The 56,411-nt window shown below is 71.6% G+C and carries 53 protein-coding genes; 19 read left to right on the forward strand and 34 right to left on the reverse strand.

What is annotated here, in order from left to right; genetic code table 11:
* The 6 genes from LE181_RS20825 to LE181_RS20850 all read right to left on the reverse strand — a co-directional run.
* Positions 1 to 1,463, reverse strand: a 1,463-nt coding sequence (locus LE181_RS20825; RefSeq protein ID WP_225662834.1) for a hypothetical protein, incomplete at its 3' end; no start/stop codon positions are given.
* Positions 1,464 to 1,643: 180 nt separating this feature from the next.
* Positions 1,644 to 2,345, reverse strand: coding sequence for a demethylmenaquinone methyltransferase (locus LE181_RS20830; RefSeq protein WP_225662835.1), 702 nt, complete (start codon positions 2,343 to 2,345; stop codon positions 1,644 to 1,646).
* Between the two features lie 372 nt (positions 2,346 to 2,717).
* Entirely contained in the window at positions 2,718 to 3,317 is a 600-nt protein-coding gene (locus LE181_RS20835; RefSeq protein ID WP_225662836.1) for a Uma2 family endonuclease, read from the reverse strand.
* A gap of 94 nt (positions 3,318 to 3,411) precedes the next feature.
* On the reverse strand, positions 3,412 to 3,984 hold the full coding sequence (locus LE181_RS20840; RefSeq protein ID WP_225662837.1) for a hypothetical protein: 573 nt from the start codon (positions 3,982 to 3,984) through the stop codon (positions 3,412 to 3,414).
* A gap of 28 nt (positions 3,985 to 4,012) precedes the next feature.
* Positions 4,013 to 5,209 carry a cyclic dehypoxanthinyl futalosine synthase gene (gene mqnC / locus LE181_RS20845; protein WP_225662838.1) on the reverse strand — a complete coding sequence of 399 codons (1,197 nt, stop codon included), beginning with the start codon at positions 5,207 to 5,209 and terminating at the stop codon, positions 4,013 to 4,015.
* A 114-nt stretch (positions 5,210 to 5,323) separates the two neighbouring features.
* Positions 5,324 to 7,192 (reverse strand): serine/threonine-protein kinase, encoded by a 1,869-nt coding sequence (locus tag LE181_RS20850; RefSeq protein ID WP_225662839.1) that lies wholly within the window; start codon positions 7,190 to 7,192, stop codon positions 5,324 to 5,326.
* A 165-nt stretch (positions 7,193 to 7,357) separates the two neighbouring features.
* Between LE181_RS20850 and LE181_RS20855 the strand changes: the two genes are divergently transcribed.
* Positions 7,358 to 8,605: an alpha/beta hydrolase gene (locus LE181_RS20855; protein WP_308103175.1), complete on the forward strand. Its 1,248-nt coding sequence runs from the start codon at positions 7,358 to 7,360 to the stop codon at positions 8,603 to 8,605.
* 152 nt (positions 8,606 to 8,757) lie between these two features.
* On the opposite strand, the gene LE181_RS20860 is transcribed toward LE181_RS20855, so the two are convergent.
* On the reverse strand, positions 8,758 to 9,648 hold the full coding sequence (locus LE181_RS20860; protein ID WP_225662840.1) for a menaquinone biosynthetic enzyme MqnA/MqnD family protein: 891 nt from the start codon (positions 9,646 to 9,648) through the stop codon (positions 8,758 to 8,760).
* Positions 9,649 to 9,931: 283 nt separating this feature from the next.
* Between LE181_RS20860 and LE181_RS20865 the strand changes: the two genes are divergently transcribed.
* Positions 9,932 to 10,135: a cold-shock protein gene (locus LE181_RS20865; protein ID WP_003984261.1), complete on the forward strand. Its 204-nt coding sequence runs from the start codon at positions 9,932 to 9,934 to the stop codon at positions 10,133 to 10,135.
* Positions 10,136 to 10,328: 193 nt separating this feature from the next.
* On the opposite strand, the gene LE181_RS20870 is transcribed toward LE181_RS20865, so the two are convergent.
* Entirely contained in the window at positions 10,329 to 12,125 is a 1,797-nt protein-coding gene (locus LE181_RS20870; protein WP_225662841.1) for an AMP-dependent synthetase/ligase, read from the reverse strand.
* A gap of 115 nt (positions 12,126 to 12,240) precedes the next feature.
* On the opposite strand from LE181_RS20870, the gene LE181_RS20875 reads away from it, so the two are divergent.
* Both LE181_RS20875 and LE181_RS20880 read left to right on the forward strand, forming a co-directional pair.
* The gene (locus LE181_RS20875; protein WP_225662842.1) at positions 12,241 to 13,272 is read left to right on the forward strand and encodes an AraC family transcriptional regulator; all 1,032 of its coding nucleotides are present in this window, start codon (positions 12,241 to 12,243) and stop codon (positions 13,270 to 13,272) included.
* 85 nt (positions 13,273 to 13,357) lie between these two features.
* Positions 13,358 to 14,524: an alpha/beta fold hydrolase gene (locus LE181_RS20880; protein WP_225662843.1), complete on the forward strand. Its 1,167-nt coding sequence runs from the start codon at positions 13,358 to 13,360 to the stop codon at positions 14,522 to 14,524.
* Positions 14,525 to 14,568: 44 nt separating this feature from the next.
* Here LE181_RS20880 and LE181_RS20885 read toward each other — a convergent pair whose 3' ends face one another.
* The 6 genes from LE181_RS20885 to LE181_RS20910 form a co-directional block, all read right to left on the reverse strand.
* Positions 14,569 to 16,257, reverse strand: coding sequence for an AMP-dependent synthetase/ligase (locus LE181_RS20885; protein ID WP_225662844.1), 1,689 nt, complete (start codon positions 16,255 to 16,257; stop codon positions 14,569 to 14,571).
* A gap of 513 nt (positions 16,258 to 16,770) precedes the next feature.
* On the reverse strand, positions 16,771 to 17,394 hold the full coding sequence (locus tag LE181_RS20890; protein ID WP_225662880.1) for a TetR/AcrR family transcriptional regulator: 624 nt from the start codon (positions 17,392 to 17,394) through the stop codon (positions 16,771 to 16,773).
* Positions 17,395 to 17,571: 177 nt separating this feature from the next.
* Positions 17,572 to 18,909, reverse strand: a complete 1,338-nt coding sequence (locus LE181_RS20895) for a dicarboxylate/amino acid:cation symporter (protein ID WP_225662845.1) — start codon at positions 18,907 to 18,909, stop codon at positions 17,572 to 17,574.
* A gap of 132 nt (positions 18,910 to 19,041) precedes the next feature.
* On the reverse strand, positions 19,042 to 19,344 hold the full coding sequence (locus tag LE181_RS20900) for a DUF4229 domain-containing protein (RefSeq protein ID WP_225662846.1): 303 nt from the start codon (positions 19,342 to 19,344) through the stop codon (positions 19,042 to 19,044).
* A gap of 68 nt (positions 19,345 to 19,412) precedes the next feature.
* Positions 19,413 to 20,576 (reverse strand): aminofutalosine synthase MqnE, encoded by a 1,164-nt coding sequence (gene mqnE / locus LE181_RS20905; RefSeq protein ID WP_225662847.1) that lies wholly within the window; start codon positions 20,574 to 20,576, stop codon positions 19,413 to 19,415.
* Between the two features lie 60 nt (positions 20,577 to 20,636).
* A complete protein-coding gene (locus LE181_RS20910; protein WP_071965543.1) occupies positions 20,637 to 21,092 on the reverse strand; it encodes an Lrp/AsnC family transcriptional regulator in 456 nt (151 codons plus the stop codon).
* A gap of 139 nt (positions 21,093 to 21,231) precedes the next feature.
* On the opposite strand from LE181_RS20910, the gene LE181_RS32260 reads away from it, so the two are divergent.
* Complete coding sequence (locus LE181_RS32260) at positions 21,232 to 21,366, forward strand: hypothetical protein (protein WP_263869241.1); 135 nt, start codon at positions 21,232 to 21,234, stop codon at positions 21,364 to 21,366.
* Here LE181_RS32260 and LE181_RS20915 read toward each other — a convergent pair.
* On the reverse strand, positions 21,363 to 22,055 hold the full coding sequence (locus tag LE181_RS20915) for a UbiX family flavin prenyltransferase (protein WP_225662848.1): 693 nt from the start codon (positions 22,053 to 22,055) through the stop codon (positions 21,363 to 21,365). The genes LE181_RS32260 and LE181_RS20915 overlap by 4 nt on opposite strands.
* Before the next feature lie 102 nt (positions 22,056 to 22,157).
* Between LE181_RS20915 and LE181_RS20920 the strand changes: the two genes are divergently transcribed.
* Positions 22,158 to 23,393: a hypothetical protein gene (locus LE181_RS20920; RefSeq protein WP_225662849.1), complete on the forward strand. Its 1,236-nt coding sequence runs from the start codon at positions 22,158 to 22,160 to the stop codon at positions 23,391 to 23,393.
* A 76-nt stretch (positions 23,394 to 23,469) separates the two neighbouring features.
* On the opposite strand, the gene mqnP is transcribed toward LE181_RS20920, so the two are convergent.
* Together mqnP and LE181_RS20930 are read right to left on the reverse strand one after the other, a co-directional pair.
* Positions 23,470 to 24,372 carry a menaquinone biosynthesis prenyltransferase MqnP gene (mqnP, locus tag LE181_RS20925; protein WP_225662850.1) on the reverse strand — a complete coding sequence of 301 codons (903 nt, stop codon included), beginning with the start codon at positions 24,370 to 24,372 and terminating at the stop codon, positions 23,470 to 23,472.
* On the reverse strand, positions 24,369 to 25,820 hold the full coding sequence (locus tag LE181_RS20930) for a menaquinone biosynthesis decarboxylase (protein WP_225662851.1): 1,452 nt from the start codon (positions 25,818 to 25,820) through the stop codon (positions 24,369 to 24,371). The genes mqnP and LE181_RS20930 overlap by 4 nt, the downstream gene beginning before the upstream one ends.
* A gap of 87 nt (positions 25,821 to 25,907) precedes the next feature.
* Between LE181_RS20930 and LE181_RS20935 the strand changes: the two genes are divergently transcribed.
* Positions 25,908 to 26,207, forward strand: a complete 300-nt coding sequence (locus LE181_RS20935) for a PLD nuclease N-terminal domain-containing protein (RefSeq protein WP_225662852.1) — start codon at positions 25,908 to 25,910, stop codon at positions 26,205 to 26,207.
* Here the strand turns inward: LE181_RS20935 and LE181_RS20940 are convergent.
* The 9 genes from LE181_RS20940 to hemL all read right to left on the reverse strand — a co-directional run bounded on the left by LE181_RS20940 (position 26,204) and on the right by hemL (position 35,213).
* On the reverse strand, positions 26,204 to 26,725 hold the full coding sequence (locus LE181_RS20940; protein WP_225662853.1) for an SRPBCC domain-containing protein: 522 nt from the start codon (positions 26,723 to 26,725) through the stop codon (positions 26,204 to 26,206). The two genes, LE181_RS20935 and LE181_RS20940, sit on opposite strands and share 4 nt — an antisense overlap.
* 37 nt (positions 26,726 to 26,762) lie before the next feature.
* A complete protein-coding gene (locus tag LE181_RS20945) occupies positions 26,763 to 27,323 on the reverse strand; it encodes a Uma2 family endonuclease (RefSeq protein ID WP_225662854.1) in 561 nt (186 codons plus the stop codon).
* A 124-nt stretch (positions 27,324 to 27,447) separates the two neighbouring features.
* On the reverse strand, positions 27,448 to 28,530 hold the full coding sequence (gene ccsB, locus LE181_RS20950) for a c-type cytochrome biogenesis protein CcsB (protein ID WP_225662855.1): 1,083 nt from the start codon (positions 28,528 to 28,530) through the stop codon (positions 27,448 to 27,450).
* Positions 28,527 to 30,284 (reverse strand): cytochrome c biogenesis protein ResB, encoded by a 1,758-nt coding sequence (gene resB, locus LE181_RS20955; RefSeq protein WP_225662856.1) that lies wholly within the window; start codon positions 30,282 to 30,284, stop codon positions 28,527 to 28,529. Before resB ends, ccsB begins: the two co-directional genes overlap by 4 nt.
* A 3-nt stretch (positions 30,285 to 30,287) precedes the next feature.
* Complete coding sequence (locus tag LE181_RS20960; protein WP_225662857.1) at positions 30,288 to 31,058, reverse strand: cytochrome c biogenesis CcdA family protein; 771 nt, start codon at positions 31,056 to 31,058, stop codon at positions 30,288 to 30,290.
* Between the two features lie 4 nt (positions 31,059 to 31,062).
* Positions 31,063 to 31,689, reverse strand: coding sequence for a TlpA family protein disulfide reductase (locus LE181_RS20965; RefSeq protein WP_225662858.1), 627 nt, complete (start codon positions 31,687 to 31,689; stop codon positions 31,063 to 31,065).
* A gap of 23 nt (positions 31,690 to 31,712) precedes the next feature.
* Positions 31,713 to 33,044: a polysaccharide deacetylase family protein gene (locus LE181_RS20970; RefSeq protein ID WP_225662859.1), complete on the reverse strand. Its 1,332-nt coding sequence runs from the start codon at positions 33,042 to 33,044 to the stop codon at positions 31,713 to 31,715.
* A 163-nt stretch (positions 33,045 to 33,207) separates the two neighbouring features.
* Positions 33,208 to 33,855 (reverse strand): histidine phosphatase family protein, encoded by a 648-nt coding sequence (locus LE181_RS20975; protein WP_225662881.1) that lies wholly within the window; start codon positions 33,853 to 33,855, stop codon positions 33,208 to 33,210.
* A gap of 32 nt (positions 33,856 to 33,887) precedes the next feature.
* Positions 33,888 to 35,213 (reverse strand): glutamate-1-semialdehyde 2,1-aminomutase, encoded by a 1,326-nt coding sequence (gene hemL / locus LE181_RS20980; RefSeq protein WP_225662860.1) that lies wholly within the window; start codon positions 35,211 to 35,213, stop codon positions 33,888 to 33,890.
* Between the two features lie 127 nt (positions 35,214 to 35,340).
* Between hemL and LE181_RS20985 the strand changes: the two genes are divergently transcribed.
* The 5 genes from LE181_RS20985 to LE181_RS21005 all read left to right on the forward strand — a co-directional run bounded on the left by LE181_RS20985 (position 35,341) and on the right by LE181_RS21005 (position 38,492).
* The gene (locus LE181_RS20985) at positions 35,341 to 35,907 is read left to right on the forward strand and encodes a hypothetical protein (protein ID WP_190112088.1); all 567 of its coding nucleotides are present in this window, start codon (positions 35,341 to 35,343) and stop codon (positions 35,905 to 35,907) included.
* Between the two features lie 39 nt (positions 35,908 to 35,946).
* Entirely contained in the window at positions 35,947 to 36,297 is a 351-nt protein-coding gene (locus LE181_RS20990) for a YnfA family protein (RefSeq protein WP_225662861.1), read from the forward strand.
* A gap of 59 nt (positions 36,298 to 36,356) precedes the next feature.
* Complete coding sequence (locus LE181_RS20995) at positions 36,357 to 37,109, forward strand: SDR family NAD(P)-dependent oxidoreductase (protein WP_225662862.1); 753 nt, start codon at positions 36,357 to 36,359, stop codon at positions 37,107 to 37,109.
* Positions 37,110 to 37,224: 115 nt separating this feature from the next.
* Positions 37,225 to 37,605, forward strand: coding sequence for a VOC family protein (locus LE181_RS21000; protein ID WP_225662863.1), 381 nt, complete (start codon positions 37,225 to 37,227; stop codon positions 37,603 to 37,605).
* 98 nt (positions 37,606 to 37,703) lie between these two features.
* Positions 37,704 to 38,492: a hypothetical protein gene (locus LE181_RS21005; RefSeq protein WP_225662864.1), complete on the forward strand. Its 789-nt coding sequence runs from the start codon at positions 37,704 to 37,706 to the stop codon at positions 38,490 to 38,492.
* 37 nt (positions 38,493 to 38,529) lie between these two features.
* On the opposite strand, the gene LE181_RS21010 is transcribed toward LE181_RS21005, so the two are convergent.
* Complete coding sequence (locus tag LE181_RS21010) at positions 38,530 to 39,723, reverse strand: RtcB family protein (RefSeq protein WP_225662865.1); 1,194 nt, start codon at positions 39,721 to 39,723, stop codon at positions 38,530 to 38,532.
* Positions 39,724 to 39,885: 162 nt separating this feature from the next.
* Between LE181_RS21010 and LE181_RS21015 the strand changes: the two genes are divergently transcribed.
* Together LE181_RS21015 and LE181_RS21020 are read left to right on the forward strand one after the other, a co-directional pair.
* Complete coding sequence (locus LE181_RS21015) at positions 39,886 to 40,755, forward strand: hypothetical protein (protein ID WP_225662866.1); 870 nt, start codon at positions 39,886 to 39,888, stop codon at positions 40,753 to 40,755.
* Positions 40,756 to 40,889: 134 nt separating this feature from the next.
* The gene (locus LE181_RS21020; RefSeq protein ID WP_225662867.1) at positions 40,890 to 41,606 is read left to right on the forward strand and encodes a hypothetical protein; all 717 of its coding nucleotides are present in this window, start codon (positions 40,890 to 40,892) and stop codon (positions 41,604 to 41,606) included.
* Between the two features lie 73 nt (positions 41,607 to 41,679).
* On the opposite strand, the gene lysS is transcribed toward LE181_RS21020, so the two are convergent.
* Positions 41,680 to 43,398, reverse strand: coding sequence for a lysine--tRNA ligase (lysS, locus tag LE181_RS21025; RefSeq protein ID WP_225662868.1), 1,719 nt, complete (start codon positions 43,396 to 43,398; stop codon positions 41,680 to 41,682).
* Positions 43,399 to 43,557: 159 nt separating this feature from the next.
* Between lysS and argS the strand changes: the two genes are divergently transcribed.
* Complete coding sequence (argS, locus tag LE181_RS21030; RefSeq protein ID WP_225662869.1) at positions 43,558 to 45,342, forward strand: arginine--tRNA ligase; 1,785 nt, start codon at positions 43,558 to 43,560, stop codon at positions 45,340 to 45,342.
* Positions 45,343 to 45,369: 27 nt separating this feature from the next.
* Here the strand turns inward: argS and LE181_RS21035 are convergent, their stop codons facing one another.
* The 6 genes from LE181_RS21035 to LE181_RS21060 form a co-directional block, all read right to left on the reverse strand.
* Complete coding sequence (locus LE181_RS21035) at positions 45,370 to 45,810, reverse strand: ATP-binding protein (RefSeq protein ID WP_225662870.1); 441 nt, start codon at positions 45,808 to 45,810, stop codon at positions 45,370 to 45,372.
* A gap of 269 nt (positions 45,811 to 46,079) precedes the next feature.
* Positions 46,080 to 47,072, reverse strand: a complete 993-nt coding sequence (hemB, locus tag LE181_RS21040) for a porphobilinogen synthase (RefSeq protein ID WP_225662871.1) — start codon at positions 47,070 to 47,072, stop codon at positions 46,080 to 46,082.
* Positions 47,069 to 48,718 carry a bifunctional uroporphyrinogen-III C-methyltransferase/uroporphyrinogen-III synthase gene (locus LE181_RS21045; protein WP_225662872.1) on the reverse strand — a complete coding sequence of 550 codons (1,650 nt, stop codon included), beginning with the start codon at positions 48,716 to 48,718 and terminating at the stop codon, positions 47,069 to 47,071. Before LE181_RS21045 ends, hemB begins: the two co-directional genes overlap by 4 nt.
* The gene (gene hemC / locus LE181_RS21050) at positions 48,715 to 49,686 is read right to left on the reverse strand and encodes a hydroxymethylbilane synthase (protein WP_225662873.1); all 972 of its coding nucleotides are present in this window, start codon (positions 49,684 to 49,686) and stop codon (positions 48,715 to 48,717) included. The genes LE181_RS21045 and hemC overlap by 4 nt, the downstream gene beginning before the upstream one ends.
* Positions 49,683 to 51,131 carry a glutamyl-tRNA reductase gene (locus LE181_RS21055; RefSeq protein ID WP_225662874.1) on the reverse strand — a complete coding sequence of 483 codons (1,449 nt, stop codon included), beginning with the start codon at positions 51,129 to 51,131 and terminating at the stop codon, positions 49,683 to 49,685. The genes hemC and LE181_RS21055 overlap by 4 nt, the downstream gene beginning before the upstream one ends.
* Positions 51,128 to 51,928, reverse strand: coding sequence for a redox-sensing transcriptional repressor Rex (locus tag LE181_RS21060; protein WP_225662875.1), 801 nt, complete (start codon positions 51,926 to 51,928; stop codon positions 51,128 to 51,130). The genes LE181_RS21055 and LE181_RS21060 overlap by 4 nt, the downstream gene beginning before the upstream one ends.
* A 422-nt stretch (positions 51,929 to 52,350) precedes the next feature.
* Here LE181_RS21060 and LE181_RS21065 point away from each other — a divergent pair, with 422 nt between their 5' ends.
* From LE181_RS21065 to LE181_RS21085, 4 genes are all read left to right on the forward strand, one after another.
* Positions 52,351 to 52,629: a glutaredoxin family protein gene (locus LE181_RS21065; RefSeq protein ID WP_225662876.1), complete on the forward strand. Its 279-nt coding sequence runs from the start codon at positions 52,351 to 52,353 to the stop codon at positions 52,627 to 52,629.
* Between the two features lie 104 nt (positions 52,630 to 52,733).
* Complete coding sequence (locus LE181_RS21070; protein WP_225662877.1) at positions 52,734 to 53,681, forward strand: HAD family hydrolase; 948 nt, start codon at positions 52,734 to 52,736, stop codon at positions 53,679 to 53,681.
* A gap of 500 nt (positions 53,682 to 54,181) precedes the next feature.
* Positions 54,182 to 54,982, forward strand: coding sequence for an ECF subfamily RNA polymerase sigma factor, BldN family (locus LE181_RS21080; protein ID WP_190112071.1), 801 nt, complete (start codon positions 54,182 to 54,184; stop codon positions 54,980 to 54,982).
* A 215-nt stretch (positions 54,983 to 55,197) separates the two neighbouring features.
* The gene (locus LE181_RS21085; protein ID WP_225662878.1) at positions 55,198 to 56,382 is read left to right on the forward strand and encodes a DUF5667 domain-containing protein; all 1,185 of its coding nucleotides are present in this window, start codon (positions 55,198 to 55,200) and stop codon (positions 56,380 to 56,382) included.
* Positions 56,383 to 56,411: the final 29 nt, after the last annotated feature.

The following is a 56,411-nucleotide window of genomic DNA, read 5'->3' on the forward strand; positions in this document are numbered from 1 at the left end:
GGGGCCGGCGGCGCGGCAGCGGCGGGCGCCGAGCCCGCCACCGTCGGCGCAAAAGCCGGCGCAGCCGGCACCGGCATCGGCGGGCGGGGCGGGACAGCCGTGCCGCGGGGGCGGCCCAGGGCCACGGACAGGAGGATCGCTCCTGCCGTCCACAGGAGGCCGAACAGCAGGAGTTCGCCCGCGTTCGTCGCGACCTCGTTCTCCATGCCGCGCGAGCGGTACGAGAACGACGTGCCGCTCGTCATCTCCATGGAGCCACCGGAGACGAACGACAGCAGCCACAGCGTCGCCAGGAAGAACACGCCCGACAGCGCCTGCTCCACCCGGTCCGCCGAGCGGCGCGCGGCCAGTACGGCCAGGATCACCGCGCAGGCGATGCCCACCAGCACGGCGCCTGCCTGGGCCCAGCCGCCCGCCATGTCACCGAGCTCGGACAGGCCCAGGGTGTCGCTCTTGTGCCGGCCCTGCTCGGTGGAGGAGCCCTCCACGCCCGCGCCCCAGGACAGGCCGAGCGCCATGAGGCCGAGGTTGATCAGGAAGGGCAGCGAACCGGCCCACGCCCAGTCGCCCGTCTCGTCGGGGTTGGCGGCGACGGCCACGAACACGATCAGGCCGCACAGCGCGACCGACAGCCCCAGGGCGCGCAGCGCAGTGCCCCACGCCCGTACGGCCACCCGTGCGCCGGCGCCCAGACGCGCGGCCGCCTCCTCGCGGCACAGCACCGCGCCGCTCACCGCGCCCGCCAGCGCGCCCGCGAACAGGGCGGCGAGCACAGGGGTGGTGGAGACGGTCACCATGTCGAGGTCCGGCTGCCCGCAGAGGCCCAGGACCAGCACGACCGCCGCGTTCAGCAGCGCGATCCGCAGCGTGGCCTCCGCACCGCCGCCCGAGCCGCCCGAGCCGGCGGAGCCGGCAGGACGCGCGCGGCGCAGCCGCCCGGCGCCGACGGCCACGGCCCCCGCCCACAGGGCGGTGATGGTCAGCGGCCAGAAGGACAGCGAGCCGCTGCCCCGCACGAGCAGCGACAGCAGGCTGCCACCACTGCGCATCTCCACGTCCAGGCTCGCGCCCAGGCCCTGCAGCAGCAGGGCGATGACGACCTGGAAGCGGTCGGACCAGTGGGTGAGCCCGGCCTCCTCGTAGCCGTCGGGGGACGGCAGCGATATGACGAGCGCGAGGACGAGCAGCAGACCCGTCGGCCAGGCCGCCGCCTTCGCCGAGGCCGTCCAGTCGCCGCCGAAGGCCCGGCGCAGGAACAGCGCCCCGCGTGAGGGCGCTGCGTACGGGGCGTGGCCGGGGGCGTACCCCGGCGGCGGGGCGAACGGCGGTGGCGGAACGGCCGGCGGACCTGACGGCGGTGCGGACGGCATCGCGGGCGCCGCGGGCGCTGCCGCACCGGCACCGCCTGCGGTCGCCGCCGCGGCAGCCCCCTCCGCCTCCGGCCGCTCCTTGCCGCACTTCATGCAGAAGCGCGCCTGAGGCACGAACTCGGAACCACAGGCGGGACAGAACGAGGGCATAGGGCCTCCGGAACTCGGCTTGATCTGGGCTGTGGAAAACCAAGATCGTACCGATGTCCGGGAGCCGGGCCATGACAACAGCGAGACGCGCAATAAGCGCGCCCCGTCCGGGATTTACGGAATTCAGGCGTTAAGCGGCTTGGTGCCCCGGTGCAGCGCGACGACGCCACCGGTCAGATTGCGCCAGGCGACCTTCGACCAGCCGGCCTGCTGCAGCCGTGCGGCGAGCGCGGGCTGGTCGGGCCACTCGCGGACCGACTCGGCGAGGTAGACGTAGGCGTCCGGGTTGCTGCAGACCGTCCGGGCGACCGGCGGCAGGGCGCGCATCAGGTACTCGGTGTAGACCGTGCGGAACGGCTCCCACGTGGGCTGGCTGAACTCGCAGATCACCACGCGCCCGCCCGGCTTGGTCACCCGCAGCAGCTCCCGCAGCGCGGCGTCCGTCTCCTGGACGTTGCGCAGCCCGAAGGAGATGGTGACGGCGTCGAAGACGTCGTCCGCGAAGGGCAGCTTCGTGGCGTCACCGGCGGTCAGCGGCAGCCAGGGGTTGCGCTTCTTGCCCTCGCGCAGCATGCCGAGGGAGAAGTCGCACGGGACGACGTAGGCGCCGTCGGCGACGAAGGGGAGCGAGGACGTGCCGGTGCCGGCGGCGAGGTCGAGGACCTTCTCTCCCGGGCGGGCGGCGACGGCCTGCGCCACGGCCTTGCGCCACAGGCGGGCCTGGCCGAGCGAGATGACGTCGTTGGTCAGGTCGTATTTGGCCGCCACGTCGTCGAACATCGCGGCGACTTCATGCGGCTGCTTGTCCAGGGATGCTCGGGTCACCACCCCATTGTTCACCACGGACCCCACGGCTCCCCTGCGGGGCTTCGGCCGGGGACTGGACGGGGACGGCTCGCCCGGGAAGGACCGGTCGCCCTGCGGTGCCGTGCGGACTGCGCCCGTTCCTGTGGGCCCCCACCCCGAGGACTGCCGGCCCCCTGCCCGTCGCCCCCTCGGCAACACGGCTTACCTGCCGGCAGTGCGCGTCCCTGCGGCCCGTCTGTACGACTGGGCCCTCCACCTCGCACCGCGGAACGACCGGAGCGGCCGTCCCCGCGGTGCTCATCCTGCCGGGTGGGAGGGGCGGGGGCGGCTGCCCTTGATGCCGCTCTGACGTGCGGCGATGAGGTCCTTACGGATCACTGACGGGGCTGGTCAGAGCCTTACGAGGCTCGCCAGGTCGATGTTCACCGGAAACGGGCGGTCCGTCTCCAGCCTCCCGCGGTGGCGGGGGCGTTCACAGGCCGAGACGTACGCGCCCGTGTCGCGATGGAGCCAGTACTCGTGCACCTCGGGGGAACTGTCCTCAAGCCGTTCCACTCGCCAGAAGTTCCGTAGCCGGGCCTCGGCGAACACCGCCGGCTTGAGGAAGCGGTCCAAGGAACGGGATGCCGGCATCATCACGACCTCGACGGCGAGTTTGACGCGCTCCACGGGGACGTACGCGGCGTCCGCCTCCCCCGCATCGACGACAACGACGTCCGGCTTCACCACAAGGTCTTCCTCGATCACGACGGGCACACCCGTGATCGCGCAGCAAGTCCCTTGCCCGGCGGCATCAAGGCGATCACGCAGGTTGCTCCGCACGAGGTTGTGCCACGCGTCGGTCCTCCCACAAGGCTGGACCCAGCCGTTCCAGAGTTCCCAGACGACGGGCAACTCCAGCCCCTTGACCTGTTCGAAGGTCCAGCCGTCTGCCCCAGGGGGGGTCCACACGGTCTCGGCCGTGGCCCGCTTCACCTGTTCTTGCAACACGGCGCGAGTCTGGACGTGGGTACGGATCGCGGTCCCATATACGACGGTAGCGTCACCCGAAGTAATGAACGGGCTCCCGCGCCGCCTTCCCCCCTCAGCGGCGGCGGAACACCAGGCGCCCGTCCAGCACGGTCACCAACGCCCCGCCATCGTCCGCGAACACCGCGAAGTCGGCCGGGCCGGACACCGTCAGCGCCCCGGGTCGCGCCCCCGGCGGCAGCACCCGGATGCCCGAGCGCTCGACGGCCGTCCGCACGGCCGCCCGGGCGAACGGGCCCGACAGGGCCGTCGTCCCCGCCGCCAGCAGCCGCTGGACGCCGCGCCGGGCGCTGTGGCCCCAGCGCGTGTCCGTCATCTCCACCGCCGCCAGCGCCGCCCCGGTCAGGGGCTCCGTGCCGTACTCGGCCGCCTCGCGGGGATCCGGGTGGTACGCGGCCTCCAGGTACGCGGCGGCGTCCGGCTCGTACCGGCCCGGCGTCAGGACGCCGTCCCATTCGCGCACGCGCGCGTGCTCGCCGGCTTCCGCGTGCACCCGCTCGTACGGGCCGATCGCGGTGATGCGGCTGCCGGAGACGGCGACGGCGTAGCCGCCGGGCGCCGACAGGAGCTCGCCGCCCTCGCCGCCCTCCGTCAGGCGGACCGCACGGACGCGGTGGACCGTGGACATCGTCCGTCCGTCCTGTCCGTCCCGGCCGTCAGCTCGCCTCGACGATCGTCAGCTCCGGGTGCGCCGTGCCGCCCTCGATCGCGGTCGACGACAGGTGCGAGACGACGCGGTCGTCGACGGGGTCGTTCGCCGGGTCGTCGTGCACCAGCAGGTGCTCGTACGTCGTCGCCCGCTGCGCCGGGACGCGGCCGGCCTTGCGGATGAGGTCGATGAGCTCCATGCGGTTCGAGCGGTGCCGGGCGCCGGCCGAGGAGACGACGTTCTCCTCCAGCATCACCGAGCCCAGGTCGTCCGCGCCGTAGTGCAGCGAGAGCTGGCCCGCCTCCTTGCCGACCGTCAGCCACGAGCCCTGGATGTGGGCGACGTTGTCGAGGAACAGACGGGCGACGGCGATCATCCGCAGGTACTCGAAGACGGTGGCCTGCGTCCGGCCCTTCAGCACGTTGTTCTGCGGCTGGTAGGTGTACGGGATGAAGGCGCGGAAGCCGCCCGTGCGGTCCTGCACGTCGCGGATCATGCGCAGGTGCTCGATGCGCTCGGCGTTGGTCTCGCCGGTGCCCATCAGCATGGTGGAGGTCGACTCGACGCCCAGGGTGTGGGCGAGCTCCATGATCTCCAGCCAGCGCTCGCCGGACTCCTTCAGCGGCGCGATGGCCTTGCGCGGCCGCGCCGGCAGCAGCTCGGCGCCGGCGCCCGCGAAGGAGTCCAGGCCGGCGGCGTGGATGCGGCGGATGGCCTCCTCCGCCGAGACGCCCGAGATGCGCGACATGTGCTCGACCTCGGAGGCACCGAGGGAGTGGATGACGAGCTGCGGGAACGCCTTCTTGATCGCCGAGAAGTGCTCCTCGTAGTACTCCACGCCGTACTCGGGGTGGTGCCCGCCCTGGAACATGATCTGCGTGCCGCCCAGCTCGACGGTCTCCGCACAGCGGCGCAGGATGTCGTCCAGCGGCCGCGTCCAGACCTTGTCGCTCTTCGGCGGGGCGTAGAAGGCGCAGAACTTGCACGCCGTGACGCACGAGTTCGTGTAGTTGATGTTGCGCTCGATGATGTACGTCGCGATGTGCTCGGTGCCGGCGTAGCGCTTGCGGCGCGCGGCGTCGGCGGCGGCGCCCAGGGCGTGCAGCGGGGCGGACCGGTAGAGGTCGAGCGCCTCCTCCGGGGTGATCCGGCCACCGGCTGCGGCACGGTCGAGGACCAACTGAAGGTCGGCGTTCTCGGTCACCGGGCGTCCCTTCGGAGGGGGTATGCGAATACCGGGCCAGCCTACGCGAGGGCCCTGGGCGGGCCGGAGACCGGGCCGGGGGCGGACGTCCGGGCCGGACGGGGGCGGGGCGGTTCAGCCGCCGGTCCTGGTGAGCGTCGCGGTGGGCCGGCCGCCGGCGGCGTCGTCGGAGGCGTAGGCCAGCCTGCCGCCCGGGGCGAGCGCGTACGTCACGGTCGCCTTCGCACCCGTGCAGAGGGCCTTCTTCTCACCGTCGGTGACCTCTTCCACGGTGATCCTGGTGCTGGTCGCCGAGAGCAGCTTGGCCTTGGCGCGGCACTCCATGACGCCGAGGACCGAATAGCTCGTGCGCACGACGTAGGCGTCCTTGCCGCCGGCGGTGACGGTGCTCGTCATCGTGCCGTTGGCGGTGCCGTCGGACTGGACGACGGAGCCCGTCCAGGTGCCGAGGAACGCCTGCGGGACGGTGGCGCGCGGCTCGCCCGCGTCGGCGCTCGGCTTCGGTGGGGTGGGGTTGCCGGCGGAGGGCAGTGAGGGGGTCGCGGCCGGTTTCCCCGACTCACGCGCGCCGGGCGGCAGCACGTCGAAGACGAACAGGGCCGTCGTGGTGGCGGCCAGGGCGCCCGCGACGGTCAGCACGAGCGTGCAGCCGAAGCGCCGGCCGCGGCGCCCGGCGGGCCCGGCCGTCACGCCGGCGGACAGCGCGATGCGTCTGCCGTCGGGTTCGGTGGCGAGGTGCTCGGCCCCCAAGGGCGCCTGACCGCCCCCGGCGGCCTGCCGCCACCGCCCGGGCAACCGCCCCGACCGCTCCCCCTGCGGAGCAGGCCCGAACCCCGCGACGGCCCCCTGCCCGGGCACCCGTCCCGCGCGCCCCTCCGGCGCCCGGCCGGCTCCGTGCGGCAAAGGCCCGGAACCCGCGTCGGCCCGCGGGCCCCCGACGCCCTCCGGCACCCCACCCGCGCCCTGCGGCACCCCCTCGTCGCCCCCGACGGCGTCCCGGTCCCGCCCGGGCCACTGGCCCGCCCCCTGCGCAGGCCCGGAACCCGGCCCCCGCCCGTCCGGCTGTGCAGGCGGCGGGCCGCTCGCCTCCAGGTCCAGGAGTTCCACTGCCTGCCGGCTGACCCTCTCGACCAGGGGCGCCGGCAGCCAGCCGGAGCGTACGAGGGCGTCCGCGCCCTCCGGCGCGGCGAGGCGGCGGGCCGCCTCCGCCGGGGTCGGGCGGTCCGCCGGGGACTTGGCCAGGCAGGCCGCGGCCAGCTCGCGCAGCGGGCCCGCGAGGCCCGGGCCCAGCACCGGCTCCTCGTGCACGACCTTGTAGAGCAGGGCCGCCGAGCTGTCGCCGCCGAAGGGCGGTTCGCCCGTGGCCGCGTACGTCAGGACCGCACCCAGCGAGAAGACGTCCGCCGCGCCCGTCACGTCACGGCCCAGGATCTGCTCGGGCGCCATGTAGCCGGGCGAGCCGATGGAGACGCCGGTGGAGGTCAGGGACGCGGTGCCGTCCGTGGCCCGGGCGATGCCGAAGTCGATGAGGCGGGGGCCGTCGAGGGCCAGCAGGACGTTCGACGGCTTCACGTCGCGGTGCACCAGCCCCAGGGCGTGCACCGCGGCCAGCGCCTCGGCGAGGCCCGCGCCCAGCGCCCGTACCGTCCGCTCCGGCAGCGGGCCCACCTCGGCGACCGCCTGGGTGAGCGAGGGGCCGGCCACGTAGCCCGTCGCCACCCAGGGCACTCCCGCGCCGGGATCCGCGTCGAGGACGGGCGCGGTCCACGCCCCGCCGACCCGGCGGGCCGATTCGACCTCCCGGCGAAAGCGCGCGCGGAATTGCTCATCGAGGGCGAAATGCGGATGTACGACCTTCACGGCGACGGTGCGGCCGCCGGCGCTCCGTCCCAGGTACACCCGGCCCATGCCGCCCGCACCGAGTCTGCCCAGCAGCCGGTACGCGCCTATGACCTGCGGATCTTCTTCCGACAACGGCTGCATCGGGCCTTTCGCCTCCCCCTTGGAGGGGGCCTTCCGGCCCCGAATTCGAGCCTATGACTCAATTCACGGGGTCTCCCAGGAACCCCGCACCCTGATTTGCCCATCCACTAGGACGGAACAAACCGTCATGTCCTTCGGGGCAGCAGCATCATCCGGAGCGACGCGATGACGCACCAACCCAACGGGGGCTACCAGCCCAACGGGGGATACCGGCAGCAGAGCGGCGGTTACCCGCCGCCTCCGCCCGGCTACCAGCAGCAGTCCGGCGGCGGCTTCGGCGGCCCCGGCGCCTACGGCGACCACGGGGACCAGGGCGACTACCCGCCGAACGGGTCGTACCAGTCCCAGGGCCGGCAGCGCGCCTCGCGCGCCAAGAAGTGGACGATCATCGTGGCGTCCATAGCCGTGCTGGGCCTGATCGCCGGCGGCGTCATGAAGTACTTCGAGTTCGGTCCGTTCTCCACCAAGGGCGACCCGGTCAGCTTCGGCCAGGACAGCAACAAGGGTGGCGGCCAGGCGGGCGGGACGAGCGGCGAGAAGTCCGGCGACTCCAAGACGCTGATGCCGACGGGCCCGGCCGCTCAGTTCAAGAACGCGAACACCCTGGGCGACGGCACGGAGATCGGCGTCGTCACCCTGGACGGCCCGAAGTCCGGCTTCAAGGGCAAGGTCTGGGTCTGGGCCCCCAAGCAGTACAAGGACCCGAAGTACGCGAAGAGCGGCTTCCCGGTCATGATCGCGCTGCCCGGTGGCCCCGGCTACCCGAACAACTACTGGATGGGCACCGACCTCGGCCTCCAGCAGAGCATCAGCAAGTGGTCGCAGGAGGGCAAGAGCCTGCCCTTCATCCTGGCCATGCCGGTGCTCAACCCGGACGACAAGCACTACTACGACGGCAGTGACATCCCCGGCCAGGCCAAGATGGGCACCTGGCTGACGGAGGACGTGCCGGACCTGGTCAAGCAGAACTTCCGCACCCTGAAGTCGCGTGACGGCTGGTGCTTCATGGGCTCCTCCTCCGGCGGCTTCGCGGGCTTCAAGGCCGTGCTGAAGCACCCGGACAAGTTCAAGGCCGTGATCGCCTCCGGCCCGGACATCGTCCCGGACTCCCCCCTGTGGAAGGGGCACGAGCAGGAGATGGCCGAGAACAACCCCGAGGTGCTGGCCAAGCGGCTGATCGACACCAAGGGCCCGGACGTCTACGTCGCCTTCCAGGTGGGCACGGCCGAGCCGCCGATCGTGATGAGCCAGGTCAAGAAGTTCCAGGCGCAGTACGGCAAGGGCCCGGTGCACACGATGCTGCGGGAAATCCCCGGCGGCAAGCACAACGCCAAGACCTACGTGCCGAACATGGGCGAGGGGCTGATCCAGTACATCAGCCAGCACATGGAAGGCCCGACGCCCTCCTCCTGACGCCCGTCTCCTGACGCCCGTCTCCTGACGCCCGTCTCCTGACGTGCCCGACGGCGGGGCCGTCCGCCGGACCCCGGTGGTTCCACGGGAGCCCGGCGCCGCCCTGCCGGACGTCCTCGGACGTACGAAGCCCTGATCCCTCCCCGGAGGGGTCAGGGCTTCAGCAGTTCCACGTGCACGTCGGCGGGGAAGCCCGTCGTGGGGCCGGTGCGGCGGGCGAACTCGGCCACGCCGGCCAGCTGGTCCGGGCCGAAGCGGAAGTCGAGGGTGGTGAAGTAGCGCTCCAGCAGGCCGGCGTCGAACGCCTCCCAGCGGGCCGCCTGCTCGGCGACCTTGGTGACCTCCTGCAGGGACACGTCCCGGGAGGCCAGGAACGCCTCGTGCACCTTGGCCACGATGTGCGGCTCGCGCGCCAGGTAGTCGCGGCGGGCCGCCCACACGGCGAAGACGAACGGCAGGCCCGTCCAGTCCTTCCACATCTGCCCGAGGTCGTGGACCTCCAGGCCGAGCCGGGGCGCCTCGTGCAGCGAGGCCCGCAGGGCGGCGTCCCCGATGAGCACCGCCGCGTCCGCCTCCTGCATCATCGCGCCCAGGTCGGGCGGGCAGGTGTAGTAGTCGGGCGCCACCCCGTAGCGCTCGGCGAGCAGCAGCTGCGCCAGCCGCACCGAGGTGCGCGAGGTGGAGCCGAGCGCGACCCTGGCCCCGTCCAGCCGGTCGAGCGGCACCTGCGAGACGATCACGCACGACATGACGGGGCCGTCGCAGCCCACCGCGATGTCCGGCAGGGCGACGAGGTCGTCGGCGTTGCGGAGGAACTCCACGAGGGTGACGGGGGCGATGTCGAGCTCCCCCCGGATCAGCCGTTCGCTGAGCTTCTCGGGGGTGTCCTTGGTCAGATCCAGATCGAGCAGCGTGCCGGTCCGGGCGAGACCCCAGTAGAGGGGCAGGCAGTTGAGGAACTGGATGTGACCGACGCGGGGACGGGGGCTGAACTGCCGGGCCGCGTCGTCGGCGATCGCTACGTCTGAGGCTGAATTGTCCACATCCGGAGGCTAGCCCCGGTGTCCGGGGGCCGCTGGGCCGGGGTCCTGCCGATTCGAGCCCGACCAGCGATCTTTTCCCGTGGGAAGGGCCGGAAAACCAGCCCTGGGCGTGATCTTCGACTCCTTCCGTGCGAGAACATCGCGTGCTAGGCTCGCCGCAAGTTGCAGTTTGGTTTCCCTTGCAGTACAGAGCCTGCGGAGCATGTGACCCCGCAGGCTTTTGTAGTTTTCAGACTTCTCGCAGGTTCTGGAGCAGGGCAACCCTTTGGCCCAAGGAGGGCTTATGGCTACCGGAACCGTGAAGTGGTTCAACGCTGAAAAGGGCTTTGGCTTCATTGCCCAGGACGGCGGGGGCCCCGACGTCTTCGTCCACTACTCCGCGATCAACGCCTCTGGCTTCCGCTCCCTCGAGGAGAACCAGCAGGTCAACTTCGACGTCACGCAGGGCCCCAAGGGCCCGCAGGCGGAGAACGTCACCCCGGTCTGATCCTCGGATCCCTCCGGTGCGACGCCCAGCCGATCGCGGCTGATGTGCTGTACCCAAGGAGCCCTGCCTTCCGCTTCGGCGGAAGGCAGGGCTCCTGCCTTTTTACCGGACCGCACCCGGCCCGGGCCCTGACCACACCTTTTCCGATTTTCCGGCCGCGAGCACGGGGAAACTGGTTTCACGGCCGAACCATTTACCGTTCTCGTTCGTACAACGCATCGATTTCCGCGGCATAACGTTCGCTGATCGCCGCCCGCCGGACTTTGAGCGTGGGCGTGAGCGTCCCGTTCCCGACGCCGAAGTCCTCGTCCAGGACCGTGAACGCGCGGATGCGGGCCGGCCGGGCCACCTGCTCGTTGGCCGCCTCCACCGCCTCCCGGCACAGCTCCCGCACCGCCGGGTGCCGGGCGAGCCCCGCCTCCCCCGGCTCCACCCCCTCCCGGGCGGCCCACGCCGCGACCTCCTGCGCGTCGAGCGTGAGCAGCGCCACCGGGTACGGGCGCCGGTCGCCGATCATGACGGCCCGGGAGATCCAGCGGGAGTGCTGGAGCGCGAACTCCACCGGCGCCGGGGCGAGGTTCTTGCCGCTCGACGTGATGATCAGGTCCTTCTTGCGGCCGGTGATGCTGAGGTAGCCGTCCGCGTCCAGGGTGCCGACGTCGCCGGTGTGCAGCCAGCCGTCCGCGTCCAGCGCCTCCGCCGTCGCAGCCGGGTTGCCGTGGTAGCCGGCGAAGACGCCCGGCCCCCGCGCGTACACCTCCCCGTCCTCCGCGATCCGCACCTCGCACCCGTCCACCGCCCGCCCCACCGTCCCGTGGCGGACCGCGCCCCGGTGGTTGAGGGTGATCACCCCCGACGACTCGGTCATGCCGTACCCCTCGAAGACCGCGACGCCGCAGGCCCGCAGCAGGTCCAGGGTCTGCGGCGCGATGGGCGCGGCCCCGGTCAGCGCCCATCGCAGCCGGCCCCCGAAGACCGCCCGCACGGGGGCGAACAGGCTCTCCTCCGCCTCCTCCCACGCCGCCCGCAGCGGCCCGGCCGGCTCCTCGCCCCGTGCGCGCAGCTCCGCGACCGCGAGCCCGGTGCGGACGGCGGCGGCCAGCCGGTCCGGGCCGTCCGGGCCCCGCGCCTCGGCACGGGAGACGACCATGGCGTGCACCTTCTCGAAGAGCCGGGGCACCGAGGGCAGATGGGTGGGCCGGACCTCGGCCAGCTCGCCGACGACGTCCTCGACCCGGCCGCCGAAGTAGCACAGCGTGCCGCCGCGGCGCAGCGCGGTGAGCTCGATCAGCATGCCGAGGACGTGGGCGAGCGGCAGGTAGAGGTACGTGGTGTCGCCGGGGCCGCCCTCGGTGAGGTGGGCGGTCGCGTCCTGGTTGGCGACGATGTTGCCGTGCGTGAGGCAGCAGCCCTTGGGCAGACCGGTGGTGCCCGAGGTGTAGATGACGGTGCACAGGTCCTCGGGGCGGCGGGCCGCGGCGCGCCCGAGCAGCTCCTCCAGCGGCACCCCGGCCGGCAGCCGCCCGAGGACGAGCGCCCCGGGGTCGTGGACGGGACCGTCGTCGTCGATGAGCACCACGTGCCGCAGCCCCGGCAGCTTCGGCCGCACCGCCTCCACCCGTACCGCCTGCGCGGCGTTCTCGCAGATGACGACCGAGGCGCCCGAGTCGCCGAGCACCCAGGCCAGTTCGGCCTCGCCGGCCGTCGGGTAGACCGGCACCACGACCGCCCCGGCGGCCAGCACCGCGAAGTGGGCGTACGTCCACTCCGGCCGGGTCTCCGCGAGGATCGCCACCCGGTCGTCCGGGCGCACCCCCAGTGTGATCAGACCGCGCCCGGCGGCCCGTACGGTCTCGCGCAGCCGGTCGTAGCCCGTCTCCACCCAGCCGCGGTCGCCCTCCCGCGCGCGGTGGCGCAGCGCGGGCAGCGCCCCGTACTGGTCAGCGGTCCATTCGGTGAACTCGGCCAAGGTGTCGGGCCGTTGCCGCATCACGCCTCCCCGGGTGAGTCTCCCCCGACGCTACGAAGCCCGTCCGGCCCACCGGGATGACCGGAATCGTCAGCACCGCTGACCCGGGCGCTCAACGGGGGTTACCGTGCAGTCCATGGGCAGCCCGGGGATCACCGTGCACCACCTGCGCGCCGCGCTCGGCGGCGCGCGCCGGCTCGGCCTCGACACCGTGCCCCTGCTGCAGGGCGCGGGCATCCCGCCGCTGCTGCTCGGGGACGACACGGCGCAGGTGACGGCCGAGCAGTTCGCGCGGCTGGTGCGCGGTCTGCACCGGGCCACCGGCGACGAGTTCCTCGGCCTGGGCCCGGTGCCCAGCAGGCCCGGGACGTTCGCCATGATGTGCTGCACGTGCCTGGCCTGCCCCGACCTGGGCGCGGCGCTGGAGCGGGCGGTGCGCTTCTACGGCCTCTTCCCCGGCGGCCCGGACCTCGGGCTCGAACGCAGCGGCGGCGAGGCCGTGTTCGCCTTCCACAACGACCTGCGCGGCCATCCCGAGGGCGCCTTCCTCGCCGAGTGCACGATGACCCTCTGGCACCGGCTGGCGGGCTGGCTGATCGGCCGGCGGATCCCGCTGCGCTGGGCCCGCTTCGCCCATCCCGCCCCGCCGTACGCGGCCGAGTACCCGCTGATGTTCGGCTGCCCGGTGCGGTGCGGGGCGGGGCCCGCCCCCACGGCGGCGGCCGGTTTCGACGCGCGGTGGCTGGCCGCGCCCGTCGTACGCGACGAGGAGGGCCTGGGCGAACTGCTGCGGCAGGCCCCCGCGGGCCTGCTGAGCCGGCGCGAGTACGGCACGACGGTGGCCGAGCAGGTGCGCCACGCCCTGCTGCGCTCGCTGGGCGAGGGCCGGCCGGCCCGGCTGCCGGAGGTGACCCAGCTGGCGGCGCGGCTGGCGGTCAGCCCCGCCACGCTGCGGCGCCGGCTGCAGGAGGAGGGGACCTCCTACCGGCGGCTCAAGGACCAGGTGCGGCGGGACGCGGCGATCACCGGCCTGGCGGAGGGCCGGGAGCCGATCGCCCAGCTCGCGGCCCGGCTGGGCTTCTCCGAGGACACCGCCTTCCACCGGGCGTTCCGCCGCTGGACGGGGACGACGCCGGGGGCGTACCGGCTCCACGGTCAACGAAGCTGAGCTTCCCGGTCAGCACCCGCTTACCCGCAGGTCATTAGCGTCGGCCCGAACTGTTGGAGCACCACGGGACAGTTGGGAGAGCCGCATGCACCTGCGCACCAGAGCCCTCGCCGCGCTCGCCGCGCTGGCCGTCTCGTTCGGCCTGGCGAACGGCACCGCGTCCGCCGCCCGTGCCGCCGGGCAGCCGGCCGGGGCCCCCGGCGACATCGTCACCGCCGCCCCCACCTCCTTCCACCCCCTGCCCGGCCAGCCCACCCGCACCAAGGCGTGGCACATCACCTACCGCTCGACCACCGCCAAGGGCACCCCGAACGTCGTCTCCGGCACCGTCATCGTCCCCCAGGACGGCCGGACGGGCCCGCGCCCGCTGGTCACGTACGCCGTCGGCACCGTCGGCCTCGGCGACGCCTGCGCGCCCTCCGCGGGCTTCCCGTACGGCACGACCCTGGAGGCCAACCTCATCCAGCAGCTGACGCTGCGCGGCTGGGCCGTGGCCGTCACCGACTACGAGGGCCTGGGCACCCCCGGCGAGCACACCTACGCCGTCGGGCCCGCCGAGGGCCACGCCGTCCTCGACGCGGCCCGCGCGGCCCAGCGGCTGCCGCAGGCCGGGCTCGGCCGGACGTCGCCGGTCGGCATCATGGGCTACTCCCAGGGCGGCCAGGCCGGCAGCTGGGCAGCCGAACTCCACGACTCCTACGCCCCCGAACTGGACGTGCGCGGCACCGCCACCGGCGGCGTGCCGGCCGATCTGCTCAGGACGGCGGCCCACAACGACGGCGGCATCGGCGCCGGCTTCCTCCTCATGGCCGCCGCCGGCCACGACGCCGCCCACCCCGAACTCCGCCTCGACACCTACCTCAACGACAAGGGCCGCTCCTACGTCGACTTCATGAAGAAGCACTGCGTGGCGATCAACACCGTCGCCGGTCTCTTCAAGCGCATCTCCGACGTGACGGTCAGCAACCCGCTGAACGCACCGGACTGGCAGCGCGCCCTGCGCGCCTCCACGCTCGGCACCCACGCCCCACGGCACCCCGTGTACCTCTACCACGGGGCGATCGACGAGCTCATCCCCTACGCGGTCGGCAAGCAGCTGCGCGCCGACTGGTGCGCGAAGGGCGCGAACGTCCACTGGAAGTCGCTGCCCCTGGGCGGACACATCCTGGGTGTGATCACCGAGTCGATACCCGCCGCGAACTGGCTGGCGGATCGTTTCGCCGGTGAGCCGGCCTCCGGGAACTGCCGCTAGCCCGGCGCCCCCGGCCCCTGGTGCCCTGCAGGGGCCGGGGGCGCTCAGTCCCCGTACAGGGCGTCGATCTCCGCCGCGAAGTCGGCGGCGACGGCCGCCCTCCGCACCGTCCCCGAGGCCGTCAGGTGACCGTCCTGCTCGGTGAGGCCCGCCGGCAGGACGGCGAACCGCCGGACCGTCCCGGCCCGCGGCACCGCCCGGTTGGCCTCCGCCACCGCGGCCCCCAGCCGGGGCGGCAGCGACGCGTCGACGGGCACGCCGGCGCCCGGCACGATCAGGGCCACCGGGTACGGCCGGCCCTCCCCCACCACCACGCACCGCCCCACCAGCGGGTCCCGTTGCAGCCGCTCCTCCAGCGGTCCCGGCGCGATGCGGGACCCGTCCGCGGTGACGATCTGGTCCTCGCGCCGGCCGGTGACGGTGAGGTAGCCGTCCTCGTCGAGCGACCCCAGGTCGCCGGTGGCCCACCACCGGCCCGCCGGGGCGGGCACCACGGCCTGCTGCACGGCGTCCCAGTAGCCGGCCAGCACGTGCCCGCCGCGCACCTGCACCTCGCCGTCCGGCGCGATGCGCACCGCGGTGCCGGGCAGCGGCCGGCCCACCGTGCCGGCGCGCGCGCCGCGCGGCGGGGTGAGGGCCGCGACGCCGGTGGTCTCGGTCAGCCCGTAGCCCTGGAGGACCTCCACGCCGGCGTCCGCGCAGAGGCCGGCGAGCCGGCCGCCGAGCGGGGCGCCCCCGCCGATGACGTGCCGGACCCGGCCCCCGAGCGCCGCCCGGACGCCCCGTCGGGAGCCGATGCCGGGCACCCTCTCCAGGACGTGCGGGGCGGCCGCCACGAACGTCGGGCCGAAACCGGCCAGACCGGCCGCCAGGTCCTCTCCCCGCAGCGACGGCGCGTGTCCCAGCCGGACGCGCGCCCGCAGGCACCCGACGGCGATCACCCGGCCGAGGATGTGCGCGAGCGGCAGGAAGAGCAACGTGCCGGCCGGCGTCCGGCCCTCCGGTGCGAAGACCGGATGCAGCAGTTCGGTCAGGTTGTCCGCGGCGGCGAAGAAGTTGGCGTGCGTGAGGGCACAGCCCTTGGGCCGGCCGGTGGTGCCCGCGGTGTGGACGATGGTGGCGAGGTCGGCCGGGGTGCGGGCGGCGCGCCGCGCCGTCACCGCCCCGTCCGGCACGCCGCGGCCGGCGGCCGTGAGCAGGCCGACCGCCCCCGCGTCGAGCTGCCACACGTGCGCGAGGGCGGGCAGCGCCGCGCGCTCGGCGCCGATCAGCCGCAGGTGCGCGGCCGTCTCGACGACGCACGCCGTCGCGCCGGACCCGACGACGGCCCACCGGACGCCCGCGGCGGAGGAGGCGGGGTGCACGGGCACGGTGACCAGGCCCGCGGCCCAGGCCGCGAAGTCCAGGAGCGTCCACGCGTAGCGGGTACGGGACATGAGGGCGAGCCGGTCGCCGGGACGCAGGCCGTGCGCGATCAGGCCCTTGGCGACGGCCAGCACCTCGGCTGCGAACCGGGCGGCGCTGACGTCCCGCCACAGCCCGCCGGGCTGCCGGCGCCCGAGGACGACGCACGCGGGGTCGGCCAGGGCGTTGACGAAGGGCAGGTCACCGAGCGAGCCGTCATGGACGGGCGCGGCCAGCGCCGGCACGGACGCCTCGCGCACGACACCGTCGACGACCGTCGTGCGGGGCGGGGCGAGAAGGGGCAGGACTGCACTGCGCGATACGGACATACGCGACTCCCGTCAGCGGCCCGCCACGCTACGCCTACCCGCCCACCCCGACCAGAGGGCCTCCCACCCGCCCCCGGCCCGCCCGGCCCGCACCGACCCGGCCCCCGACCATGGGGGCCGCCCTGCCCGCCCCGGCGGTCTCCACGGCCCGCCGGGACGAGCCCGAGCGGAACCCGCCCGGCCGGGACGCGCCCGACAAGACACCGCGCAGGCCCTGCCCGCCCCGGCCCGCTCCCCAACCCGCAGGAACGCGCCCGGACAAGACGTCCCCGAGCGAACGCGCACGACCCGGGACACGCCCACACGGCACCGCGCAAGCCCCGCCCGCCCCGGCGCTCTCCACGAGCCGCCGGGATACGCCCGGACAGGACACGCCCGAGCGGAACGCGCCGACAAGGCGCCCGGCAAGGGAGGCTGCCCCGGGACAGCCACGCCCCGCGTCCCCGGCAGGCCGCGGCGCAGCCTCGCGGGAGCGGCCGGCACGGCCCGGCGGCGGGCCCGCACCGCAGGCCCTCAGGGGCGGGCGGTCTGGGGCCAGCGGCGGCCGTTCATGAGGCTCTCCAGACCCACCCACACCACGTTCATCAGCATGGCGGCGGTCTCGCTCTCGGAACGGCCGTCGTCCGTGCCGGCGTTGGCCCAGCCCGCGAGCGACTCGGCCGCACCGACCAGGGCGTGGGCCAGACCGGCGGCCTCCCTCGGCGGCACGGCGCAGCCGGCGGCCTCGGCCGTCTCCTCGATCAGCCGGGTGACGAGACCGGCGATCTCCTGCCGCAGCTCCGCGACGACGAGCGCGAACGGCTCCCCGTGCGTGCGGGCCTGGCAGCTGAGGACCGCCCAGCCGGCGGGGTGCTCGGCCGTGTGCGCGAAGAAGGCGAGCAGCCCGTTCCACAGCCGGCGGTCCGCCGGCACGCCCGGCACGATCACCGCCCGCAGCGCGGCTGTCAGCGCGTCGGCCTCACGCCGGATGCACGCGCTGAAGAGGTCTTCCTTCGAATGCAGGTAGAGGTACACCAGCGGCTTGGACGCCCCGGCCAGCTCGGCGATCTCGTCCATGGACGCCGCGTTGTACCCGCGCCGGGCGAACACCTCGACCGCCGCGTCGAGCATCTGCCGCTCCCGCACCTCGCGGGGCATCCGCTTGACCTTGCCGCCGGCGGCCCTGCGTTTGCTCGTGGGCCGCACCGATTCCACAGAACTCACGACATTCATGACAAAAGCCCCTCCTCCCCGTCACGTTACCGGCAGGTAATATCACGGGGAGCAGGGGCGTCAAGGGTGGCGATCAAGCCGCCGGGGGTGGCGATCCGGCCGTCAGGCCGCCGCGGCCTGCGGCTGGAGCTCGGGCTGCGGCTGGGGCTCCAGGTGGGAGCCGTCCGCGGTCTCGTAGGCCGCGCGGTCGAGGATGCCCTCCCGGGCGGCGACGAGGATCGGGACGACCGACTGGCCGGCCACATTGGTCGCGGTGCGGATCATGTCGACGATCGGGTCGATGGCCAGGAGCAGGCCCACACCCGCCATCGGCAGGCCCAGCGTCGACAGCGTCAGCGTGAGCATCACGGTCGCGCCGGTGAGGCCGGCGGTGGCGGCGGAGCCGATGACCGAGACGAACGCGATCAGGACGTAGTCCTTGATCTCCAGCGGCACGTCGAAGACCTGCGCGACGAAGATCGCGGCGATGGCCGGGTAGATCGAGGCGCAGCCGTCCATCTTGGTCGTGGAGCCGAACGGCACCGCGAAGGAGGCGTACTCCTTCGGCACGCCGAGGCGCTCGGTGACCTTCTGCGTCAGCGGCATCGTGCCGACGGAGGAGCGGGAGACGAAGGCCAGCTGGATCGCGGGCCAGGCGCCCTTGAAGAAGCGCAGCGGGTTGACCTTGGCGACGGTGGCGAGCAGCAGCGGGTAGACGACGAACAGCACGATGGCGCAGCCGACGTAGATGTCGGCGGTGAAGGTCGCGTACTTGCTGATCAGGTTCCAGCCGTACTTGTAGACGGCCTTGCCGACCAGGCCGAGGCTGCCCAGCGGGGCCAGGCGGATGACCCACCACAGCACCTTTTGCAGCAGCTCCAGTACGGACTCGCTGAGGGTGAGCAGGGGCTGGGCCTTCTCGCCGACCTGCAGGACGGCGACGCCGGCGACGGCGGCCATGAAGACGATCTGCAGCACGTTCAGCTCGGTGAACGGCGTGATGACGTCGGTCGGGACGATTCCGGTGAGGAAGTCCAGCCACGACCCCTTCTTCTTGGGGTCGCCGCCGTCGGCGGCGGTGAGGCCGGTGCCGGCGCCCGGGTCGGTCAGCAGGCCGATCGTGAGGCCGATGACGACCGCGATCAGCGAGGTCACCATGAACCAGAGCAGGGTGCGGGTGGCCAGCCGGGCGGCGTTGGAGACGTTCCTCAGGTTGGTGATCGACACCAGGATGGCGAAGAAGACCAGCGGCGCGACCACGACCATCAGCAGCTGGACGAAGATGCCGCCGATCTTGTCGAGGGCGGTCTGCAGCCAGCCGATGTCACCGCTCTTGGCGGCCCAGCCGAGCAGGGCGCCCAGCACGAGGCCGAGCAGGATCTGGGCCCAGAAGGGGACGTTGAGGATGCGCGATATGCGCCCGCGCGTGGCGGACGCCGGGTTGGACGGGGGCGTCGACATGCCGACCACGTTAACACCGGCGCTTTGAGGGTCTCAAAGAAGAACTTTGAGGCGCACGATGCCCGAAATGCGCCGACGCCCTGTCGCGAAAGGGGTATTCCGCGACAGGACGTCGAAGTGGTGTGAGAAGGGTTACGCGCCGGGCGCCTGCGCGCCGTCCTCCTGGCCGGCACTGGCGTCGAACCGGGCCTTGGCCCGGTCCACGCGCTCGACGATCTGCTCGGACATGGCGTCGCGCTGCTTGCGCAGCAGGACCCAGCTGAGCGGCGCGGAGAGGACGAGCGCGAGCAGCACCATCCAGACCAGGTTGGAATCACCGACCCCGAGCGGGATGACGTGCGCGTAGCACAGCACCCACACCAGGGCGAAGCAGGCGACGAGCAGGCCGATCCGCAGGGCGGTGTAGCGGAGCGACGCGTACTTCTGGCTACTCACGGACGGGACCTTCTTCTCGACGGCGACCAAGGGGGGTGCATTCAGTACAGCACGACCCGAAGTGGATCTCAGAGGCGCATCGCCTGCGGGGTCTCGCGCAGCGAGGCGTCCGGCCCGGGGTACTCGCGGATGACCTCGTAGCGGGTGTTGCGCTCGACCGGGCGGAAGCCGGCCTCGCGGATCAGCTCCAGCAGGTCGTCACGCGTGAGCTTGTTGGGCGTGCCGTAGTTGTCCGCATCGTGCGTGATCTTGTACTCGACGACCGAGCCGTCCATGTCGTCCGCACCGTGCTGCAGCGCGAGCTGGGCGGTCTGCACGCCGTGCATGACCCAGAAGACCTTCACGTGCGGCACGTTGTCGAACAGCAGCCGGGAGACCGCGAACGTCTTCAGCGCCTCGGCGCCCGTCGCCATCGTCGTCCGCGCCTGCAGCCGGTTGCGGACCTTGCCGTCCTTCATGTCCACGAAGTCGTGCTGGTAGCGCAGCGGGATGAAGACGTGGAAGCCGCCGGTCTCGTCCTGCAGCTCGCGCAGGCGCAGCACGTGGTCCACGCGGTGACGCGGCTCCTCGATGTGCCCGTAGAGCATCGTGCAGGGGCCCTTGAGGCCCTTGGAGTGCGCCAGGCGGTGGATGCGCGACCAGTCCTCCCAGTGGGTGTCGTGGTCGACGATGTGCTGCCGCACCTCCCAGTCGAAGATCTCCGCGCCGCCACCGGTCAGCGACTCAAGACCGGCGTCGATGAGCTCGTCGAGGATCTCGTCGGCGGGCAGCCCCGAGATCTTCTCGAAGTGCTGGATCTCGGTGGCGGTGAACGCCTTCAGGGAGACGTTCGGCAGCGCCTCCTTGAGCGCCTTCAGCGAGCGGGGGTAGTAGCGCCAGGGCAGCGTCGGGTGCAGGCCGTTGACGATGTGCAGCTCGGTGAGGCTCTCGCTCTCCATCGCCTTGGCGAGGCGGACGGCCTCCTCGATGCGCATCGTGTACGCGTCCTTCTCGCCCGGCTTGCGCTGGAACGAGCAGTACGCGCACGACGCCGTGCACACGTTCGTCATGTTGAGGTGACGGTTGACGTTGAAGTGGACGACGTCGCCGTTCTTCTGCGTCCGCACGTGGTGCGCGAGACCGCCCAGCCAGGCCAGGTCGTCGGACTCGTACAGCGCGATGCCGTCCTCGCGGGTGAGCCGCTCCCCGGCGAAGACCTTCTCCTCCAGCTCGCGCTTGAGCCCAGCGTCCATGGGTGTGCGCCCGCCTCTCCTGATGCTCGGGATGACCGCTTCGAGCGTACTCCCCCGCTTTTACGCGTCCTCGGGCAGCTCGCCCACCCGGTTCTCCCACTTGGTGGAGAGCACGATCGTGGTGCGGGTGCGGCTGACGCCCTTGGTGCCGGACAGCCGGCGGATGGTGCGCTCCAGCCCGTCCACGTCGCCGACGCGGACCTTGAGCATGTACGAGTCGTCGCCGGCGATGAACCAGCAGTCCTCGATCTCCTCCAGGTCGCGCAGCCGGCGCGCCACGTCCTCGTGGTCGGCGGCGTCCGAGAGCTGGATGCCGATCAGGGCCGTGACCCCGAGCCCGAGCGACGCGGAGTTGACGGTCGCGCGGTAGCCCGTGATGACGCCGGCCGCCTCCAGACGGTTGATCCGGTCCGTGACGCTCGGCCCCGACAGGCCCACGAGCCTGCCCAGCTCCGCGTACGAGGCCCGGCCGTTCTCCCGCAGGGCCTGGATGAGCTGCCTGTCCACCGCGTCCATTGCCTGGCACCTTTCAATAATCAGCGAACTCGCCGGTTTACGTGTAGAATCTAAGGCATACGAGGTCTCAGACCCCGGAAATCTTTCACCAGATCAGCGAATCAACGACGATCCTTCGATCCTCAGGAGTGAAGCCCCCGTGTACACGATCGAGATGGCCTACGCCCGTATGCGCGAGCTGCAGGACCTGGCCAACCGCTCGCGTGCCCACCAGTCCCCCGAGCCGCGCACCGCCAAGGCGAAGATCCGCCTGCCGCGCGCGAAGAAGCGCTAGCTCTCACCGCGAGCCCCGCTCGCACTCGCACCACCGAGCTCTCCTTCCCAACGGCGGTACAGCCGGTGCGGCACCCCTGCCGCGTCCAGCACCCGCCCGGCGACGAAGTCCACCAGATCCTGGATGTGCGTCGCCCCCGCGTAGAACGCCGGCGAGGCGGGCAGCACCACGGCTCCCGCCTCGTCGAGCGCCACCAGCTGCTTGAGCGTCTGACCGCTGAGCGGCGTCTCCCGCACCGCGACGATCAACGGCCGACGCTCCTTGAGCGTCACGCTCGCCACGCGCTGCAGCAGATCCTTCGACAGGCCGAGCGCCACACCCGCCACGCAGGCCGTGCTCGCCGGCACGACGAGCATCCCCCGCACGGGGTACGAGCCCGACGACGGCCCCGCCGCCAGATCACCCGCCGGCCAGTACCGCACGTCCGAGACGTCGGCCTCGAAGTGCGGCTTCCCGTCCGCGCCCAGCGCCAGCCAGGCGCGCAGGTCCTCCTGCCAGTGCGCGTCCCGGAAGCGGATCCCGGTCTCGTCCAGCAGCGTCAGCCGCGCGGCCCTGCTGACCACCAGGTCCACCGCCTCACCGGCCGCCAGCAGGGCGCGCACCACGGCGGCGGCGTACGGCGTCCCGGACGCACCGGAGACGCCGACGACCCAGGGCCGGCGGGGGGTTCTGTCTTCGTAGGGCTCCACGCCCCGAGCCTATCCGGAGGCTTTCCCCCGCAAGATGTCGCGAAAGCCCTTTGACATGATCGATCGCTTTGCACTTAAGTGACCTTTTGTCAAGGACCGTCAATGGGGGAGCGCATCATTCACACCACCCGTAAAGCTCTTGTCGCCGCCGGCGTCGTGGCGCTCGTCGCCGCGGGTTCCACCGCCTGCGACCCGAGCAACAAGCTGAGCACCGCCGCCAAGGTCAAGCAGGCGTTCGACAAGCTCGGCGAGCAGAAGTCGCTCACCACGGAGATCGGCCTCGACGGCGGCGCCGAGAAGATCTTCGCGGCGATGAAGGACGCGGACGACTTCACCCGCGAGGACGCGGACATGCTCGCCGCGATGCGCCTCACCTACGCCTTCGGCTCCGACAAGCCGCTCAAGGACGCCACGGCCGACGACAAGGGCTTCACCTACGACGTCCGGCTGGCGCGCAAGGACGCCAAGCCGGTGTTCGAGACCCGCCAGGTCGACGGCAAGAGCTACGTGCGCCTGGACCTCAAGGCCGTCGCCGGCTTCGCCGAGCGCCACGGCAAGAAGAAGAGCGGCTCCCGCGGCTCGCAGGCCATGGAGACGCTGCTCAAGCAGGCCGACCAGCTCCCCCCGTCCCTGGCGAGCGTCAAGAACGCGCTCAAGGGCGACTGGATCAGCATCGACCCGGCGTCCTTCGAAGAGTTCGCCAAGTCCATGAACAAGGGCGGCAGCGGCAGCAAGAGCCCCAAGCCGGACCCGGAGACCCAGAAGCGGGCCTACGAGGTCCTGCAGCGCGCGCTGACCGACAACGCCAAGGTCCAGGACGCGGGCAAGAAGGACGGCGTCGAGCACGTCACGGCCACCCTCCCCGCGAAGAAGATAGCCAAGGACTTCGCCGAGGGCCTCAAGCCGCTGAAGGACAAGCTCGGCGACAAGGCGGGCAAGCTCGACAAGCTCACCCGTGACGCCGACAAGGCCCCGGACAAGGACGTCACCCTCGACCTGGCCATCAAGGACGGCATGCTCGCCGGGGTGACCCTCGACCTCGCGCAGCTCGCCGACGAGAAGGACAAGGACAAGCCCAAGGGCCCGCTGCCGGTCAGCATCGGCTTCAAGAAGGGCGGCGGCGACAACCTCAAGGCTCCCTCCGGCGCGCAGGAGCTCAAGCCGCAGGACCTGATGGGCGCGGCCATGTTCGTCATGGGCGCCGGCAAGGCCGGCGGTGCCGGCGGCGACAGCCCGTTCAAGAACGACAGCCCCTTCAAGAGCTCCGACCCGTTCACGAGCGGTGGCGCGGCCAAGAACGACGACCCGTTCGCGGACGACCCGTTCAAGGGCATCTGAGCGGACCCCCGTACGCCGAAGGGCGGCCCCCCTCCCGGGTGGGCCGCCCTTCGGCGTACGTGCGGCGGACGGGCCGTCAGAGCGTCAGGCCCCGCACCAGCAGGTCCAGCAGCGCGCACAGGAACAAGGCGATGCCGATGAAGCCGTTGACGGTGAAGAACGCCCTGTTCAGGCGGGAGAGGTCGCCCGGCTTGACGATCGAGTGCTCGTAGAGGAACGCCACCGCGACCACCACCAGGCCCACCCACCAGAAGACACCCGCGTGGGTGAGGAGCCCGTACCAGGCCAGCAGCGCCGTCGTGACGGCGTGGCACGCCCGCGCGCCGTACAGCGCGGCCGGGATGCCGAAGCGGGCCGGGGTGGACTTCACGCCGTGGGCGCGGTCCGCGGCCACGTCCTGGCAGGCGAAGATCAGGTCGAAGCCGCCGATCCACACGCCGACCGCGAGGCCCAGGACGACCGCGTCCCAGGACCACTGCCCCGTCACCGCCAGCCAGGCGCCGACCGGGCCGATGGCCTGGGCGAGCCCGAGGATCGCGTGCGGGAAGTTCGTGAACCGCTTGCCGTAGGGGTAGACCACCATCGGGACGACGGCGAGCGGCGCCAGCGCCAGGCACAGCGGGTTGAGCAGGGCGGCCGCGCCGAGGAAGAAGACGACGGCGATCAGCGCGCCGGTCCACGCCGAGCGCACGGACACCGCCCCGGTGACCAGCTCGCGGCCCGCGGTGCGCGGGTTACGGGCGTCGATCTCGCGGTCGATGATGCGGTTGCAGGCCATGGCGAACGTCCGCAGACCCACCATCGCCACCGTGACCAGGAAGAGCCGCCACCAGTGGACGTGCTCGTCCTTGAGGTACATCGCCGTCAGCGAGGCGATGTAGGCGAAGGGCAGCGCGAAGACGGAGTGCTCGATCATCACGACGCGCAGGAAGCCGCGGGCGCGGCCCAGCTCCGGCGCGGCGGCAGCGGAGGCGCTCACAGCCCGTACTCCTTCCACCGGCGGTCGACCTTGGCCACCGTCTGCGGGTCCGACTCCACCATCTGGGGCCAGCCCCCGTCACGGGTGTAGCCCTCCTCGGGCCACTTCGCCGTTGCGTCGATGCCCGCCTTGCCGCCCCAGAACTGCTGGTACGAGGCGTGGTCGAGGTGGTCGACCGGGCCCTCGACGACGGTGAGGTCGCGGGCGTAGTCGGTGTTGCCCAGCGCGCGCCAGGACACCTCGTGCAGGTCGTGGACGTCGCAGTCGGAGTCCACCACGATGATCAGCTTGGTCAGCGACATCATGTGCGCGCCCCAGATGGCGTGCATGACCTTCTGCGCGTGCTTGGGGTACTTCTTGTCGATCGAGACGATCGCACAGTTGTGGAAGCCGCCGGACTCCGGCAGGTGGTAGTCCACGATGTCGGGGACGATCACCTTGAGCAGCGGCAGGAAGAAACGCTCGGTGGCGCGGCCCAGCGGGCCGTCCTCCGTCGGCGGGCGGCCGACGACGATCGACTGCAGCAGCGGACGACGGCGCATCGTGACGCAGTCGATGGTGAGCGCCGGGAAGTCCTCCTGCGGCGTGTAGAAGCCGGTGTGGTCGCCGAAGGGGCCCTCCGGCAGCATCTTCCCCGGCTCCAGCCAGCCCTCGACGACGACCTCGGCGTTGGCCGGCACCTGCAGCGGCACGGTCTTGCAGTCGACCATCTCGATGCGCTTGCCCTGGATGAAGCCGGCGAAGAGGTACTCGTCGATGTCGCCGGGCAGCGGCGCGGTGGACGCGTACGTCACGGCCGGCGGGCAGCCGAAGGCGATGGCGACCGGCAGGCGCTCACCGCGCTTGGCGGCCACCTGGTAGTGGTTGCGGCTGTCCTTGTGGATCTGCCAGTGCATGCCGATGGTGCGCTTGTCGTGGCGCTGGAGGCGGTAGAGGCCCAGGTTGCGGACGCCGGTCTCGGGGTGCTTGGTGTGGGTCAGACCGAGGTTGAAGAACGAGCCGCCGTCCTCCGGCCAGGTGAACAGGGCCGGCAGCTTGTCCAGGTCCACGTCGTCGCCGGTGAGGACGACCTCCTGGACCGGCGCGTCCTTGACCTTCTTCGGCGGGACGTGGGCCATGGCGCCCAGCTTGCCGAACGCCTCGCGCATGCCGATGAAGCCCTGCGGGAGCTCCGGCTTGAGCAGCCCGCCGATCTTCTCGCTGATCTCCTCGTAGGACTTCAGCCCGAGCGCCTTCAGCAGGCGCCGGTCGGTGCCGAAGACGTTCATGGCCAGCGGCATGGCCGCGCCCTTGACGTTCTCGAAGAGCAGCGCGGGACCGCCCGCCTTGTTCACTCTGTCGACGATCTCCCCGATTTCCAGGTACGGGTCGACTTCCGCCGTGATGCGCTTGAGATCGCCATCGCGCTCCAGTGCCCGGAGGAACGAGCGAAGATCGTCGTAAGCCATGCTTTCCAGTATCGAGCACGCACTACCCTGGACCCGTCACGGGGGCCGCACAGCGGCCCGTAGCACCGCACTCCGGGGGCCGTCGCCATGCTCAGGTATCTGCCGTTCCTGCTGATCCTGGCGTTGTGGATCTACGCCTTCGTCGACTGCCTCAACACGCCGGAGAACGAGGTGCGGGGCCTGCCGAAGCTGGCGTGGGTGTTCATCATCCTGCTGTTCGGCGAGGTGCTGGTGGGCCCGGTGGCCTGGCTCGTGGCGGGCCGCCCGCGCGCCGCCCGGGTACAGGGCCCGCGCAAGCAGCGCTGGGTGGCGCCCGACGACAACCCGGAGTTCCTGCGCTCGCTCAAGCGCGACGACGACCCGGGCCACGAGGGCCCGCGGGCCTAGCCCTTCCCGCGCTCGTAGTGCTCGCGCAGCTCGCGCCAGCGCTCCGGCGTCCACGCGGACCAGTCGGCGGGGTGCCCGGCGAGCGCCGAGAGCAGGTACTCGAAGTGGTGGTGCCACCCGGCGAGGCAGTCCAGGCGCTCGTCCTCGGGGCCGGCCAGCTCGTTGGTGAAGTGCAGCAGCGTCCCGCCGACCCCCAGCGGCCCGGGCTCCAGCTCGAAGCGGACGCGACCGTGGATGTCGACGGTGTACTCCGCCAGCCGCGGCGGGTCCCACGCGGTCACCCGGCCGGGCGCGACCGTGGCGTTGCCCCGGGGATCGGTGTTCTGCCAGCGCAGGGTGATCGCACCACCCTCGCGCTGCTCGAACGGCTCGGCCGCGGCCAGCCACGTCGGCAGCCCCTCGGGCGTGGCGACGGCGGCCCACACCTCGTCGACGGGGTACGGGATCGACAGCTCGTAGCGCAGGGTGTGGACGTCGCCCTTGGTCTCGGACGCACCGTAGGGGGAGGGGATCTCCATGACTCCAGCTCTAGCACGCCCGAACGCAGGGCGCGCGTTAGTCGCGGGGCCAGAGAGATGTATCGATGGGAATCTCGGGGTAGGGCAGGGTGAACTTGCTCTTGAACGTGTACGTCGTCTCGTCGGTGTACTCGTCGTCGCCCGGCGCGTGGTAGACGTGGACCAGCCCGGTCTTGGGGTCCGCGATCAAGTACGTCGGCACGCCGGCCACGGCGTACGTCTTCAGCTTCGCCCCGAAGTCGTCACGCCGGCTACTGCGCGACACCACCTCCGCGACCAGATCCAGGTCCTGGTACCGGTAGAGGTCCTTCTCGTTCTTCCGCGCCCCCTCCCTGACCAGCGCCACGTCGGGCGCGAACCCATTGAGGCAGCCGGGAAAGTCGACACGAACGTCCCAGAGGATCCCCGGGTAATCCATGCCCCTAGCGTCTTCGAGAGAACGCGTGAGCATCCGGATGATCGTGGAATGCATTTCACGCTGCGGGTTCAGGACGATCTCCCCCTCGATGATCTCCGCCCGATACCCCTGAGGCACATTCATCGCTTCGATGAGATCGAACATCTCATCAAGCTCAGTCGAGTCCTTCACAGCCACCATCAGGCACCTCCCCTGTCGGATCTCCGAGTCTACGAACCCACCACACCCCCACGCTCGCACAAAGGCCCGCTTCCCCCGAACGAGGGAGCGGGCCTTCGCACACGCGCGCGGTACGTCTGTGCGCTCACACCCCCGCGTAGCTGTGCTTGCCGCTCAGCAGGATGTTCACGCCGTAGTAGTTGAACAGGTAGCAGGCGAAGGCCACCAGGGCCAGGTAGGCGGCCTTGCGGCCCTTCCAGCCGGCGGTGGCGCGGGCGTGGAGGTAGCAGGCGTAGGCGACCCAGGTGATGAAGGACCAGACCTCCTTGGGGTCCCAGCCCCAGTAGCGGCCCCAGGCGGCCTCGGCCCAGATCGCGCCCGCGATGATCGTGAACGTCCACAGCGGGAAGACGGTGGCGTTGATGCGGTACGCGAACTTGTCGAGCGTGGCGGCCGACGGCAGGCGGGACATGACGTTGCCCCAGGCCCCGTCGCCGTCGCGGCCCTCGGCCAGCTTGGCCTCGTAGCCGTCGCGGAAGAGGTAGAAGAGGCTGGAGCACGCGCCGACCCACAGCGCCGCGCCGGAGAGGATCGCGCAGGAGACGTGGATCCACAGCCAGTAGGAGTGCAGGGCGGGCACCAGCTGGTCGCTGTCGGTGTACAGCACGGAGACGGCCAGGCCCAGGTCGAGCAGGATCGACGTGGTCAGCGGCAGGCCGAGCCAGCGGACGTTCTTCTTCGCGGCGAGCAGGCCGAGGTAGACGCCGACGGCGGCCATCGCGAACGTCGTGGAGAACTCGTACATGTTGCCCCACGGCGCGCGCTCCACGGACAGCGCGCGGGTGAGGACGCCGCCCACGTGGAGGGCGAAGGCCAGCACCGTCAGGGAGACGGCGATGCGGCCGTACAGGTCGCCCTTCTCGCTGGTGCCGGCGGCGCCGGGGCCGTCGGGCACGTCGCGGCTGCCGGGGGCCGAGCGGGTGACGACCTGCGGGCGCTCCAGGACGGCCGTGCCGCCGCCCTGCCCGGCCTTCTTCACGCTCACGGTCACCGACGGCGCGGCCTCCGCGGTGATCGCGGCGGCGGTGCGGCCGACGGTGCTGCGGCTGCCGAAGACCCACTCGGCGATGTGCGCGAGGAAGGCCAGGGTGTAGACGGCCATGGCCGAGTACACCAGCACGTTGCTGATGTGGGCCAGGTTCTCGTTGGCTGCGGCGGCGAGGATCACGCGCGCGCTCCTTCGGACGGTTCGGCGGGGGCTTCGGGGTCGGTGTCCGCGCCGGCCGGGGCGGCGGGCGGGGCGTCGGGCTGCAGGGCGCCGGCGAGGGAGGCGAGCTCCTCGGGCAGCCGGGCGGACTCGCTGCGGCCGAGGCCGGCCAGCTCCACGACCGTACGCCCGTCCTCGCCCGCCACGGCGCGCACCCACACGCGGCGGCGCTGGATGAACAGCGAACCGGCCAGACCGATCAGCGCGGCGACGGCGCCGGACAGCGCGAGCTCGTTGCCGGGCTTCTGGGAGATCTGGAAGGTCGCCCACTGCTTGATGCCGTCGAAGTGCAGCTCTCCCGCACCGTCCGGCAGCTTCATGGTGTCGCCGACCTTGAGGATCTGCGCGAACTTCGAGCCGTCCTCGTCGGTGAACTGCTTCATCCGCGAGACGTCGAGCTGGTAGACGTTCTGCGGGGCGCCGGCGTCGACGCCGAGGTTGCCGCGGTAGGCGGTCAGCACCAGCCGCGGATTGTCCAGGGCCGGGAACTGGGACAGCATCATGCCGGTCTTCAGGTCCAGGGTGGGCACGAAGTTGCCCTTGAAGCCGAGGTCGCTCTCCTTGCCGTCCTTGTCCTTGTAGGCCGGCACCTTCAGCACGGAGGTCTCGGTGACGTTGCTGTCCAGCGGCAGCGAGGGCACCGGGCCACGGAAGACGAGGGTGCCCTGGCCGTCGCGGACGCTGACCATGGGGGCGTAGCCGTGGCCGATCAGGTAGACCTTCGAGCGGTCCGTCTCCAGCGGCTCGTTGACCTTGATGGTGGCCTTGCGGGGCTCGCCGTCGGGGCCGTTCCAGTACGTGACGTGGGCGGCGTAGTCGCGCGGGGTGCCCTTCTGGGGGCCGGTGCGCTCGTAGCTGCCGGAGAAGCTGTCGAGGTCGAAGCGGAACTTGTCGAGGTCGTCGGCGTCGAACAGCGCGCCCGACTTGAAGTCGTCGTACTGCGTGAGCGTGTTGGAGAAGCCGTCGCCCTCGACGACGAGCTTGCCGCCCTCGGACTTCCACAGCTGCCCGGAGGCGAACGCCACGAGCATGACGATCAGGGCGACGTGGAAGAGGAGGTTGCCGGCCTCGCGGAGGAAGCCCTTCTCCGCCGCGACGGCGTCCTCGCCGCGCTCGGTGCGGAAGCGCCGGCCCTTCAGGAGCCGGTGGGCGGCCGCGAGGACCTCCTCGGGGGCGGCGTCGGTGTGCCAGGTGGCGTGGGCCGGCATCCGGGTGAGGTTGCGGGGCGCGCCCGGCGGGCGGCTGCGCAGCTGGCCGACGAACTGCCAGGTGCGCGGCACGATGCAGCCGATGAGGGAGACGAACAGCAGGATGTAGATCGCGGAGAACCACACCGAGCTGTAGACGTGGAAGAGCCCGAGCTTGTCGTAGAGCGGGGCGAGCGTCTCGTGCTTGCCGCGCCACTCCTCGGCCTTGACGGCGTCGACGGAGGTCTGGGGCACGAGGGAGCCGGGGACCGTGGCGAGGGAGAGCAGGAACAGCAGGATCAGCGCGACCCGCATCGAGGTCAGCTGGCGCCAGGTCCAGCGGACCCAGCCGAGGGCCTCCCGGCCGGACCAGGCCAGCAGCCCCAGGGCGCCGGGCTGCCGCACGCCGCCGAACGAGCCGGGCACGGCCTGCCCGCCGTCCTCCGTGGGGGCGGTGGACAGGGGCGCGGCCGGGGCGTCGGCCTCGGGCTCCTCCTGCGTGGAGGGGGTGCTATCGGTCTTGGCCATTGATCAGATCCCGGGGGTGTATTGCGACGACCACGTCTGAAGGTCCTGGACCATGGTGTCCCACCACCCTGTGACGAGGAGCAGGCCGACCACGACGAGCATGCCGCCGCCGAGCCGCATGACCCATGCGTAGTGCCGTTTGACCCAGCCGAAGGCGCCGAGGGCGCGCCGGAAGGCGACGGCGGCGACGACGAAGGGCAGGCCGAGGCCCACGCAGTAGGCGACGGTGAGCAGGGCGCCGCGTCCGGCGCTGGCCTGGTTCGAGGAGAGCGAGAGCACGGCGGCCAGCGTCGGGCCGATGCAGGGCGCCCAGCCGAGGCCGAAGAGCACGCCGAGCAGCGGCGCGCCGATCAGGCCCATCGCCGGCCGGGTGTGGAAGCGGAATTCGCGCTGCCCGAAGAGGTTGAAGACGCCCATGAAGCCGAGGCCGAGGACGATCGTCAGGGCGCCGAGGACCGTGGAGATCGTGTCCTTGTACTCCAGCAGGGTGGTGCCGAAGAAGCCGAAGAGGGCGCCGAAGGAGACGAAGACGGCGCTGAAGCCGAGGACGAAGAGCGAAGCCCCGGCGACCATGCGGCCCCGCCGGGCCTCGGCCAGGTCCGCGCCGCTGACGCCGGTGACGTACGACAGGTAGCCGGGGACGAGCGGCAGCACGCAGGGGGAGAAGAAGGAGACGAGCCCGCCGAGCACGGCGACGGGCAGGGCCAGCAGCAGCGCCCCGGACAGGACGGTCTGGTTCACCTCGCCGGCGGCGAGGGCGGTGAGGGCGGTCACGGGGTCACTTCTCCGCGACCAGCGGGTCGAGGGTCTTGCGCAGTTCCTCGTCGCCCAGCGGCTTGAGCGCCCGGGCGGCGATCCTGCCGTCGCGGTCGATGAAGATCGTGGAGGGGATGGCCTGCGGGTTCAGGCTGCCCTTGGGGAAGCGCAGCAGGAGCTTGCCGGAGGAGTCGTACAGGCTCGGGTAGGGAACCTTGAACTCCTTCTCGAACGCCTGGGCGGGGACGGGGTCGGGGTCGCGGGTGTTGATGCCGACGAATTCGACGCCCTTGGCCTTGTAGTCCTGGGCGGCGGCGACGAGGTACTTGGCCTCGGCGCGGCAGGGCGAGCACCACGAGCCCCAGACGTTCAGGACGACGACCTTGCCCTTGTACTCCTTGGCGACGTCGAGGGTCTTGTCGTCGAGGGTCTTGCCGGACAGCTCGGGCGCGCTCTGCCGGGCGCCCTTGTCCTCGACGACGTCGACGCCGCCCGTGCCCTGGACGAACTGGGTCTGCCCGCCTCCGCCGGAGGTGCTACCGGAACTGCACGCGCTCAGCGTCAGCGCCGCGACGGCTGCGGCGACGGCGGCCGGCACGGTGGTACGACGGCGGGAAGGGTGGCGTCGAAGGGCGCGGCAGGCACTCATGTGAAAAGTTTCGCATGCGCAGTTTAGGGATCTTCTTCACCCCCCTCGTCCTCCTCGTCCCGGTCGGCCGACTTCACCGGCTTCGGTGATGTCGACGGCTTCACGGGCCGCCCGGACTTCGGCGGGGCTTTCGGGCCCGTTTTCGGGGTCCACTTCTCCCCCACCTCCAGTGTGCGCAGTCCGGCCAGTACGGCGGGGTCCTGGACGTCGAGCCAGTCGACGAACTGCCGGAACGACACCAGGCGGACGTCCTTGCGCTTGTCGTCGGCGATGTATTTCAGCGCCTCCTCGACGGCGTCCATATAGATCCCCCCGTTCCATTCCTCGAAGTGGTTCCCGACGAAGAACGGCGCCCGGTTCGTTTCGTAGGCCCGGTCGAAGCCGGCGATGTACGACTCGGTGGCCTGCCGCCGCCAGGCGGAGTAGTGGTGCGAGGGGCCGCGGGTGGAGTTCACCGACTGATTGGCGAGGATGTTGTAGTCCATGGAAAGGACTTCGAAGGAGTGACCCGGGAAGGGCATCTGCTGCAGCGGCAGGTCCCACAGTCCGTGCTTCTTCCGCGGCCAGACCTGGAGTCCGCCCGGGGAACTGGCGTCGTAGCGCCAGCCGAGTTTCGCTGCGGTCGGCAGCAGATTGTCCTGGCCCAGGAGGCAGGGGGTGCGCCCGCCGACGAGTTCCTTGCGGTAGTCGAAGGGCAGCGGTTCGAGATCGCGGAATCCGGTGTTCGTGCGCCACCGGGTGACGAACGAGACGGCCTGCTCGATCTCGTTCTCCCACTCCTCGGGCGTCCAGTGGGCCACCGATCCGCTTCCCTGGCAGAAGTGGCCGTTGAAGTGGGTGCCGACCTCGTGGCCCTCCAGCCAGGCCGCGCGCATCTGGCGCAGGGTCTCGCGGATGTGCTCGTCGGTGAGGTAGCCGATGTCGGAGGCGCCCCGGGGATTGTTCGGCGGGTCGTAGCGCCGTTTCTTCGACTCGGGCAGGAGATAGACCCCTGAGAGGAAGAAGGTCATCCGGGCGCCGTGGTCGCGGGCGAGCTTGCGGAAGCGGGGGAAGAGGCCGTTGCCGACCTCTCCGGCCCCGTCCCAGGAGAAGATCACGAACTGCGGGGGCTTCTCGCCCCGCTCCAGCGGCACGGGCTTGGGCGGCTGGTTGGGCTGTTTGCCGTAGTCGGCGGTCGAGCCGTCGCCGATCAGCCGGGGCTTGAACGGGGGGTTGGCCTTGCCGCCGGGGGCCTGGGCACCCTGCTCCTCACCGGCGGTGGCCGCGGAGCAGCCGACGGCGCCGCCGAGCGCGGCGGCCGCTCCCACCCCCCATCCGAGCAGACTCCGTCGGGTGATGTCACGACTGTCGCGCATGTCGGCTCCGTCCCTGCTCGTCGCGCCCCGTACCATATGCCGTCCATATAAATGGACATTAGGTACGAGGGCGCGTCGAACTACGACGGTTGCGCTCTTTTCAGGGCCTTCACCGCATTTTCGGTTGCAGAACGACAGCCCCTCCGCGCGGGCGTACGACCGCCTACGCCCCGAACGCCTTGGCGCCGCCCTTGACCGGCTTCGCGCCCGCCAGGAGATGAGCCGGCACCAGATCCCGCGCCGGCTCGCTGTAGCCCACCGAGACGATCCGGTCCCCCCGGTAGGTGAACGTCGTCAGGCTCGCCAGCGTGCACTGCCGCCTGCGCGGGTCGTGCCACAGCCGGCGCTTCTCCACGAAGCTCCGCACGATCCAGATCGGCAGCTGATGACTCACCAGCACCGCCTCGTGACCGCGCGCCGCGTCCTTCGCCGCGTCCAGCGCGCCCATCATCCGCACGACCTGCTCGACGTACGGCTCGCCCCACGACGGACGGAACGGATTCGTCAGGTGCTTCCAGTTCGCCGGCTTGCGCAGCGCCCCGTCACCCACCCCGAACGTCTTCCCCTCGAAGACGTTCGCCGCCTCGATCAGCCGCTCGTCCGTCGCCAGGTCCAGACCGTGCGCCTTGGCGACCGGCGTCGCCGTCTCCTGCGCCCGCTCCAGCGGCGACGCGACCACATACGTCACGTCCCGGTCGGCCAGGTGGTCCGCCACCCGGTCCGCCATCCGCCGGCCCAGGTCCGACAGGTGGTAGCCCGACCGGCGCCCGTAGAGCACCCCGTCCGGGTTGTGCACCTCGCCGTGGCGCATCAGATGGACGACCGTGATGTCGCTGTCCTTGCTCACTTGCCCTCCTCCGTCGCCCCGGCAGCCGCCCGCGCCGCGGCCGGCAGCGCCGCCGCCACCCGCTCGATCGCCGCCGCGTCGTGCGCCGTCGAGACGAACCACGACTCGAACGCCGACGGCGGCAGGTACACGCCCTGCGACAGCATCGAGTGGAAGAAGGCGTTGAAGCGGAACGCCTCCTGCTTCTTCGCCTCGTCGTAGTTGGTGACCGTGGCCTCGGTGAAGAACACCGAGAACATGTTGCTCGCCGTCTGCAGACGGTGCGCTACGCCCTCCTTCGTCAGCGCCTCGCCCACCAGACCGCTGATCTCGGCGGACACCGCGTCCACCCGCTCGTACGCCGCCTCGTCCAGCAGCCGCAGCTGCGCCAGGCCCGCCGCCGTGGCGATCGGATTGCCCGAGAGCGTGCCCGCCTGGTAGACGGGGCCCGCCGGCGCCAGGTGCGCCATCACGTCGGCCCGGCCACCGAAGGCGGCCGCCGGGAAACCGCCGCCCATGACCTTGCCGAAGGTCATCAGGTCCGGCTTCACCCCGTCGATGCCGTACCAGCCGGCGCGGCTCACCCGGAAGCCCGTCATGACCTCGTCGGAGATGAACAGCGCGCCGTTCTGCGCACAGGCGGCCTTCAGGCCCGCGTTGAACCCCGGCAGCGGCGGGACCACGCCCATGTTGCCCGGCGAGGCTTCCGTGATCACGCACGCGATCTCACCCGGGTGGGCGTGGAAGGCGGCGTGCACGGCCTCCAGGTCGTTGTAGGGCAGCACGATCGTGTCGCCGGCCTGCGCGCCCGTCACACCGGGGGTGTCCGGCAGGCCGAACGTCGCCACGCCGGAGCCGGCGGCGGCCAGCAGGGCGTCCACGTGACCGTGGTAGCAGCCCGCGAACTTGATGACCTTGGTGCGGCCGGTGAAACCGCGGGCCAGCCGGATCGCCGACATCGTCGCCTCGGTGCCGGACGACACCAGCCGCACCTGCTCCAGCGGCTCGATCCGGGCGACCATCTCCTCCGCCAGCGCGACCTCGCCCTCACCGGGCGTGCCGAAGGAGGTGCCGCGGGCGACGGCGGCCTGCACGGCCGCGATCACCTCGGGGTGGGAATGGCCGAGAATCATCGGCCCCCAGGAACACACGAGGTCCACATATTCCCGGCCATCCGCATCGGTCAGGTACGGACCGGAACCGGAGACCATGAACCGGGGCGTACCGCCCACGGCGCGGAACGCGCGCACCGGAGAATTCACGCCACCGGGCGTCACGACCGACGCGCGGTCGAATAGCGTCTGCGAGACTGGGGCTTCATATGGGTAGCTCACGCTAGCCATGGTCTCAGAGCCCGCCGGCAAGTCGTGGCCGGGCGTTTCGCACGCCGTCCACGGGGGAGGTCTCTGAGACGATGATCGGGTTGCGCGGCGGGGGCTGTGCCGCCTAAAAATGCGGTCGGGTGGAGATATGCATCGCGGTGGCGGACTGGGCGAGGGCACGGATGACCTGGGGCCCGAGCGAGCCGAGCGGGCCCACAAGGGACGACACCGGCGCAAGGAACAACGCGAGGAATACAGCGCAAGCGGGAGTGGCCGGGTGGGGGTGACCTACAAATACTTCGGGGCGCCGAATGGCGCCACCGCCGCCCGCGTGCCCATTTCCATGCGTCCCGAGGAGCTCGGCGGTGACGAGCTGGGTATGGGCGGCATGTTCACCAAGATCAAACCGGAGACGGTGGCCGCAATGGTCCTCACCGGTATCGAAGGCATACCCCTGCACAAGGTCCCCCCTCTCGAACTGGTCGTTCTCCACCCCGACTACGCCGTGGTCAAGCTGCCCATGACCGTGGTCGACCCGCTGCGCGGCATTGGCGAGGAATCGGTGGGCGCCGCGGCGTTCATCTGGTCCACGGTCCCCGACCGCGGCGGCCCGCGCGACGCCTTCGACGTCTACCAATTGCTCCACGAATGGCAGGACTTCTCCCATCGCCTCCACGAGGCCGGGCACCAGCCCTACTGCCTCGTATGGCCGTAGGCCCCCGCCCGCCCGTCCCCCACCCATGACCCCGCACCCATGCTGATCGTCCGCTCCACCGCCCTCTTCCTCCTCGCCGCCCTCCTGGAGATCGGCGGCGCCTGGCTCGTCTGGCAGGGCGTGCGGGGCGGTGATTCCGCGCAGGGGCGCGGCTGGGCCTGGATCGGTGCGGGAATCGTCGCCCTCGGGCTCTACGGATTCGTCGCCACCCTCCAGCCGGACGCCCACTTCGGCCGGATCCTCGCCGCCTACGGCGGCGTCTTCGTCGCCGGCTCCCTGGCCTGGGGCATGGTCGCCGACGGCTACCGCCCCGACCGCTACGACGTGGCCGGCGCCCTGATCTGCCTGGCCGGCGTCGCCGTGATCATGTACGCGCCGCGCGGCCGCTGACCCGCCGCACCTCCCGGCCTATGCTGCCCCCAGACCACGCCAGCCCCAGGAGGCCCACCATGAGCACCCGCACCGCCGTCATCACCGGCGCCAGCAGCGGCATCGGCGCCGCCACCGCCCGCAGCCTGGCCGCCGCCGGCTACCGCGTCGTGCTCACCGCCCGCCGCGAGGACCGCCTCCGCGCCCTCGCCGAGGAGCTCACCGCCGCCGGCCACGAAGCCGTCCCCCACGCCCTCGACGTCACCGACCGCGCGGCCGTGGACGCCTTCGCGGCCACCCTGGACACCGTGGACGTCCTGGTCAACAACGCCGGCGGCGCCATCGGCGCGGACACCGTCGCCACCGCCGACCCCGCCGACTGGCGCACGATGTACGAGGTCAACGTCCTCGGCACCCTCAACGTGACCCAGGCCCTCCTCCCCCGCCTCGTCCGGGCCGAGGGCACGGTCATCATCCTGTCCTCCACCGCCGGCCTCGCCACCTACGAGGGCGGCGGCGGCTACGTCGCGGCCAAGCACGGCGCCCACGTCCTCGCCGAGACCCTGCGCCTGGAGCTGTGCGGCAAGCCCGTCCGCATCGTCGAGATCGCCCCCGGCATGGTGCGCACCGAGGAGTTCGCCCTCACCCGCTTCCGCGGCGACAAGGACAAGGCCGCGGCCGTCTACAACGGCGTCGCCGAGCCCCTGACGGCCGACGACGTCGCCGACACCATCTCCTGGGCCGTCACCCGCCCCCCGCACGTCAACATCGACCTGCTCGTCGTCCGCCCGCGGGCCCAGGCGTCGAACTACAAGGTCCACCGCGAGGGCTGACCACCACCGCGACCTCGGTCACAGTCCCCGGAACCGATGCGAAAACGATCATGACGGGTTAGCGTCGTACGGCAGGCCGCCCAGCACCGGGCGGCCCCTACACCCAGGGGGACCCATGCGTGTCATCGCCTTCGACCACCTCGTGCTCAACGTCTCCGACGTCGAGCGCTCGCTCGCCTTCTACACCGGCCCGCTCGGCCTGGAGCCGGTCCGCGTGGAGGAGTGGCGCGCGGGCAAGGTGTCCTTCCCCTCCGTCCGGGTCAGCCCCGGCACCATCATCGACCTGTTCCCCCGCGAGCGCGGCGAGTCCAACGTCGACCACATCTGCCTCACCGTCGAGCCCCTGGACTGGCAGGAGGTCGTCGCCGCCGGCACCTTCGAGGTCGTCGACGGCCCCGGCCCCCGCTTCGGCGCCCGCGGCACCGCCGAGTCCCTCTACGTCCTCGACCCGGACGGCAACACGGTCGAGCTCCGCTGGTACCCGCAGGACGCGTGAGCGGAAGCGGCGCTTACGCCTGGCGATGCGCTCGCCAGTTCTAGTGACGCCCTGCCGTTTCGAATAACCGAGCGGCAGGGCCCACCGACGATCGGGCCATGACCTTCATGGACCTCGAAGACCCGCGGTACGCGTACATGTTCGGCTTCCTGCAGGCGGACGGGCACATGCACGCGGGCACCGGCAACAAGGGCAGACTGAGCGTCGAGATCAGCTACCGGGACATCGACATACTCCGTGCCTTCCAGCAGCTCTGCCCGTACAACAGCACGATCAGTGAGCGCACACGAGCAACGAATTTCTCGGAGAACCACCGGTCCGCGATCTGGACCGTGTGCTCGCTGGAAGCCAGGAACCGCCTTGCCGAGCTCGGCATTCCCTACGGCAAGAAATCAACGCGGATCACGCCACCGCGCGTCCCCTTCTCCCCACGCGACTACCTCCGCGGAGTCATCGACGCCGACGGCGCCGTGGGGTTCACAGCACAGGACCTGCCGTTCGTCAGCCTCGCCACCACGAGCACGGCAATCGCCACCTACCTCTGCCGCTACACCAAACTGACACTTGGCATCCCCCGGCTGACCAGCAGGAACGTCAGGGACCGCGCGTACAACATCATGTACATGCGGGAGAGCGGCGTGGCAGTGGCCGGTCACTTGTACTACCCAGGAAGCCTGGCGCTGGAGCGCAAGCGGTCAGCCGCTGCCGAGGTGAGCCGGTGGACACGCCCCGCGCACATGCGCCCACCGCAGCAACGACGCAGTTGGACGCAGAGGGAAGACCGCATCCTGCTCGATGCACCGACCATCGCAGAGGCAGCAGAGCGGCTGGGCAGAACAGAGAAGTCCTGCAACGTCCGACGCTGGCGCTTGCGCCAGGAAAGCTGAAGAAGGGGCGGGCGCTCAGCGCCCGCCCCTTCCACTGTCAGCCCTTGACACAGATGACCTGCTTGAGCTTCGCCACGACCTCGACCAGGTCCCGCTGCTGCTCCATGACCTGCTCGATGGGCTTGTAGGCGGCCGGGATCTCGTCCACCACGCCGCGGTCCTTGCGGCACTCGACGCCCGCGGTCTGATCCGCCAGGTCCCGCTCGGTGAAGCGCTTCTTCGCCTGGTTGCGGCTCATCCGGCGACCCGCACCGTGCGAGGCCGAATTGAACGAGTCCGCGTTGCCCAGACCCCGCACGATGTACGAACCGGTGCCCATAGAGCCCGGGATGATCCCGTACTCGCCGCCGCCCGCACGGATCGCGCCCTTACGGGTGACCAGCAGGTCCACGCCCTCGTAGGTCTCCTCCGCCACGTAGTTGTGGTGACAGGAGATGACCTGCTCGAACATCGGCTTGGCCTTCTTGAACTCCTTGCGGATGACGTCCTGGAAGAGGGCCATCATGATCTCGCGGTTGTGCTTCGCGTACTCCTGCGCCCAGAACAGGTCGTGCCGGTAGGCCGCCATCTGCGGCGTGTCGGCGATGAACACCGCGAGGTCGCGGTCGACGAGCCCCTGGTTGTGCGAGAGCTTGCGCGCCTCGCCGATGTGGTACTCGGCGAGCTCCTTGCCAATGTTGCGGGACCCGGAGTGGAGCATGAGCCACACCGCACCGGACAAATCAGTACAAAGTTCAACAAAATGGTTTCCTTGGCCAAGGGTTCCCATCTGCTTCAGCGCCCGCCCCCGCCGGAAGTGCACCGCCTCCGCGACCCCGTCGAACCGCCCCCAGAAGTCGTCCCACCCGGCCGTCCGCAGCCCGTGCAGACGGCGCGGGTCCACCGGGTCGTCGTGCATCGCGAAGCCGACCGGGATCGCTTCCTCGATCTTCGACCGCAGCCGCGAGAGATCACCGGGCAGGTCGTTGGCCGTCAGGGACGTCTTCACCGCCGACATGCCGCAGCCGATGTCGACGCCGACCGCCGCCGGGCACACCGCACCCCGCATGGCGATCACCGAACCGACCGTGGCGCCCTTGCCGAAGTGGACGTCCGGCATCACGGCGAGGCCCTCGATCCACGGCAGCGTGGAGACGTTCCGCAGCTGCTGCATCGCCACCGGCTCGACCGTGGCGGGGTCCGCCCACATACGGATCGGTACCCGGGCGCCGGGCACCTCGGTGTAGGACATATCTACCTCATTCCCCCGAAAAACATGGATAACGCAAAAGCCGGAACTATCAGCTCATCCACGACAGCGGGACGGCAGACGCGGCAGCGCGTGCGGTACACATTGTGTCCAGCCGCCGCCCGGCGGCGGCAACCGGATTTCGGCCGAAGGGAGCCACGGACCGTGCAGCGAAGGGCATACGCGCCGGCAGCCGCACTGGCCGCGGCGGTGCTGTCGGCAGCGCTCGCCGGGTGCGGCGGGGGCGGCGGAACGGGTGGCAAGGGCGTCGACGCCAAGGCCGGGCAGTCCGGCTCCTCGGTGCCCGCGGGCCCGCCCGGCAAGTACCACAGCCTCCCCGAGCCGTGCGGTTACGTCAGCCCCGGCACCCTGCGCCGCATGCTGCCGGGCGCCGGCGAGGGCGACGAGGAGGAGGCCAAGCGGCTCCTCAAGGGCCAGGCGGCCATCACGTACGACACCGACCGCCGCGTCGGCTGCCGCTGGAAGCTGGAGACGCCGGGCGGCACCCGGCACCTGACCGTGGACTTCGAGCGCGTCGTCTCCTACCAGCCGGGAATGAGCGACGAGGCCCGGGCCGAGCAGCTGTACGAGCGCCAGGCGGTCGCCGCGCACATCCCGAACGCCAAGCCCTCGGCCGGCACCCCCTCGCCGAACGCCAAGCCCTCGGGCAGCGCCTCCCCGGCCGCGAGCGCCGCCGCGCCGAAGGACGCGGGCCCCGCCCCGCAGCTCGGCGAGGCGTCCGCGGCCCCCTCGGCGCCCTCCTCCGCCCCGGCCTCCCCCTCCGCCGACCCGCGCCTGGCACCCCGCGTCCTCGACGACCTCGGCGACGACGCGTTCGTCGACGACCGGGTGACCGTCACCGGCACGGGCGTGCACCGCGACGTCACCGTCGTCTTCCGCTCGTCCAACGTCCTCGTGACGATCGCGTACGACCAGTGGACGACCGACAAGCAGCACGTTCCCAGCAGCCAGGACCTGCAGGGCAAGGCCCAGGGCCTGGCCCGCGAACTCGACGCGGGGCACTTCGGCAATTAGCCCGGCGAGTAACGACCCGCTTCGGCCGCCCCCGGGCACGGTCCGCGTACCGTGCCCGTAGGCACCGCCGGACCGGGGGCGCCCCGCCGGCCCGCACGCCCCGCGACACACCCTCCCAAACGAGCGAAGGACCCATGCACCGACGAACAGCCCCGCGACTCGCCCGAATCCTCGCCTGCGCCGCAGTACCGGTGATGCTCGTCGCCACCGGCTGCTCCTCGGACGGCGACTCCGGGTCCAAGAAGGAGTCGGCCAAGCCCACGAAGGCGGCCACTCCCACCGCCGCTCCCTCGGCCAAGGCGGCGAAGTACGCCAAGCTGCCGGAGGTCTGCAAGACGGTCGACGAGAAGACGATCGAGAAGCTGGTGCCCAAGGCGGAGAAGAAGGAGGGCAGGGCCGTCTCCACCGGCAACACCAACGACTTGGCGAGCTGCTTCTGGAGCGGCCTGAACGACGCCGACGTCAAGGACCTGCAGTTCCGTTCGCTGACCGTCTCGCTCAAGCGCCTGGAGGCCGACCCGACGCAGGGCTCGGCCGAGAAGCGGGCCGAGGGGTTCGCGGAGCAGCAGGTGAACAAGGCGACCACAGAGGGCGGCGCCAAGGATGCCAAGACGGAGAAGGTCGACGGCATCGGTGACAGTGCGAGCCTGGTGAGCACGGAGACGAAGAAGGACGACAACGACTACAAGAACCAGACCGTGGTCGCGCGGACGGCGAACGTCGTCGTGACGGTCAAGTACAGCGGTGCAGGTTTCGAGGGTGCGAAGTCGCCGAACGTCGACGACATGAAGAGCGGCGCGCAGGACGTGGCCAAGGAGGTCGTGGGGGCGGTCGCCAAGGCGAACCAGTAGCGCGTAGCGCGTACGACGAAGGGCCGCCGCCCGGTGATGATCACCGGGCGGCGGCCCTTTCGTCGTGCCGGGGTCAGGCCGCGAGCAGCTTGCGCACGCGGTCCTGGCCGACCGCCAGCAGCAGCGTGGGCAGGCGGGGGCCGGTGTCGCGGCTCACCAGCAGCTGGTAGAGCAGGGCGAAGAAGGCGCGCTGGGCCAGCTTGAGCTCGGGGGTGGGCTTGGCGTGGGGCTCCAGGCCGGCCTGGACCTTGGGCACGCCGTAGACGAGGGCGGTCAGGCCGTCGAGGGACCAGTGCTCGTCGAGGCCGTCCAGGAGCAGGCGCAGGGACTCGCGGCCCTGCTCGTCGAGGGAGCCGAGGAGCTCGGTGTCGGGCTCGGAGCGGACGACGGTGCGGGACTCGGCCGGGACCTGGGTGTTGATCCAGTGCTCGGCCCGGTCGAGGCGGGGGCGGACCTCGTCGAGGGTGGTGACGGGGTTGGCCGGGTCGAGGTCGCTGAGGATGCGCAGGGTCTGCTCGTCGTGCCCGCCGGTGATGTCGACGACGGAGGCGAGCGTGCGGTACGGCAGCGGGCGCGGGGTCGTCGGCAGGTCGCCGGCGGCCGTGCGGACGGCGCGGCTGTGGGCGGCGGCGTCGGCGGGCAGGACGGTGCCGTCGGCGACCTTGGCGTTCAGCTTGTCCCACTCGTCGTAGAGCCGCTGGATCTCCTGGTCGAAGGCGATCTTGAAGGACTGGTTGGGGCGGCGGCGGGCGTAGAGCCAGCGCAGCAGCGGGGCCTCCATGATCTGGAGTGCGTCGCCGGGGGTGGGGACGCCGCCCTTGGAGGAGGACATCTTGGCCATGCCGCTGATGCCGACGAAGGCGTACATCGGGCCGATGGGCTGGTCGCCGCCGAAGATGGGTCCGACGATCTGGCCGCCGACCTGGAAGGAGGAGCCGGGCGAGGAGTGGTCGACGCCGCTGGGCTCGAAGACGACGCCTTCGTAGGCCCAGCGCATGGGCCAGTCGACCTTCCAGACGAGCTTGCCGTGGTCGAACTCGCTGAGCAGGACGGTCTCGCCGTGCCCGCAGGTGCAGGTGTAGGTGAGTTCGGTGGTCTCGTCGTCGTACGCCGTGACCGTGGTGAGGTCCTTGTTGCAGACCGTGCAGTAGGGCTTGTACGGGAAGTAGCCCGCGCCGCCGGCGCTGCCGTCGTCCTCGGCCGCGGCGCCGGAGCCCTCGGCGGCTTCCAGCTCGGCCTCGTCGAGGGGCTTCTGCTGCTGCTTCTTGGCGGGCTTCTGCTTGGTGCGGTACTGGTCGAGGATCGCGTCGATGTCACCGCGGTGCTTCATGGCGTGCAGGATCTGCGCGCGGTAGGCACCGGAGGTGTACTGCTCGGTCTGGCTGATGCCGCGGTACTCGATGCCCAGCTCGTCCAGGGCCTCGATCATGGCGGCCTTGAAGTGCTCGGCCCAGCTGCCGTAGGGGCTGCCGGGCGGGGCGGGGACGGCGGTGAGCGGCTTGCCGATGTGCTCGGCCCAGGAGGGGTCGATGCCGGCGGGGACCTTGCGGTACCGGTCGTAGTCGTCCCAGGAGAGGATGTGGACGCACTCGTGGCCGCGGCGGCGGATCTCGTCGGCGACCAGGTGCGGGGTCATGACCTCGCGGAGGTTGCCGAGGTGGATCGGGCCGGAGGGCGACAGTCCCGAGGCGACGACGATCGGTTTGCCGGGGGCGCGGCGCTCCCCTTCGGCGATGACCTCGTCGGCGAAACGGGAGACCCAGTCGGCCTCGGTGCTCTGAGCCTGAGCCACGGCACTTCCTTCCTTACGGTCCTGGCATGACCATTGTCCCAGACGGACGGGGTGGGTCCGGGGTTGCCCGTGCGGGCGGGAAATCCCGGCGGTGCTGTGGTAGGTGCATGGGATACTCGGGATGTCGAAAACGCCGCCTACCGGAATGGCACCCATCCCATGGCTTCGGTTCCCTCTCTCGCTTCCACGCTCCACCAGCGCATCGCGGACGCTCTCTCGGCTGCTCTGCCGGAGGCCGGTGCCGCGGACCCGCTGCTGCGACGAAGCGACCGGGCCGATTTCCAGGCCAACGGCATGCTGGCGCTGGCGAAGAGGCTGAAGGGCAATCCGCGGGAGCTGGCGGCGAAGGTCGTCGAGGGGCTGCCGTCGGGTGAGGGGCAGCTGGTGCAGGAGGTCGAGGTCTCCGGGCCGGGCTTCCTGAACATCACCGTCTCCGACCGGGCGATCACGGAGACGCTGGCGGCGCGTGCCGCGGACGATCGTCTCGGTGTGCCGTCGGCGCAGGAGCCGGGCACGACGGTCATCGACTGGGCGCAGCCGAACGTGGCCAAGGAGATGCACGTCGGTCACCTGCGGTCGGCGGTGATCGGCGATGCGATGGTGAAGATCCTGGAGTTCACGGGCGAGAAGGTGGTCAGCCGTCACCACATCGGTGACTGGGGCACCCAGTTCGGCATGCTCATCCAGTACTTGATGGAGCACCCGCACGAGCTGGACCACAAGGCCGCCGAGGGTGACAGCACGGCCTCCGGTGAGGAGGCCATGTCTAACCTCAACCGTCTGTACAAGGCGGCGCGGGCCCTGTTCGACGCGGACGCGGAGTTCAAGGAGCGGGCGCGGCGCCGGGTGGTGGACCTGCAGGCCGGGGACGAGGAGACGCTGGCCCTGTGGCAGCGGTTCGTCGACGAGTCGAAGATCTACTTCTACTCGGTCTTCGGCAAGCTGGACATGGACATCCGTGACGAGGACGTCGTCGGCGAGTCGGGCTACAACCACATGCTGCACGAGACGTGCCGCCTGCTGGAGGAGTCCGGCGTCGCGGTGCGGTCCGAGGGTGCGCTGTGCGTGTTCTTCGACGACGTGAAGGGTCCGGACGGCAAGCCGGTGCCGCTGATCGTGCAGAAGTCGGACGGTGGTTTCGGCTATGCGGCCACGGACCTGTCCGCGATCCGTGACCGGGTGGAGCACCTGAAGGCGAGCACGCTGCTGTACGTGGTGGACGCCCGGCAGTCGCTGCACTTCAAGATGGTCTTCGAGACGGCCCGGCGGATGGGCTGGCTGAACGACGAGGTGCACGCGGTGCAGCTGGCGTTCGGCACGGTCCTGGGCAAGGACGGCAAGCCGTTCAAGACCCGTGAGGGCGAGACGGTGCGTCTGGTGGACCTGCTGGACGAGGCCATCGGGCGGGCGACGGACGTGGTGGGGGAGAAGGCCGGGAAGGTCGGCCTGAGCGAGCAGGAGATCGCGGAGAACGGCCGGTACGTGGGCATCGGCGCCGTGAAGTACGCGGACCTGTCCACGTCGGCGATCCGCGACTACAAGTTCGACCTGGACCAGATGGTGTCGCTGAACGGCGACACGTCGGTCTATCTGCAGTACGCCTATGCCCGTATCCGTTCGATCGTGCGGCGGGCGGGTGACGCGAAGCCGGTGGCGCACCCGGAGCTGGCGCTGGCGCCGGCCGAGCGTGCGCTGGGTCTGCACCTGGACCAGTTCGGCGAGACGCTGGCCGAGGTGGCCGCCGCGTACGAGCCGCACAAGCTGGCCGCGTACCTGTACCAGCTGTCGTCGCACTTCACGACGTTCTACGACCAGTGCCAGGTGCTGAGCGAGGAGAACGCGCCGGAGGTCGTCGAGAACCGTCTGTTCCTGTGCGATCTCACGGCGCGCACGCTCCACCAGGGCATGGCGCTCCTCGGCATCCGTACGCCCGAGCGCCTCTAGCCGGCGCGGGGCCCGTCGCCCTGCCCGTCATCCCGCGCCCGCTCCGAGCTCGAACCAGATGAGCTTGCCGACCAGCCCCTGGGGCTGGTCGCGCAGGGCGAAGCCGCCCCAGCTGTCGGCGCACCACTGGACGAGGCCGAGGCCGCGGCCCTGCTCCGCGGCCTCGGTCTCGGCGTCGGGCAGGGTGACGCGGTCGAGGGCGGGCAGCCGGGGGTTGGTGTCCCAGACGGCGACGCGGACGCGGTTGCCCTCGCGCTTGACGCGCACGGAGGCGGGGCCGTCGGAGTAGCGGTAGGCGTTGGTGACGAGCTCGGAGGTGAGGAGCTCGGCGGTGTCGGCGAGTTCGAGGAATCCGTGTTCCTCGAAGATGGTGCGCAGTGTGCGTCGCGCGATGCACGGCGCCATGGGGTCGGAGGGGACCTGGAGCGTGTACTCCCAGTCGTCCGTCAGTTCCGGTTCATGGCTCATGCACGCCTCCGCAGCGTAAGCGTCCCGATACACACGGTAGTCATGGTCCGAGTGCATACCCACGCCCTCGGCCGTTTCCACGAGAGACGACCTGTGTGGGTGACGATCGTGAACTATGCGCCTCGTCTTGCGTGAGCTGCGCAAACGCCTCGGGGTCGCACCAGCGCACAGGACGATGGCGGCGTTCCCCGGCCGGTGGGCCGGGGAACGCCGCCATTGCGCTGCGTCACGGACGCCGCGGGGTGCGCCCGTGGGGCGTCAAGCCGCGGTTACAGCTGCCGGGCGGCTTCCGTCGCCCAGTACGTCAGAATCATGTTCGCGCCGGCGCGCTTGATGCCGGTGAGCGTCTCCATGATCGCGCGGTCGCGGTCGATCCAGCCGTTCGCGGCGGCCGCCTCGACCATCGCGTACTCGCCGGAGATCTGGTAGGCGGCGACGGGCACGTCCACCGCGTCGGCGATCTTCGCCAGGACGTCCAGGTAGGGCAGCGCCGGCTTGACCATCACCATGTCGGCGCCCTCGGCGAGGTCGAGCGCCAGCTCGCGCATCGACTCACGGAGGTTGGCCGGGTCCTGCTGGTACGTCTTGCGGTCGCCCTGCAGCGAGGAGCCCACGGCCTCGCGGAAGGGGCCGTAGAACGCGGAGGCGTACTTGGCGGTGTAGGCCAGGACGGAGACGTCCTCGTGGCCGGTCTGGTCGAGGGCGTCGCGGATGACGCCGACCTGGCCGTCCATCATGCCGCTGGGGCCCACGACGTGGACGCCGGCGTCGGCCTGGACCTGGGCCATCTCGGCGTAGCGCTCCAGGGTGGCGTCGTTGTCGACGCGTCCCTCGGAGTCGAGGACGCCGCAGTGGCCGTGGTCGGTGTACTCGTCCAGGCACAGGTCGGACATGATGACGAGCTCGTCGCCGACCTCGGCCTTCACGTCGCGGATGGCGACCTGGAGGATGCCGTCGGGGTCGGTGCCGGCGGTGCCGAGTCCGTCCTTCTTGGCGTCCTCGGGCACGCCGAAGAGCATGATGCCGGAGACGCCCGCCTCCAGCGCCTCGACGGCGGCCTTCCGCAGGGTGTCGCGGGTGTGCTGGACGACGCCCGGCATCGCCGAGATCGGCACCGGCTCACTGGCGCCCTCCCGCACGAAGGCGGGAAGGATCAGGTCGGCCGGGTGCAGCCGGTGCTCGGCGACCATGCGGCGCATGGTCGGCGTGGTGCGAAGACGGCGGGGGCGGGCCCCCGGGAACGTGCCGTACGTGGTGCTCAACTCCGTGCCCTTCTGCGCGATCCGGGCCGCCGCTCGCTCGGGCGGGTGACCGGGTCGCCGGCCTCCAGGGCCGCGTCGCGCCGGGCCGCGCCGAACTCCGCGAGCGCCTCGGCCAGCTTGTGCACCGAGGGCTCGGGCGACAGCACGTCCACCCGCAGGCCGTGTTCCTCCGCGGTCTTCGCGGTGGCGGGGCCGATGCAGGCGATGACGGTGACATTGTGCGGCTTGCCGGCGATGCCGACGAGGTTCCGCACGGTGGAGGAGGAGGTGAACAGCACGGCGTCGAAGCCGCCGCCCTTGATCGCCTCCCGGGTCTCGGCCGGCGGCGGCGAGGCGCGCACGGTCCGGTAGGCGGTGACGTCGTCGACCTCCCAGCCCAGCTCGATCAGGCCGGCCACCAGGGTCTCGGTGGCGATGTCGGCGCGGGGCAGGAAGACACGGTCGATCGGGTCGAAGACCGGGTCGTAGGGCGGCCAGTCCTCCAGCAGGCCGGCGGCGGACTGCTCGCCGGACGGCACCAGGTCGGGCTTGACGCCGAACTCGATCAGGGACTTGGCGGTCTGCTCGCCGACGGCCGCGACCTTGATGCCGGCGAAGGCGCGCGCGTCGAGCCCGTACTCCTCGAACTTCTCGCGCACCGCCTTGACGGCGTTGACGGAGGTGAAGGCGATCCACTCGTAGCGGCCGGTGACCAGGCCCTTGACCGCGCGCTCCATCTGCTGCGGGGTGCGCGGCGGCTCGACGGCGATCGTCGGCACCTCGCTGGGCACTGCGCCGTACGAGCGGAGCTGGTCGGAGAGCGAGGCGGCCTGCTCCTTGGTGCGCGGCACCAGGACGTTCCAGCCGAAGAGCGGCTTGGACTCGAACCAGGACAGCCGCTCGCGCTGCTCGGCAGCGCTGCGCTCGCCGACCACGGCTATGACGGGCTGCCCGCCGTCGGCGGACGGCAGCACCTTGGCGGCCTTCAGCACCTGCTGCAGCGTGCCGAGGGTGGCCGTCCAGGTGCGCTGGCGCGTGGTGGTGCCGGCGACGGTCACGCTCACCGGGGTGTCGGGCTTGCGGCCGCCGGAGACCAGCTCGCCCGCGGCGGCGACGACGGAGTCGAGGGTGGTGGAGACGACCGCGGTCGCCTCGCTCGTGCCGACCTCGGCCCAGCACACGGCGGTGGCCGTACGGGCGTCGACGAACCGCACGTCGCCGCCGCGGCCGTCGCGCAGCGGCACACCGGCGTAGGCGGGCACGCCCACGGCCGTGGCGACGCCCGGCACGACCTCGAAGGTGATGCCGCCGTCGGCGCAGGCCAGCATCTCGTCGGCGGCGTTGCCGTCCAGGCCGGGGTCGCCGAGCACCGCACGGACGACCCGCTTGCCGCTGCGCGCGGCCGTCATGACAAGATTGGCGGTGTCCCGAAGGACCTGCACGTCGGCGTTCTTTGACGACTCGTCAGTAACCGTCGTGGCCGGCACGTCCACGGTGCTGCGCGCATGCGTGCGCACCACGTCGAGCACCTGCGGATCGGCGATGAGGACGTCCGCGGCGGCCAGAGCCTCCACGGCGCGCAGCGTCAGCAGTCCCGGGTCTCCGGGGCCGGCACCGAGGAAGGTGACGTGCCCGTGCGCGGGGTGGTTCGGGGCGGTGGGGTTCAAAGTGCTCGCTCCCCCATAAGACCGGCCGCACCCTTGTCGAGCATCTCGGCGGCCAGAGCGCGGCCGAGAGCAAGAGCGTCCTCCTCGGACGCGGGTACGGGACCGGTGGTGGACAGCTGCACCAGCGTCGAGCCGTCGGTGGTGCCGACGACGCCGCGCAGGCGCATTTCGGTGACAGCCTGCTCCTCGACCAAGAGGTCGGCCAACGCGCCCACGGGGGCGCTGCAGCCGGCCTCCAGGGCGGCGAGCAGGGACCGCTCGGCGGTCACGGCGGCCCGCGTGTGCGGGTCGTCGAGCTCGGCGAGCGCGGCGGCGAGCGGTGCGTTGGTCGCGACGCACTCGATCGCCAGGGCCCCCTGGCCGGGGGCGGGCAAAACGGTGTCGGGCTCCAGGAACTGGGTCGCCTCGCCGATCCGCCCGATGCGGTTCAGCCCGGCGGCGGCCAGCACGACCGCGTCCAGCTCGCCCTTGGTGACGAACCCGATGCGGGTGTCGATGTTGCCGCGGATCGGCACGGTCTCGATCTCCAGACCGAGCTCGCGCGCCCACGCGTTGAGCTGCGCCATGCGGCGGGGCGAGCCCGTGCCGACGCGGGCCCCGCGCGGCAGGGTCTCGAACGTCAGCCCGTCACGGGCCACCAGCACGTCGCGCGGGTCCTCGCGGCGCGGGATCGCGGCCAGGACGAGCTCGGCGGGCTGCGCGGTGGGCAGGTCCTTCAGCGAGTGCACGGCGAAGTCGATGTCGCCCGCGAGCAGCGCGTCGCGCAGCGCGGAGACGAAGACCCCGGTGCCGCCGATCTGCGCGAGGGACTCGCGCGAGACGTCGCCGTACGTGGTGATCTCGACGAGCTCGACCGGTCGCCCGGTGAGCTGCCGCACGGCCTCGGCCACCTGTCCGGACTGGGCCATGGCGAGCTGGCTGCGGCGGGTTCCCAGCCGCAGCGGCGCCGTGGATGAGGTGTCGTTCATGCCGACTCCCGTGCTGTGGTGTGCCTGTCGGCACGCGTGTCCGCCCGGCTGACGGCGGCGACCGCCTGCGGGTCGAGGTCGAAGAGTTCCCGCAGCGCATCGGCGTAGCCGGCGCCGCCGGGGGTGGAGGCGAGCTCCTTGACCCGCACGGTCGGCGCGTGCAGGAGCTTGTCGACGACGCGGCGCACGGTCTGCGTGATCTCCGCGCGCTGCTTGTCGTCGAGGTCGGGAAGGCGGCCGTTGAGACGGGCCATCTCGCCCGCGACGACGTCCGCGGCCATGGTGCGCAGGGCGACCACGGTGGGCGTGATGTGCGCGGCCCGCTGGGCGGCGCCGAAGGCGGCGACCTCGTCGGAGACGATGGAGCGCACCTGGTCGACGTCGGCGGCCATGGGCGCGTCGGCGGAGGCGTCGGCGAGCGTCTCGATGTCGACGAGCCGGACGCCGTCGAGGCGGTGCGCGGCGGCGTCGATGTCACGGGGCATCGCGAGGTCGAGCAGGGCCAGGCGCACGTCCGTACGGGCGGCGCCGTCCGTGCCGGCCGGAGCGGCGGCGCAGGGGCCGGGGGCCGCGGCGCAGGGACCCGTGTCCTTGCGGCCCGCGAGCGCGGCCCGTATGGCGTCGGCGGTCAGGACCAGGCCGGTCGCACCGGTGCAGGAGACGACGAGGTCGGCGAGCGCGAGCTCGTCGGCGACGGCGGCCATCTCCACGGCCGAGGCGGTCAGGCCCGCAAAGACCCCGGGCGCACCGGGCTCGGTGAGGATCTCCACCAGGCGCTGCGCCCGGTCCAGCGTGCGGTTGGCGACAGCCACGTGCGCCACGCCCGCGCGCGCGAGGGTGGCCGCGGCGAGGGAGGACATCGAGCCGGCGCCGATGACGAGGGCGCGCCGGCCGGCCGCCCAGTCGGCGACGGCCGTGCCCCCGGCGAGCTGCTCCAGGCCGAAGGTCACCAGCGACTGGCCGGCCTTGTCGATGCCGGTCTCGCTGTGGGCCCGCTTGCCGACCCGCAGGGCCTGCTGGAAGAGGTCGTTCAGCAGGCGGCCCGCGGTGTGCAGCTCCTGGCCGAGCGCGAGCGCGTCCTTGATCTGCCCGAGGATCTGGCCCTCGCCGACGACCATCGAGTCCAGACCGCACGCCACCGAGAAGAGGTGGTGGACGGCCCGGTCCTCGTAGTGCACGTAGAGGTAGGGGGTGAGCTCCTCCAGCGGCACGCCCGTGTGCCGGGCGAGCAGCGTGGACAGCTCGGCGACACCGGCGTGGAACTTGTCCACGTCGGCGTAGAGCTCGATGCGGTTGCACGTGGCCAGCACCGCCGCCTCGGTGGCGGGCTCGGCGGCCAGCGTGTCGTGCACGAGCCGGGCCTGCGTCTCGCGGGTGAGGGCGGCCCGCTCCAGCACGCTCACCGGAGCGCTGCGGTGGCTGAGGCCGACGACCAGGAGGCTCATGCCGGCATCACGGCGGGAACCTCCCCGTCCGGTCCCTTCCGGGCACTGGTGCCCGCGGCCGCCGCGCGCGGCTGCGCCGCCGGGCGGGCCCCGAGGTCCGCACGCGGCGCGCCGGCGGGCGCGGGGGTCGTCTCCTCGCCGGCCTTGCGCTGCTCGTGGAAGGCGAGGATCTGCAGCTCGATGGAGAGGTCGACCTTGCGCACGTCCACGCCCTCGGGCACGGCGAGCACGGTCGGCGCGAAGTTCAGGATCGAGGTGACGCCCGCGGCCACCAGCCGGTCGCAGACCTGCTGGGCGGCACCGGCGGGGGTGGCGATGACGCCGATGGACACGCCGTTGTCGCTGATGATCGATTCGAGCTCGTCGGTGTGGCGCACGGGCAGCCCGGCGACCGGCTTGCCTGCCATGGCCGGGTCGGCGTCGATCAGCGCCGCGACGCGGAAGCCGCGGGAGGCGAAGCCGCCGTAGTTGGCCAGGGCGGCGCCGAGGTTACCGATGCCGACGATCACGACGGGCCAGTCCTGGGTCAGGCCCAGTTCCCGCGAGATCTGGTAGACGAGGTACTCGACGTCGTAGCCGACACCGCGGGTGCCGTACGAGCCGAGGTAGCTGAAGTCCTTGCGGAGCTTGGCGGAATTGACGCCCGCCGCGGTCGCGAGCTCCTCGGAGGAGACCGTGGGGACCGAACGCTCGGAGAGCGCGGTCAGCGCACGCAGATACAGCGGAAGCCGGGCGACGGTGGCCTCGGGGATCCCTCGGCTTCGGGTCGCCGGTCGGTGAGTTCGGCCAGTTGCCACGGTGCTCCTGCGGGTAGAGCGGGGCTGCAGGCGGCGCCTTGTCCCAGGACCGCCCCGTCGAACGCAGGCTATGCCTTTGTGAACGCGTGCACAAAGATGGTGTCCGTTTTGCCCCGGCAAAGTGATGGGTGTCACGCGGTGATTCGGCCCGATCCGGGAACCATGGTCCGCACTGCCGCGACCGCAACGCCCGTCACAGGAGCACCACAGGCACGAGGGCCGGGACATGGGCCGCTCACTCCTCACCGCGCTGCGTCGTCCCGGGGGCCGGCCCCCGGTCCCCGGCCGGAAAAAATCCCCGGACACCGATAAATCGCCCACGATGGTAGTCGACTCAGGCACCCAATTCGGCCGGGCGGACGGCCGCACGGACGCCCCCCGCGCCCCGCGCGCCCCGCCGCCGAGGCGGCACAATTGCCCTCATGAGCCCGCTCCTGCGCCGCACCGCCCGCAAGAACCCCGCCGACAGCGTCGTCACCCTGATCGGCAAGCCCGGCTGCCACCTGTGCGACGACGCCGAGGCCGTCATCGCCGAGGTCTGCGGCGAGCTCGGCGCGCGCTGGGAGAAGAAGGACATCACCCAGGACGAGGAACTGCACCGTAAGTACTGGGAGCAGATTCCGGTCGTCCTGGTCGACGGCGACCAGCACGACTTCTGGCGGGTGAACCCCGCCCGGCTGCGCAAGGCCCTCGGCGGCTGAGCGCCACCCGCCGGGCGGTGGGTCACCGGACCGACGCACAGAGTTCACGCCATCGCACCGTCCCGACTTCCGGTTACCCCGAACAAACTGGCTATGCTCGCGGCATGGCCGCACTCGGATGGCTCACCCACCGCAGGCGCTCCGCGACCGCACGCAGCGTGCTGGCAGGCGAGGCGGCGGCGGAGGCAGCCCGCAAGTCCGCGCAGGAGAACGAAGAGGCACTGGCCGAGGGGGTCCCCCTGGGGACCGAGGAGCCGGAGCCGGAATTCCCGGTGGCCGGCGACGAGCGGGCCGCCGCGTTCTTCGACCTGGACAACACGGTCATGCAGGGCGCCGCCATGTTCCACTTCGGCCGCGGCCTCTACAAGCGGCACTTCTTCGGCAAGCGCGAGCTCGCGCGCTTCGCCTGGCAGCAGACCTGGTTCCGGCTCGCGGGCATCGAGGACCCCGAGCACGTGCAGGAGGCCCGCGACAGCGTCCTGTCGATCGTGAAGGGCCACCGCGTCTCCGAGCTGATGACCATCGGCGAGGAGATCTACGACGAGTACATGGCCGAGCGCATCTGGCCCGGCACCCGCGCCCTGGCCCAGGCCCACCTGGACGCGGGCCAGAAGGTGTGGCTGGTGACCGCCGCCCCGGTCGAGACCGCCACGATCATCGCCCGCCGCCTCGGCCTGACCGGCGCCCTCGGCACCGTCGCCGAGTCGGTCGGCGGCGTCTACACCGGCAAGCTCGTCGGCGAGCTGCTGCACGGCCCCGCCAAGGCGGAGGCGGTCCGCGCGCTCGCGGCCGCCGAGGGCCTGGACCTCGCACGCTGCGCGGCCTACAGCGACTCGGCCAACGACATCCCGATGCTCTCGCTCGTCGGCCACCCCTACGCGGTCAACCCCGACAGCCGGCTGCGCAAGCACGCCCGCGAGCGCGGCTGGCGGCTGCGCGACTACCGGACGGGCCGCAAGGCCGCCAAGATCGGCATCCCGGCCGCGGCCGGCCTGGGCGCACTGGCGGGCGGCGCGGCCGCCGGCATCGCCCTGCACCGCCGCCGCCGCTGAAGCAGGCCCCCGGCCACCCGGCGCAGCACCCGCCGCCGGGGCACCGCAGCCACCCGGCACAGCACCCCGCCGCCCGGGCGCCGAAGCCCGCGGAGGGGCCGCCGCGGCGCGCCCCGGCGTCACCCTGCCCCGTCACTGGAACGGGCGACAGCTCCGGCGCGCCTCCTCGCCACGGCCCGTAACCGGTCTGATCGCACAGGCAATCCTGTTGTCATACCCCCACATGGCCCCCGACAGTCCTGCGGTGTCCGGATTGCCACAACACGCTGCCCAATCGGCCACACCATCGGCAAATTCAGTCAACTTCCCTTCGTAGTTCGATATTTGATCGGTCACGAACCGGCGGGAGATCGAACGGAAACGATGATTTGAGCAACTCGGTGTAGCGCTGCCTGTACGAAGGGTTATTCTCCTCAAACGCAAGCCGGTGTCTGCTTGTCCCTACGACGAGTGAACGGTCCGGCACTGCACGTGATGGAAGCTCTGCCTCTGGGAGTCCCGTGTACCCACACGTCGGGGTTGACGCCTCGGGCCTGGCTACGCTGCGCGCAGCGGTCGTCGACCGCCTGCGCGGCTTCGTCCCCACCGCGTACGCCGTCCCTGCCTTCGCCACGCTCGCCCCTGCCGTAGCGGGGGGCCCTGCCGGCCCCTGCTACGCCCTCGCCGAGAGCAGCGCGGCCGTCGGCAGACGCGCCCGCCGAGCTTCCGGCACCGGTACGTCCACCACCACCCGCCGCCCCAGCGCCGACAGCGACAGCGCGCGCATGCTCGACCTGGTCGAGCGCGCCCAGGCGGGTGAGGCCGAGGCGTTCGGCCGCCTCTACGACCAGTACGCCGACACCGTCTACCGCTACATCTACTACCGCGTGGGCGGCCGGGCGACGGCGGAGGACCTCACGAGCGAGACGTTCCTGCGTGCCCTGCGCCGGATCGGCACCTTCACCTGGCAGGGCCGCGACTTCGGCGCCTGGCTGGTGACCATCGCCCGCAACCTCGTCGCCGACCACTTCAAGTCGTCGAGGTTCCGGCTCGAAGTGACCACGGGGGAGATGCTCGACGCCAACGAGGTCGAGCGCAGCCCCGAGGACTCCGTCCTCGAATCCCTCTCCAACGCCGCTCTGTTGGAGGCGGTGCGCAAGCTCAACCCCCAGCAGCAGGAGTGCGTCACCCTGCGCTTCCTGCAGGGCCTCTCGGTCGCCGAGACCGCCCGCGTCATGGGGAAGAACGAGGGCGCCATCAAGACCCTGCAGTACCGGGCCGTGCGCACCCTCGCACGTCTCCTCCCGGACGACGCCCGCTGACCCTGCGCCGACCCGATGCCCGACGTCACTCCCCCGCGGCCACCTCGCCCCGGCCGCGTAACCCGACTGCCGCGCCGCTCGTTGTCCGGGGTGCAGACTTCCCCATGCCACGTCATGCCGCTATGCACTCACTCGATCGAGTGGATGTTCTCAAGGCATGCAACCCTTCAGGTGCCGAGGGGAGTCGACCGTCATGACGAGAGGAGGTGCCGCCTGTGATCGCGAACGTATCGGCGCACCGGCGGGCGAACGCCTTCGCCCAGGCCCTGGAGGACCAGGACGTCCAGGGTGCTGCGGCCGCACAGTCCGGACCATCGGCGGAAGACGCCGAGCAGGCAAAGCTGTTGGCCCTCGCGGGTGGGCTGGGTGAGCTGCCGTCCCCCACGCTGGACCCCGAGGTCAAAACGGTGCAGCGGGCGCAGCTGATCGCCGCCATGGAGGCCCAGTTCGGCGGCGCCGGCGTCCCGGAGCAACGCTCCGTGCGGGGCGCCCACCGGGCGAGTCCGCTGAGCCGGCTGCGGCCGCGCTCCCGCTGGTCCAAGGGACTGGCGGCCGGCGGTCTCACGGTGGGGGTCGCGGCCGGTGCGTTCGGCGGCGTCGCGGCGGCCAGTTCCAACGCCCTGCCCGGCGACACCCTCTACGGCCTCAAGCGCGGCATGGAGGACCTCAAGCTCGGCATGGCCGACGGCGACTCCACCCGGGGCGGGCTCTTCCTCGACCAGGCCACGACGCGGCTGCAGGAGGCCCGCCGGCTGATGGAGCGCGGCCGGTCCGGCGAGCTCGACCAGGAATCCCTGGCGGAGATCCGCCGGACGCTCTCCGGCGCCCGGCACGACGCCGCCGAGGGCCACCGCCTGCTGCACGGCGTCTACCAGCGCGACGGCTCGCTGGGCGCCATCGAGCGCCTGTCGACGTTCGCCTCCTCCCAGGGCGAGGGCTGGAGCCGGCTGCGCGACCGCCTGCCCGACCAGCTGACCGACGTCGCCGACGACGTCAGCTCGGTCTTCGCCGCCATAGACGATGAGGTCGAGCCGCTGCGCTCCCTGCTCCCCGACGACAAGCACGGCAAGAAGGGCCCCGGCAGCCGGGAGGGCGGCTCCACGCGCGGCGCGCGGGAGAGCGCGGGCCACTCGGCACCGTCGTCCAAGGCCCCGGCCGCGTCCGACGGCAAGCGCTCCGGCAGCAAGCCCCCGCAGTCCTCCCCGGGCTCCTCCGACGAGCACCAGGGCCTCCTGGGCGGCACGGGCCTGTTGCAGCCCGCGCCGAGCGACAGCGCCGGCTCCGAGCGTCCGTCGCACGGCAAGGACGGCAAGCCGTCCAAGCAGCCGGACATCACCATCCCGCCGCTGCTTCCGGACATCCTCCCGGGCCTCGGCATCCGCGGGGACGACGACAAGTAGGCAAGGCCGCGTCGTGGGGGGGGGGGGGG

It is taken from the genome of Streptomyces sichuanensis (genome assembly GCF_020328095.1).
Lineage (GTDB): Bacteria > Actinomycetota > Actinomycetes > Streptomycetales > Streptomycetaceae > Streptomyces > Streptomyces cinnamoneus.

Bases quoted from the DNA above. Each gene is read 5' to 3' on its own strand.
- LE181_RS20930 (WP_225662851.1), bottom strand. From the start codon at position 25,820: ATGGCTTACGACGATCTTCGCTCGTTCCTCCGGGCACTGGAGCGCGAT.
- LE181_RS21000 (WP_225662863.1), top strand. From the start codon at position 37,225: ATGCGTGTCATCGCCTTCGACCACCTCGTGCTCAACGTCTCCGACGTC.
- hemC (WP_225662873.1), bottom strand. From the start codon at position 49,686: ATGAACGACACCTCATCCACGGCGCCGCTGCGGCTGGGAACCCGCCGC.
- LE181_RS20880 (WP_225662843.1), top strand. From the start codon at position 13,358: ATGCACCTGCGCACCAGAGCCCTCGCCGCGCTCGCCGCGCTGGCCGTC.
- LE181_RS21070 (WP_225662877.1), top strand. From the start codon at position 52,734: ATGGCCGCACTCGGATGGCTCACCCACCGCAGGCGCTCCGCGACCGCA.
- LE181_RS20935 (WP_225662852.1), top strand. From the start codon at position 25,908: ATGCTCAGGTATCTGCCGTTCCTGCTGATCCTGGCGTTGTGGATCTAC.
- LE181_RS20940 (WP_225662853.1), bottom strand. From the start codon at position 26,725: ATGGAGATCCCCTCCCCCTACGGTGCGTCCGAGACCAAGGGCGACGTC.
- LE181_RS21065 (WP_225662876.1), top strand. From the start codon at position 52,351: ATGAGCCCGCTCCTGCGCCGCACCGCCCGCAAGAACCCCGCCGACAGC.
- argS (WP_225662869.1), top strand. From the start codon at position 43,558: ATGGCTTCGGTTCCCTCTCTCGCTTCCACGCTCCACCAGCGCATCGCG.
- resB (WP_225662856.1), bottom strand. From the start codon at position 30,284: ATGGCCAAGACCGATAGCACCCCCTCCACGCAGGAGGAGCCCGAGGCC.
- mqnE (WP_225662847.1), bottom strand. From the start codon at position 20,576: ATGGACGCTGGGCTCAAGCGCGAGCTGGAGGAGAAGGTCTTCGCCGGG.
- LE181_RS20985 (WP_190112088.1), top strand. From the start codon at position 35,341: ATGCATCGCGGTGGCGGACTGGGCGAGGGCACGGATGACCTGGGGCCC.
- LE181_RS20965 (WP_225662858.1), bottom strand. From the start codon at position 31,689: ATGAGTGCCTGCCGCGCCCTTCGACGCCACCCTTCCCGCCGTCGTACC.
- LE181_RS21055 (WP_225662874.1), bottom strand. From the start codon at position 51,131: ATGAGCCTCCTGGTCGTCGGCCTCAGCCACCGCAGCGCTCCGGTGAGC.
- LE181_RS21020 (WP_225662867.1), top strand. From the start codon at position 40,890: ATGCACCGACGAACAGCCCCGCGACTCGCCCGAATCCTCGCCTGCGCC.
- LE181_RS20990 (WP_225662861.1), top strand. From the start codon at position 35,947: ATGCTGATCGTCCGCTCCACCGCCCTCTTCCTCCTCGCCGCCCTCCTG.
- LE181_RS20970 (WP_225662859.1), bottom strand. From the start codon at position 33,044: ATGCGCGACAGTCGTGACATCACCCGACGGAGTCTGCTCGGATGGGGG.
- LE181_RS20975 (WP_225662881.1), bottom strand. From the start codon at position 33,855: ATGCGCCACGGCGAGGTGCACAACCCGGACGGGGTGCTCTACGGGCGC.
- LE181_RS20840 (WP_225662837.1), bottom strand. From the start codon at position 3,984: ATGTCCACGGTCCACCGCGTCCGTGCGGTCCGCCTGACGGAGGGCGGC.
- LE181_RS20890 (WP_225662880.1), bottom strand. From the start codon at position 17,394: ATGCCCCGCGAGGTGCGGGAGCGGCAGATGCTCGACGCGGCGGTCGAG.
- LE181_RS20895 (WP_225662845.1), bottom strand. From the start codon at position 18,909: ATGTCGACGCCCCCGTCCAACCCGGCGTCCGCCACGCGCGGGCGCATA.
- LE181_RS20945 (WP_225662854.1), bottom strand. From the start codon at position 27,323: ATGGTGGCTGTGAAGGACTCGACTGAGCTTGATGAGATGTTCGATCTC.
- LE181_RS20875 (WP_225662842.1), top strand. From the start codon at position 12,241: ATGGGCAGCCCGGGGATCACCGTGCACCACCTGCGCGCCGCGCTCGGC.
- LE181_RS20850 (WP_225662839.1), bottom strand. From the start codon at position 7,192: ATGCAGCCGTTGTCGGAAGAAGATCCGCAGGTCATAGGCGCGTACCGG.
- LE181_RS20885 (WP_225662844.1), bottom strand. From the start codon at position 16,257: ATGTCCGTATCGCGCAGTGCAGTCCTGCCCCTTCTCGCCCCGCCCCGC.
- LE181_RS20870 (WP_225662841.1), bottom strand. From the start codon at position 12,125: ATGCGGCAACGGCCCGACACCTTGGCCGAGTTCACCGAATGGACCGCT.
- LE181_RS20995 (WP_225662862.1), top strand. From the start codon at position 36,357: ATGAGCACCCGCACCGCCGTCATCACCGGCGCCAGCAGCGGCATCGGC.
- LE181_RS20855 (WP_308103175.1), top strand. From the start codon at position 7,358: ATGACGCACCAACCCAACGGGGGCTACCAGCCCAACGGGGGATACCGG.
- LE181_RS21010 (WP_225662865.1), bottom strand. From the start codon at position 39,723: ATGTCCTACACCGAGGTGCCCGGCGCCCGGGTACCGATCCGTATGTGG.
- LE181_RS20910 (WP_071965543.1), bottom strand. From the start codon at position 21,092: ATGGACGCGGTGGACAGGCAGCTCATCCAGGCCCTGCGGGAGAACGGC.
- hemL (WP_225662860.1), bottom strand. From the start codon at position 35,213: ATGGCTAGCGTGAGCTACCCATATGAAGCCCCAGTCTCGCAGACGCTA.
- LE181_RS20865 (WP_003984261.1), top strand. From the start codon at position 9,932: ATGGCTACCGGAACCGTGAAGTGGTTCAACGCTGAAAAGGGCTTTGGC.
- LE181_RS20920 (WP_225662849.1), top strand. From the start codon at position 22,158: ATGGGGGAGCGCATCATTCACACCACCCGTAAAGCTCTTGTCGCCGCC.
- LE181_RS21005 (WP_225662864.1), top strand. From the start codon at position 37,704: ATGACCTTCATGGACCTCGAAGACCCGCGGTACGCGTACATGTTCGGC.
- LE181_RS21035 (WP_225662870.1), bottom strand. From the start codon at position 45,810: ATGAGCCATGAACCGGAACTGACGGACGACTGGGAGTACACGCTCCAG.